The 44,834-nt window shown below is 72.0% G+C and carries 40 protein-coding genes (1 of these 40 running past the window's edge); 19 read left to right on the plus strand and 21 right to left on the minus strand.

Going from position 1 to position 44,834, the window contains the following annotated elements; translation table 11 throughout:
- Window positions 1-10: the final stretch of an STAS domain-containing protein gene (locus tag IF02_RS0103865; protein ID WP_030153791.1), read on the plus strand. 314 nt of this gene lie to the left of the window's left edge; only the last 10 of its 324 coding nucleotides appear in the window; its start codon lies beyond the left edge, outside the window; it ends in the stop codon at window positions 8-10.
- A gap of 191 nt (window positions 11-201) precedes the next feature.
- The gene (locus IF02_RS0103870; RefSeq protein ID WP_051695622.1) at window positions 202-2,667 is read left to right on the plus strand and encodes a hypothetical protein; all 2,466 of its coding nucleotides are present in this window, start codon (window positions 202-204) and stop codon (window positions 2,665-2,667) included.
- Between the two features lie 235 nt (window positions 2,668-2,902).
- On the opposite strand, the gene nucS is transcribed toward IF02_RS0103870, so the two are convergent.
- Window positions 2,903-3,574: an endonuclease NucS gene (gene nucS / locus IF02_RS0103875; RefSeq protein WP_030153793.1), complete on the minus strand. Its 672-nt coding sequence runs from the start codon at window positions 3,572-3,574 to the stop codon at window positions 2,903-2,905.
- Between the two features lie 220 nt (window positions 3,575-3,794).
- Between nucS and IF02_RS0103880 the strand changes: the two genes are divergently transcribed.
- The gene (locus tag IF02_RS0103880) at window positions 3,795-4,187 is read left to right on the plus strand and encodes an SCO5389 family protein (protein WP_030153794.1); all 393 of its coding nucleotides are present in this window, start codon (window positions 3,795-3,797) and stop codon (window positions 4,185-4,187) included.
- Window positions 4,188-4,310: 123 nt separating this feature from the next.
- On the opposite strand, the gene IF02_RS0103885 is transcribed toward IF02_RS0103880, so the two are convergent.
- Window positions 4,311-5,330, minus strand: coding sequence for an LLM class flavin-dependent oxidoreductase (locus IF02_RS0103885; protein WP_030153795.1), 1,020 nt, complete (start codon window positions 5,328-5,330; stop codon window positions 4,311-4,313).
- 241 nt (window positions 5,331-5,571) lie between these two features.
- Between IF02_RS0103885 and IF02_RS0103890 the strand changes: the two genes are divergently transcribed.
- Window positions 5,572-5,898 carry a hypothetical protein gene (locus IF02_RS0103890; protein WP_030153796.1) on the plus strand — a complete coding sequence of 109 codons (327 nt, stop codon included), beginning with the start codon at window positions 5,572-5,574 and terminating at the stop codon, window positions 5,896-5,898.
- 35 nt (window positions 5,899-5,933) lie between these two features.
- Here the strand turns inward: IF02_RS0103890 and IF02_RS0103895 are convergent, their stop codons facing one another.
- The 7 genes from IF02_RS0103895 to mce form a co-directional block, all read right to left on the minus strand.
- Window positions 5,934-6,785: an ABC transporter permease gene (locus IF02_RS0103895; RefSeq protein WP_030153797.1), complete on the minus strand. Its 852-nt coding sequence runs from the start codon at window positions 6,783-6,785 to the stop codon at window positions 5,934-5,936.
- On the minus strand, window positions 6,782-7,918 hold the full coding sequence (locus IF02_RS0103900; RefSeq protein ID WP_030153798.1) for an ABC transporter ATP-binding protein: 1,137 nt from the start codon (window positions 7,916-7,918) through the stop codon (window positions 6,782-6,784). The genes IF02_RS0103895 and IF02_RS0103900 overlap by 4 nt, the downstream gene beginning before the upstream one ends.
- A gap of 188 nt (window positions 7,919-8,106) precedes the next feature.
- Window positions 8,107-8,886 (minus strand): ABC transporter permease subunit, encoded by a 780-nt coding sequence (locus IF02_RS0103905; protein WP_030153799.1) that lies wholly within the window; start codon window positions 8,884-8,886, stop codon window positions 8,107-8,109.
- Window positions 8,887-8,888: 2 nt separating this feature from the next.
- Complete coding sequence (locus IF02_RS0103910; protein ID WP_030153800.1) at window positions 8,889-9,890, minus strand: ABC transporter ATP-binding protein; 1,002 nt, start codon at window positions 9,888-9,890, stop codon at window positions 8,889-8,891.
- Window positions 9,891-10,051: 161 nt separating this feature from the next.
- Window positions 10,052-10,990 carry a cellulose-binding protein gene (locus IF02_RS0103915; protein ID WP_030153801.1) on the minus strand — a complete coding sequence of 313 codons (939 nt, stop codon included), beginning with the start codon at window positions 10,988-10,990 and terminating at the stop codon, window positions 10,052-10,054.
- A 193-nt stretch (window positions 10,991-11,183) separates the two neighbouring features.
- Window positions 11,184-15,719: a polarized growth protein Scy gene (gene scy / locus IF02_RS0103920; protein ID WP_037835418.1), complete on the minus strand. Its 4,536-nt coding sequence runs from the start codon at window positions 15,717-15,719 to the stop codon at window positions 11,184-11,186.
- Between the two features lie 191 nt (window positions 15,720-15,910).
- Window positions 15,911-16,339, minus strand: coding sequence for a methylmalonyl-CoA epimerase (gene mce / locus IF02_RS0103925; RefSeq protein WP_030153803.1), 429 nt, complete (start codon window positions 16,337-16,339; stop codon window positions 15,911-15,913).
- A gap of 136 nt (window positions 16,340-16,475) precedes the next feature.
- Here mce and IF02_RS0103930 point away from each other — a divergent pair, with 136 nt between their 5' ends.
- Window positions 16,476-17,678: an acetyl-CoA C-acetyltransferase gene (locus IF02_RS0103930; protein ID WP_030153804.1), complete on the plus strand. Its 1,203-nt coding sequence runs from the start codon at window positions 16,476-16,478 to the stop codon at window positions 17,676-17,678.
- A 70-nt stretch (window positions 17,679-17,748) separates the two neighbouring features.
- Entirely contained in the window at window positions 17,749-18,708 is a 960-nt protein-coding gene (gene meaB / locus IF02_RS0103935) for a methylmalonyl Co-A mutase-associated GTPase MeaB (RefSeq protein WP_030153805.1), read from the plus strand.
- Between the two features lie 80 nt (window positions 18,709-18,788).
- On the opposite strand, the gene IF02_RS36185 is transcribed toward meaB, so the two are convergent.
- The 6 genes from IF02_RS36185 to IF02_RS0103960 form a co-directional block, all read right to left on the minus strand.
- Complete coding sequence (locus IF02_RS36185) at window positions 18,789-18,863, minus strand: 50S ribosomal protein bL37 (protein WP_099895366.1); 75 nt, start codon at window positions 18,861-18,863, stop codon at window positions 18,789-18,791.
- 94 nt (window positions 18,864-18,957) lie between these two features.
- Entirely contained in the window at window positions 18,958-19,533 is a 576-nt protein-coding gene (locus IF02_RS0103940) for a PepSY domain-containing protein (protein ID WP_030153806.1), read from the minus strand.
- 161 nt (window positions 19,534-19,694) lie between these two features.
- Entirely contained in the window at window positions 19,695-20,171 is a 477-nt protein-coding gene (locus IF02_RS0103945) for a MarR family winged helix-turn-helix transcriptional regulator (protein WP_030153807.1), read from the minus strand.
- Window positions 20,172-20,246: 75 nt separating this feature from the next.
- Window positions 20,247-21,077 (minus strand): AIM24 family protein, encoded by an 831-nt coding sequence (locus IF02_RS0103950; protein ID WP_037835419.1) that lies wholly within the window; start codon window positions 21,075-21,077, stop codon window positions 20,247-20,249.
- Window positions 21,074-21,724 (minus strand): AIM24 family protein, encoded by a 651-nt coding sequence (locus tag IF02_RS0103955; RefSeq protein WP_030153809.1) that lies wholly within the window; start codon window positions 21,722-21,724, stop codon window positions 21,074-21,076. Before IF02_RS0103955 ends, IF02_RS0103950 begins: the two co-directional genes overlap by 4 nt.
- Complete coding sequence (locus IF02_RS0103960) at window positions 21,724-22,362, minus strand: AIM24 family protein (protein WP_078621847.1); 639 nt, start codon at window positions 22,360-22,362, stop codon at window positions 21,724-21,726. Before IF02_RS0103960 ends, IF02_RS0103955 begins: the two co-directional genes overlap by 1 nt.
- Window positions 22,363-22,524: 162 nt before the next feature.
- Between IF02_RS0103960 and IF02_RS0103965 the strand changes: the two genes are divergently transcribed.
- The 4 genes from IF02_RS0103965 (at window position 22,525) to IF02_RS0103980 (ending at window position 27,144) form a co-directional block, all read left to right on the plus strand.
- The gene (locus tag IF02_RS0103965; protein ID WP_030153811.1) at window positions 22,525-22,875 is read left to right on the plus strand and encodes a DUF3817 domain-containing protein; all 351 of its coding nucleotides are present in this window, start codon (window positions 22,525-22,527) and stop codon (window positions 22,873-22,875) included.
- The gene (locus IF02_RS0103970) at window positions 22,872-23,162 is read left to right on the plus strand and encodes an MTH1187 family thiamine-binding protein (protein WP_030153812.1); all 291 of its coding nucleotides are present in this window, start codon (window positions 22,872-22,874) and stop codon (window positions 23,160-23,162) included. The genes IF02_RS0103965 and IF02_RS0103970 overlap by 4 nt, the downstream gene beginning before the upstream one ends.
- A 148-nt stretch (window positions 23,163-23,310) precedes the next feature.
- Complete coding sequence (locus IF02_RS0103975; protein WP_078621848.1) at window positions 23,311-25,143, plus strand: glycosyltransferase family 2 protein; 1,833 nt, start codon at window positions 23,311-23,313, stop codon at window positions 25,141-25,143.
- Between the two features lie 3 nt (window positions 25,144-25,146).
- Window positions 25,147-27,144, plus strand: coding sequence for a kelch motif-containing protein (locus IF02_RS0103980; RefSeq protein WP_051695626.1), 1,998 nt, complete (start codon window positions 25,147-25,149; stop codon window positions 27,142-27,144).
- A gap of 27 nt (window positions 27,145-27,171) precedes the next feature.
- Here the strand turns inward: IF02_RS0103980 and IF02_RS0103985 are convergent, their stop codons facing one another.
- Together IF02_RS0103985 and IF02_RS0103990 are read right to left on the minus strand one after the other, a co-directional pair.
- Window positions 27,172-28,239, minus strand: a complete 1,068-nt coding sequence (locus IF02_RS0103985) for a glycoside hydrolase family 6 protein (RefSeq protein WP_030153815.1) — start codon at window positions 28,237-28,239, stop codon at window positions 27,172-27,174.
- A 107-nt stretch (window positions 28,240-28,346) separates the two neighbouring features.
- Window positions 28,347-29,345 (minus strand): ArsR/SmtB family transcription factor, encoded by a 999-nt coding sequence (locus IF02_RS0103990; RefSeq protein WP_030153816.1) that lies wholly within the window; start codon window positions 29,343-29,345, stop codon window positions 28,347-28,349.
- Between the two features lie 91 nt (window positions 29,346-29,436).
- Here IF02_RS0103990 and IF02_RS0103995 point away from each other — a divergent pair, with 91 nt between their 5' ends.
- From IF02_RS0103995 to IF02_RS0104010, 4 genes are all read left to right on the plus strand, one after another.
- The gene (locus IF02_RS0103995; protein WP_234318078.1) at window positions 29,437-30,681 is read left to right on the plus strand and encodes an MFS transporter; all 1,245 of its coding nucleotides are present in this window, start codon (window positions 29,437-29,439) and stop codon (window positions 30,679-30,681) included.
- 21 nt (window positions 30,682-30,702) lie between these two features.
- A complete protein-coding gene (locus IF02_RS0104000; RefSeq protein WP_030153818.1) occupies window positions 30,703-31,209 on the plus strand; it encodes a MarR family winged helix-turn-helix transcriptional regulator in 507 nt (168 codons plus the stop codon).
- 69 nt (window positions 31,210-31,278) lie between these two features.
- Complete coding sequence (locus IF02_RS0104005) at window positions 31,279-31,608, plus strand: DUF3817 domain-containing protein (protein WP_030153819.1); 330 nt, start codon at window positions 31,279-31,281, stop codon at window positions 31,606-31,608.
- An 86-nt stretch (window positions 31,609-31,694) separates the two neighbouring features.
- On the plus strand, window positions 31,695-33,395 hold the full coding sequence (locus IF02_RS0104010) for an acyl-CoA mutase large subunit family protein (protein WP_030153820.1): 1,701 nt from the start codon (window positions 31,695-31,697) through the stop codon (window positions 33,393-33,395).
- An 88-nt stretch (window positions 33,396-33,483) separates the two neighbouring features.
- Here IF02_RS0104010 and IF02_RS0104015 read toward each other — a convergent pair whose 3' ends face one another.
- A complete protein-coding gene (locus IF02_RS0104015) occupies window positions 33,484-34,110 on the minus strand; it encodes a TetR/AcrR family transcriptional regulator (protein WP_030153821.1) in 627 nt (208 codons plus the stop codon).
- A gap of 242 nt (window positions 34,111-34,352) precedes the next feature.
- Between IF02_RS0104015 and IF02_RS0104020 the strand changes: the two genes are divergently transcribed.
- The 4 genes from IF02_RS0104020 (at window position 34,353) to IF02_RS0104035 (ending at window position 38,500) form a co-directional block, all read left to right on the plus strand.
- A complete protein-coding gene (locus IF02_RS0104020; protein ID WP_030153822.1) occupies window positions 34,353-35,360 on the plus strand; it encodes a tetratricopeptide repeat protein in 1,008 nt (335 codons plus the stop codon).
- Between the two features lie 563 nt (window positions 35,361-35,923).
- On the plus strand, window positions 35,924-36,574 hold the full coding sequence (locus IF02_RS0104025; protein WP_030153823.1) for a DUF6230 family protein: 651 nt from the start codon (window positions 35,924-35,926) through the stop codon (window positions 36,572-36,574).
- 107 nt (window positions 36,575-36,681) lie between these two features.
- Window positions 36,682-37,233, plus strand: coding sequence for a DUF6114 domain-containing protein (locus tag IF02_RS0104030; RefSeq protein ID WP_030153824.1), 552 nt, complete (start codon window positions 36,682-36,684; stop codon window positions 37,231-37,233).
- On the plus strand, window positions 37,223-38,500 hold the full coding sequence (locus tag IF02_RS0104035) for a hypothetical protein (protein ID WP_030153825.1): 1,278 nt from the start codon (window positions 37,223-37,225) through the stop codon (window positions 38,498-38,500). Before IF02_RS0104030 ends, IF02_RS0104035 begins: the two co-directional genes overlap by 11 nt.
- Window positions 38,501-38,631: 131 nt before the next feature.
- Here IF02_RS0104035 and pyk read toward each other — a convergent pair whose 3' ends face one another.
- The 3 genes from pyk to pta all read right to left on the minus strand — a co-directional run bounded on the left by pyk (window position 38,632) and on the right by pta (window position 43,481).
- Window positions 38,632-40,062 carry a pyruvate kinase gene (gene pyk, locus IF02_RS0104040; RefSeq protein WP_030153826.1) on the minus strand — a complete coding sequence of 477 codons (1,431 nt, stop codon included), beginning with the start codon at window positions 40,060-40,062 and terminating at the stop codon, window positions 38,632-38,634.
- A gap of 62 nt (window positions 40,063-40,124) precedes the next feature.
- On the minus strand, window positions 40,125-41,342 hold the full coding sequence (locus IF02_RS0104045) for an acetate kinase (protein WP_030153827.1): 1,218 nt from the start codon (window positions 41,340-41,342) through the stop codon (window positions 40,125-40,127).
- Between the two features lie 45 nt (window positions 41,343-41,387).
- Complete coding sequence (gene pta / locus IF02_RS0104050) at window positions 41,388-43,481, minus strand: phosphate acetyltransferase (RefSeq protein WP_030153828.1); 2,094 nt, start codon at window positions 43,479-43,481, stop codon at window positions 41,388-41,390.
- Between the two features lie 302 nt (window positions 43,482-43,783).
- Between pta and IF02_RS0104055 the strand changes: the two genes are divergently transcribed.
- A complete protein-coding gene (locus tag IF02_RS0104055) occupies window positions 43,784-44,809 on the plus strand; it encodes an ATP-dependent 6-phosphofructokinase (protein WP_030153829.1) in 1,026 nt (341 codons plus the stop codon).
- Window positions 44,810-44,834 lie beyond the last annotated feature (25 nt).

Genomic DNA, 44,834 nt, shown 5'->3' on the forward strand with positions numbered 1-44,834 from the left:
GAGGGTCTGACGCGGCCGCCGTCCACCCTTCCTGCGGAAACGTAACGGTCCGGTGGTGATGGCACCCCTGCGGTTCCGTGCACGACCTGGCACCGTCTAGGGTTCGGGCGGAAACCGGACCCGTAGCGACAGCGGAATGTGCGAAGGCCGGACGGTACGACACGACGGCTACGGCGCAGAGCGCGATCGGGGGACTAGGTCATGGACCGCACGCAGGGGCAGCCCGAACCGGTGGAGCAGCCCGCGACGGCACCCGTGCCTCCGGCGAAGACGAAGGCGACGGCGCCCGCGCCCGCGGCGACGGCTTCCGCGCCGCCCGCACCGGCCGCCGCAGGCCCCGCCGTCGCGCGCGTCGTCACCCTCACCGCCGGGGACTTCACGCTCACCGTGAACCCCGTCGACGGCAGCGAGATCGAACCGCGCCGACCCGGCACCGGCGGCAGCGCCCCCGCCAAGCGCGCCGCCGCCGACCGCGCCGCCCGGGACGCCGCCGCGCGGCCGCCCCTCCTGCCCGGCCCCGCCGCCCCGGCCCCGCCGCTCCTCGCCCGCGAGGAGGAGCGCGAGCGCCTCGTACGGCTGCTGGGCCGCGGCCGCTCCGTACGGCTGACCGGACCCGCCGGCTCCGGCCGCAGCGCCCTGCTCGACGCGGTCGCCGCCGACTGCGCGCGGCTGGCGCCCGACGGCGTCGTACGGCTCAGCGGGTACGGGCACCAGCAGCCCGGCGAGCTGCTGCACGCGCTGTACGCCGCCGTGTACGACGCCTCGCAGGAGCGGCCCGAGCGGACCCAACTCCTCGCCCGCGTACGGGACATCGGCGCCATCGTGCTCCTCGACGACCTGGAGATGGGCGGCGCCCCCCTCGACGAGCTGCTGCGCGCCACCCCCGAGTGCGCCTACCTGCTGGCCGCCACCCCCGACACCCGCGCCCCCTCCGACGACTCGCACCTGGAGGAGGTCTTCCTCGCCGGGCTCGGCCGGGCCGACTGCGTGCAGCTGCTGGAAGCGGGCATGGGCCGGGCGCTGACGGAGGAGGAGACCGCCTGGGCGGGCGACCTGCGGTTCGCGTCCGAGGGGCTGCCGCTGCGCTTCGTCCAGGCGGCGGCGCTGCTGCGCCAGCGCGACGAGCGAAACCTTTCCTCCGCCGGGGACGACGACGAGGAGCCCGGAGTCTTCGAGGAGCGGCCGCGCGACGCCGCGTTCGTGGCGCTGCCGACGCTCGCCGAGGGCGCGGCCCCCGCCGAGCTGCTGGCCTCCCGGGTCAGCGAGTCGGCGCGGGCGGCGCTGCGGATCGCGTGCGCGCTGGGCGGGGAGCTCCCGCACCACGCCCACCTGCCGGCGCTCGTGGGGGACACCCACGCCGACGCGGCGGTCGCGGAACTGCTGGGCTGCGGACTGCTCACCCCGGTCGGCACCCGCTACCGGCTGGCCGCCGGGGTCGCACGGCAGCTGGAGGAGGCCGGGTACGGGGACACCGCGGCGGAGGAGGCCCGTACGGCCGCCCGCCACTACGCCTGGTGGACCGGACACGCCTCGGTGACCCCGGAGCGGGTCGCGGCGGAGGCCGACGCGGTGCTGGCTGCGCTGGCCGGCGCGGACGTGGTGGCCGCCGTACTGCTGGCCCGGACCGCGGCCCCCGCGTTCGCGGCCTCCCGTCACTGGGAGGCGTGGGAGCGGGTGCTGCGCTCGGGGGCCGAGGCCGCGCGGAAGGCGGGAGAGGTCGCGGAGCAGGCGTACTTCCACCACGAGCTCGGCGTACTCGCGCTGTGCGAGGGGCGCCTGGACCGGGCGCGGGCCGAACTGGAGGCCTCCATAGGCCTGAAGGGCGCGCTCGCCGACAAGCGGGGCACGGTGGCCGGGCGGCGGGCGCTCGCGCTGGTCACCGACCGGGAGAAGGCGGGGGTGGAGGTGTCGCCGCCGCTGCGGCTGGAGGCGCCGGCCCCTGCGCCTGCGGGGGCTACAGGGGCCACAGGGGCTGCGGAGGCGGTGACGACGGTGCTGCCCGTGGCGGCGCCCACAGCGCCACGGGCGGCAGCGGCGGCACCGGTCGCAGCGGTGGCCGCAGTGGCGCCGGTCGTGCCGGTGATCGGCCGCTCGGAGGCCCCGACGACCCTCACGGAGGTCTTCGAGGAGGCCTTCCCCCTCACCCCGAAGCCGGCGCCGCCGGTGGCGCCCGCACCCGCGCCCGCGCCGCGCAAGCAGCAGCCGCGCCGCAAGCCGGTGCTGCTGGCTGCGGCGGGAGCGCTGACGGTGGTGGCACTGGGCACGGTGATGGCCCTGGCGATGACGGGCTCGGACGACGAACCGCAGAGCCCGGCGGGCGGGGACGGCCCGGCCGTGTCGTCGACGCCGAAGCCCGGGGCGACGGTGCCGGGTGTGCCGGGCACGAGCGGGAACGATCCTGCACCGGATCCGGGAACTCCGGCCCCCGAAGCCTCGGATCCGGGATCCCCGGAATCGGCCGTCACCCCGGACCCGAACCAGCCGCCGCGTCCCCCGTCGCGCAAGCCGGCCTCGCCGCTCCCGTCGCAGAAGCCGTCTCCGACCGGACCGAAGCCCCCGTCGCCGGACCCGACGCCGACGACGCCGACGGCAGATCCCACGCCGCCGGCGCCGACTCCGACACCCACCGCGACGGCCACACCGGCCAGCCCGTCGGCGACGGCGTAAGCCGCGCCGGGCGGGTCAGGGCGGGCCCGGCCGGGTCCGCCCGCGTCCGTGTCCGTCCGCGTCCGTACGGGTCCGCCCGCGTCCGTGTCCGTCCGCGTCCGTACGGGTCCGCCCGCGTCCGTGTCCGTCCGCGTCCGTACGGGTCCGCCCGCGTCCGTACGGGTCCGCCCGCGTCCGTACGGGTCCGCCCGCGTCCGTACGGGTCCGTCCGGGTCCGCGTCCGCCCGGCCCGCCGTCAGAACAGGCGGAGCTTGTCGTCCTCGATGCCGCGCAGGGCGTTGTAGTCCAGAACCACGCAGTCCATGCCGCGGTCCGTGGCCAGAACGCGGGCCTGGGGCTTGATCTCCTGGGCCGCGAAGACGCCGCGCACCGGCGCCAGATGCGGGTCCCGGTTCAGGAGTTCCAGATAGCGGGTCAGCTGCTCGACGCCGTCGATCTCGCCGCGCCGCTTGATCTCCACCGCCACCGTGCCGCCGGAGGCGTCCCGGCACAGGATGTCCACCGGTCCGATCGCCGTCATGTACTCGCGCCGGATCAGCGTGTAGCCGTCGCCCAGCGTTTCGATGCGGTCCGCCAGGAGCTCCTGGAGGTGTGCTTCCACGCCGTCCTTGATCAGACCCGGGTCGATGCCCAGCTCATGGGAGGAGTCGTGGAGGACTTCCTCCATGGTGATGATGAGCTTCTCGCCCGCCTTGTTGACGACCGTCCAGACACCGGCCTCGTCCCCGCTCCCCTCCTTGAGGGTGCAGGGGGGCGACATCCAGTTGAGCGGTTTGTACGCCCGGTCGTCCGCGTGGATCGAGACACTGCCGTCGGCCTTCACGAGGATCAGACGGGGTGCCGAGGGCAGATGGGCGGTGAGCCGGCCCGCGTAGTCGACGGAGCAGCGGGCAATGACGAGACGCATGGTCGGCAACGCTACTCGACGAGAAGGCCTCCACGCGATTCGCCCCCGAAAGCCCCGTTCGCGGATGGCGCGTTGTATGCGCATTCTCCTGGTGCGGCACCCACGGGGCGCCTACCGTGGTGAGCGGGAGGTGGCGGAGCGTGCACTCTGCGTCGCGGCCTCCTTCCCTGCCCGTAAGACTCCGGCAACCCAAACGGCCGGGGTCGCGAGAGGAGAACCCATGTCGCTCGACGTCTCACCGGCCCTACTCGAACAGGCCGAGCGAGGCGAGGTCGACGAAGCCGCTTTCGTCGACTGCGTCCGGACCTCCCTGCCCTTCGCATGGGAGATGATCAGCTCGCTGGTGGCACAGCTGAAGGTGGACGGTGGAGAGTTCGCCGACAACCAGACGCCGCCGCCCGACGAGCAGGCGCGTGGACAGCTGCTGCGCGCTCTCGCGAGTGACGCGATACGTGGTGCGCTGCAGCGGCACTTCGGGGTGCGCCTGGCGTTCCAGAACTGCCACCGGGTGGCCGTGTTCCCGCTGGATCCCTCGTCGGACGACCGGCTCGCCAAGTTCACTTCGATCCGCGGCCAGCTGCTCAACCAGTCGCCCGAGCTCCGGGACTGCTGACCGTACGACCCGTATGACCCGCATGACATGCCTGACGTGCAATGACATGCACAAGATCAGCACGACCGTACTTCGCTGCCGCTCCGTATCGGGGGAGGTGCCATTGATACCGGGGCGGCAGCTTCAGCCGAGACGGGGCAGGACCTCGGCGCCGAGGCGCCGTACGTTCTCCTCCGTCGCGGCGAGATCCCCGGAGCCCTCCGCCAGCAGCGCGAACCGCGTGATGCCCGTCCGCTCCGAGGTGGCCGCCAGCCGGTTCGCCGCCAGCCGCGGGGTGCCCACCGGGTGCAGGTCGCACAGCAGCTCGGTGTAGGCGACGGGGTCCCGCATCGCGCGCTCCCGGCCGTCCACCGTCACGTGCGCGTCCAGCCCCTGCTTCAGCCAGCCCGGCATCGCCTTCAGCAGCGCCTCGCGGGCGTCCGCCGTACGGTCCGCCAGCTGGCACACGCCCGCCGACACGTGCGGGGCGTGCGGGTCGTGGCCCGCCGCCGCGGCCGTACGCCGGTACAGCGCGACCATCTCCGCCTTGTCCTCGTCCCCGCAGTGCATGCCCAGCAGCATCGGCAGCCCCCGCTCCGCGGCCAGCCGCACCGACGCGGGGGAGGTGCACGCGACGATCACTTCCGGCCCTGATCCGTCCCCGTCCAGCGCCTCCGACGGACGCGGTACGACGGCCACTTCGCGGAACCCGTACCGTTCGCCGGCGGCCGCCACCCGCGGCTCGGCCAGCCAGCGCCGCAGCAGGTCCAGGCCCTCCGGGAACTCCTTCTCATAGGCGTCCAGGCCGCCGCCGAACACCTCCAGGTCCACCCAGGGCCCGCCCCGGCCCACCCCCAGCGTGAACCGGCCGCCCGAGGTCAGGTGCAGCAGCGCCGCCTGCTCCCCGAGGGCCACCGGGTGCGTGTTCGGCAGCACGCTCACCGCCGTGCCCACCCGCAGCCGCCGGGTCCGCCCCAGCAGCAGCGCCGCCAGGGTCACCGCCGACGGGCAGACCCCGTACGGGACGAAGTGGTGCTCGGCGAGCCACACCGAGTCGAGCCCCGCCTCCTCGGCCACCTCGGCGGTCCGCACCGCCCGGTGCAGCGCCTCCCCCTGCCCCTGGCCCGGGAACTGGGCCGCCAGTACAAACGCTCCTACGCGCATCGCCTTTACCCTCCTCGTGGCTGACGCGGCCTCCCCCAGGTGGACCGGTTCATCTGTTGGCAACAACGTCTGACACGTGCCAAAGGCACGGCCTGACACGAAAGTTATTGGGATAGTCGGGTCGGCCGACCGCGAGCGTGTCGCCGTCGGCCGACCTCTGTCAGCCACCCTGCGGGTACCCGGCCTCGCTGCGCGTAGTCTGGGAGAAAGTCACTTCCGTTCGCCCATACGTGAGGTATACGTGTCACCGCGCCACAACCGCCCCAGGGGCGGCGAGACTCCGGAAGAACGCCCCCACACCGGCCTCGACCGCTTCGGGCTGGAGCGCACGGAGGAGTACCAGGGCGAGGAGTGGAAGGTCCGCCACGTCGCGGGCGCGAGCGCGGCGGGCAAGCGCTACCGCTGCCCGGGCTGCGACCAGGAGATCCCCTCGGGCACCCCGCACCTGGTGGCCTGGCCGGAGTACGGCGGCGTGGACGACCGCCGGCACTGGCACAAGGCGTGCTGGAACGCGAAGGACCGCCGCACCTCGCGGGTGCAGCGGTCCAGGAACGCTCCCAAGTACTAGACGCCCGCGTAAGTACCGGACGCCCGCGTACGGGATCAGACGTCGCGGCGGCCGACCACCGCGTACGAGCCCGCCACCGCGGCGCCCGTCACCAGCAGGAGCAGCAGCAGCTGGGTCGCGCTGCCGGGCGAGTTCCCGGTGCCGGCGTCCGGCAGGCCGAACAGCCTCATGAGCGCGACCGGGGCGTTGTAGCGGAGCACGGCGCTGCCGATCGGTGCCAGGGTCTCCCACATGCTGAGCATCGCCCCTATCACCGGCGGCAGCGTGACCAGCCCCAGCATCACGGCGATCGCCCCGGCGGAGTGCCGCAGCATCGCCCCGACCGCCAGGCCGAGGATCCCGAGCAGGGTGACGTAGAAGCAGCCGGCCAGCGCGTGGGCCCATTCGCCGGCGCCGTGCGGCCCGGAGGCGGTGCCGCCGCGCAGGATCGCGGAGGCCAGCCCGACCACCGCCACCGAACCGGCGACGGCCAGGAAGGCGCCCCCGGCGAAGACGAGGTACTTCGCGGTCAGCACCCGGGCCCGGTCGGGGGCGGCGGTCAGGGTCGTACGGATCATCCCGGTGCCGTATTCGGAGGTGATCGTCAGGACGCCGAGCACCATCACGGGGATCTGGCCCACCAGCAGCCCGAACAGCGCGGGCGCCGTGAGCGGCACCTCCCGGTAGTCGCTCGAGCGCGTCTCGGAGACGGCCAGCAGCCCGATGCCGACGACGAGCAGCACCAGCGAGCCGAGCGTCCACACGGTCGAGCGCACCGAGATCAGCTTCGTCCACTCGGAGGCCACGGCGTGCCCGAGGTGCGGCCGGGGCGTCTCCAGCGGCGAGCGGTAGCCCTTCGGCCGGTCCGCGGTGCTCGTGGGGCTCGCGGGCGTCGTGGGGCCGGTCATCGGGTGTCCTCGCGGGTGTCCTTGGGGGCGTTCTGGGTGTTCTGGGCGGTCCCGGCGAGCTCGCCGGGGTCGGCGGGCATCAGGAAGGGCTGCCCGCCCGCCCCGGGCGGCGGGGGAGCGAAGAAGGAGCCCCGGGGCACCTCCGGCGCCTGGAGCTCGTCCTCCCACGCGGGGACGGTCAGCGGCTCCGGCTCCCACAGCTCGGCGCGCGGGTCCTCGGTGGAGGTGTACTCCACGTCGGCCTGGGTCATCCGCATGTAGGCCTCCTCCAGCGAGGCCCGGTGCGGGGACAGCTCCCACAGCCGTACGCCCGCCTCGTGGGCGAGGTCGGAGACCCGCGGCAGCTCCAGGCCCGTCACGCGCAGTGCCCCGTCGGGCTCCTGGAGCACCCGGCCGCCGGCTTTGGTCAGGGCTTCACCCAGTGCATCCCGGCCACCGTGATCATTGTCGGCCGCGCGCACCCGCGCGAATCCGGCCGAGTTGTGCGCGATGAATTCCTGGGTGCCCATGTCGGCCAGCAGCCGCCCGCGGCCGATCACGATGAGGTGGTCGGCGGTCAGCGCCATTTCGCTCATCAGGTGTGAGGAGACGAACACCGTGCGCCCCTCTGCGGCGAGCCGGCGCATGAGGGTGCGGACCCAGAGGATGCCCTCGGGGTCGAGCCCGTTGACCGGCTCGTCGAAGAGCAGCACCTGGGGGTCGCCGAGGAGCGCGGCGGCGATGCCGAGGCGCTGGCCCATGCCGAGCGAGAAGCCCTTCGTACGCTGCCGGGAGACGTCCTGGAGGCCGACGACGGCCAGCACCTCGTCCACGCGCTTCTCGGGGATGCCGGAGAGCTGGGCGAGGGAGAGCAGGTGCCTGCGGGCCCGGCGGCCGCCGTGCACGGCCTTGGCGTCGAGCAGGGCCCCGACGTGCCGCTGGGCGTTCGGCAGCTGCCGGAACGGCAGGCCGTTGATCGTCACGCTGCCCGCCGTGGGCCGGTCCAGGCCGAGGATCATGCGCATGGTGGTGGACTTCCCGGAGCCGTTCGGCCCCAGGAATCCCGTCACATGACCCGGCCTGACCTGGAAGGACAGCTGGTCGACGGCGGTCTTGGCGCCGTAGCGCTTGGTCAGGCCGACAGCCTCGATCATTGCTCTGCCTCTGCTCTGCCCCTTGCCAGGACCGGACGGCTTTCGTCCGCGTAAGGGTTAAGAGGATATCCAGTCGCCTACGGTTCCACCCCGGGCCGGATCCCTGAGCTGTCCCTGACTCCGACCCGGGGATGACCCGTAGTACCTGCGGCGTCCTTCGTGGGACGGACGCCGCAGGCCCGTACGGATCAGGCGTCGCGCTTCTTCAGCACCAGGTAGCCCCCGAGTACGGCGGCCAGCACCCACAGGGCCATGATCCCGAAGCCGCCCCACGGTCCGTAGGGGGCCTCGCCGCTGTCCATCGCGCCCGGGACCACCTGCATGATCTTGGAGCCGGCCTGGTCCGGGAAGTACTGCGCGACCTTCCGGGTGGCGCTGACCGCCCCGAGGATCGTCGAGACCAGGAAGAAGAACGGCATCAGGATGCCGAGCGACAGCATCGAGCTGCGCAGGATCGTCGCCACGCCCATCGAGAAGAGGGCGATCATGGCCATGTAGAGGCCGGCGCCGATCACGGCGCGCAGCACGTTCGGCTCGTCGATGCCGATGCTGCGGTCGCCCAGGATGGCCTGTCCCAGGAAGAAGGACAGGAAGCTGGTGACGAGGCCCACGACCAGCGCGAGGCCGGTGGCCACGATGAGCTTGCCGGCCAGGAAGTTCGCCCGGCGCGGCACCGCGGCCAGCGAGGTGCGGATCATGCCCGAGCTGTATTCGGTGCCGACCACCAGCACACCGAAGACGATCATGGCGAGCTGGCCGAGGGTCATGCCCGCGAAGCTGGCCAGCGTCGGGTCGAAGGTGACCTGCTGCTCCTGCGGCATGTCGTCGAAGGTGGCGTTGAAGACGGCGCACAGGCCGGCGCTCACGCCGACCGTGACCACCAGCGCCGCGACCAGGGTCCAGGTGGTCGAGGCGACGGTGCGGATCTTGGTCCACTCGGACCGGAGGACGGCGGGGAAGGAGGACATGGTCACTGCCCGCCCTTGCGCGTCGCCTCGTACCCGGCGCCCCACGCGGGGGCGTCGGCGGCGGGGCCGGGCCCCGGGGGCAGCCCCGGTTCTCCCGGTGCGTGGGCGTGGTACTCGACGGAGTCCGCCGTCATGCGCATGAACGCTTCCTCCAGTGAAGCCCGTTGCGGGCTGAGTTCGTGCAGCACGATCTGGTGCTGGGCGGCCAGCTCGCCGAGTTGCTCCGGGGCCACCCCGTCGATCTCCAGCACCCCGGTGGCCGGGACGCTGATGGCGTCGATCCCGGCTTCGTGCAGGACGTCCTTGAGCCGCTCCTGCTGCGGCGAGCGCAGCCGGACGTAGCTGCGCGAGTTCTTGTGAATGAAATCAGCCATAGACATGTCGGCCAGAAGCTTTCCCTGGCCGATGACGATCAAATGGTCCGCGGTCAGCGCCATTTCGCTCATCAGGTGGGACGAGACGAAGATCGTCCGCCCCTCGGACGCCAACCCCTTCATAAGATTTCTGATCCAGAGAATTCCCTCCGGGTCCAGACCATTGACGGGCTCGTCGAACATGAGGATCTCCGGGTCGCCCAGCAGGGCAGAGGCGATTCCCAGCCGCTGGCCCATGCCCAGCGAAAATCCTTTCGACTTCTTCTTCGCCACCGGCGTCAGCCCGACAAGATCCAGTACCTCCGCGACCCGGCGTTCCGGGATGCGGTTCGACTGGGCAAGGCAGAGAAGGTTGTTGTAAGCGCTGCGGCCGCCGTTCATGGCTTTCGCGTTCAGCAGCGCCCCGATGTGCTTCAGCGGCTCCGGCAGGTCCCGGTAGTGCTTCCCGTCGATCCGGACCGTACCGCTGGTCGGGTTGTCGAGGTCGAGCATCATGCGCATGGTCGTGGACTTCCCGGCCCCGTTGGGGCCGAGGAAGCCGGTCACCACCCCCGGTCTGACCTGGAAGCTGAGGTGGTCCACGGCGGTCTTCGCGCCGAATCGTTTGGTAAGGCCCTCAAGCTCGATCATGCCGCTCACGCTAGAACGCCCGAGGGCCCCACGCCACCTCAAACAGGTGACATAGGGCCCTCGGGCAGGACGTTTGTCCACGAGCCGGTAGACGGCGGCCGTCCGACCGGTCGACCGCCGGTGAACTGCCGTACGTACCAGCGCGCGTACGAGCGCGCGTACTAGCGGCTCTGCTGCGCCGGAACGCCGCGGGTGACCGGCTCGTCGTCGACGATCGGGTTGGCCGCCGCGACGGCCGCACCGGTCAGCGTCGCCAGCATCTCGCGGACGTTGGTGAGCTGGGCGTTGATGGAGTCGCGGCGGTTGGTGAGCGCCGCCAGCTCGCGCTCGGACTCGCTGCGGATGCGGTCCGCCTTCGCGTTGGCGTCGGCGACGATGTCCTCGGCCTGGCGCTGCGCGGTCTCGACGGTCTGGCGGGCGCGGCGCTCGGCGTCCGTACGGAGCTTCTCGGCCTCCAGGCGCAGCTGCTCGGCGCGGTGCTCGATCTCCGCGAGGCGCTTCTCGGCCTTGGCCTGACGCGAAGCCAGGTCGCGCTCGGACTGCTCGCGGCGCTTGGCCAGGTTGGTCTCGAAGTCCGCGGCGGCCTGGGCGGCCTTGGCGCGGGTCTCCTCGAACAGGGCGTCGGCCTCCTCGCGCTTGGAGGCGGCGTCCTTCTGGGCCTCGGCGCGCAGGGTGGAGGCGTCGCCCTTGGCCTTCTCGACGATGCGGACGCCCTCGTCCTCCGCCTTCGACTTGCGGTCGGCGGCGAACGACTCGGCGTCGTTGCGCACCTGCTGGGCAGCCGACTCGGCGAGCTCGCGGTGCTGCTCGGCCGCGCGACGGGCCTCCTCGCGCAGGTCCTTCGCCTCCTCCTCGGCCAGGCGCAGGATCTTCTCGACCCGGGCGCCGAGGCCGGCGTACGACGGCTCGGCGTCGCTCACCTGGGCCTGGGCGTTCTGCGTCTCGAGGTGCAGCTCCTCGATCCGCTTTTCCAGAGAGTTGATACGTCCAAGGGCGCTGTCGCGGTCGGAGACCAGCTTGGTAATGCGGTCGTCCACCTGACCGCGGTCGTAACCACGCCGCACGAGCTCGAAGCCGAAGGGGGAGGAAGTGTCGCTCATGGGGTTCCTGTCGAATGAGACCGATGAGGTGCTACGTGAGGTGTTAGGGGAATCCTAGGCGCCCGAGCGGCGTGTCATCGAGTCAATCCACGTTTGATCTGGACAATGACACCCCATTTGAGTGGCAAGGCGGCAGAATGATTGTCACTCGTTCGACTGAACCTTCATCAGGAACACACATCCTGATCGATTGCTAGCCCTCCGACGCCTTGCCACCCGAACGAGTGGAACCGGCTGCGGCTCCGGCCTTCACGCCCCCCGCGCCCTGACCGCCGACCGCCGGCTTTCCGCCGCCGGAAGGCGCCTCGAATGATTCCAACGCCTCAAGAACGTCCTGGACACGGGAGATCTCCGCCTGAATGTCCTCGCGCCTGCGCACCAGGACCTCCAGCTCACGGCGCCCCTCGTCGACCAGCCGCTCCGCCTCCGCCTGCGCCTCCGCGAGGGCCTTCTCGGCCACCCGCGCCAGCTCGGCCTTCTTCTGTTCGGCCTCCTTGAGCAGCGCCTCCGCCTTGCGCACCGCCGCGATCCGGACCTTGCTCGCCTCGCTGCTCGCGTCCGACACCAGCGCCTTGGCCTTCGCCTCGGCCTCGACGCTCTGCTCGGTCGCCGCCCGCACCAGCTTGTCCACGCGCTCGCCGGCCGACTTCATCTGCTCGGCGGACTCCCGGCGGGCCCGCTCGTGCAGCTCCTCGACCTCGCCCTCGACGCGGGAACGCAGCTCCTCCGCCCGCTCCCTTATGGCGGCCGCGTCGCTGCGGGCGCCGACCAGCAGCTCGTCCGCGTCCGTACGGGCCTTCTCCACCAGGGAGTTGCCCTCGACCGTCGCCTCGGAGGAGATCCGCGCGGCCTCCTTGCGGGCCGCGTCGACCATCGCGTCGGCCTGCTCCTCGGCCGCCGTCGTCGCGGCCAGGGCCTGCGCCTGCGCGTCGTTGGTGAGGATGTCCGCCTCGGACGCCGCCTCGGTGATGAGCCGGTCCACCTGCTCCGCGGCCTCGCTGCGCCGCTTGTTGGCGGCTTCGCGGGCCTCGTCCAGCAGCCGCTCGGACTCCGCGCGGGCCTCCGTACGCGTGCGCTCCGCCTCCGTCGCCGCCTCGGCCTTGACGCGCTCGGCCTCCGAGCGGGTACGGGTCGCGTGCTCCTGCGCCGAGGCCAGGGCCTCCGAGGCCTCCGCACGCAGCCGCTCGGCCTCGGCCTGCGCCTCGCCGACCGTGCGCTCGTTGTCCCTGCGGGTCTGCTCGGTGAGCTTCTCCGCCTCGGACGCCGCCTCCGTGATGAGCCGGTCCGCCTGCTCGGCGGCCTCGCCGCGCAGCCGGCCCGCCTCCGCGCGCGCGTCGTCGAGCGTCTGCTCCGACTCCCGCTCGGCGCTCGCCAGGGTCTCGTTCGCCGCGACCGTGACCCGGTCGGCCTCCGCGGTGGCCTCGCCGATGATCCGGCCGCCCTCCGCGCGGGCGTCGTCCAGGGTCCGCGCCGCCTCGGCGCGCAGCCGCTCGGCCTCGGCCGCGGCCTCGCCGACCGTGGCCTCGTTGGCCGCACGCGTCTCGTCGACCAGCCGGTCGCCCTCGTTGCGGGCGTCGACCAGGACCCGCGCCGCGTCCCGCTCGGCCGCGGCCAGCATGTCGGACGCCTGCCGGGTGAGCCGCTCGGCCTTCGCCGTCGCCTCCCCGACCGTGGCCTCGTTCGCGGCGCGCGTCTCCGAGGTGAGCTTGTCCGCCTCGGACGCGGCCTCGGTGATGAGCCGGTCCGCCTGCTCGGCGGCCTCCGTACGCAGCCGGTTGGCCTCGGAGCGGGCCTCGTCCAGGGTGTCCGCCGCCTCGGCGCGGGTGGCGTCTGCCGCCTCGGTCGCCTCGGTGGTGAGCCGTTCGGCCTCCGCCGCCGCCTCGCCGACCGTCACCGCGTTCGCGGCCTCGGCCTCGTCGGTCAGCCGCTTGGCCTCCGCCGTCGCCTCCGTGACGATCCGGCCGCCCTCGGCGCGCGAGGACTCCAGGGCCTCCGCCGCCTCGCCGCGGATCCGGTTCGCGTCGTTCCGGGCGTCGGCCCGGGTACGGGACGCGTCGCGCTCGGCCGCGGCCAGCGCGTCCGTCGCCTCCGTACGAAGGCGCTGCGCGTACTCGGCGGTGTCGCCGCGCAGCTGCTCCGCCTCGGCGATCGCTTCGCCGACCGTACGCTCGGCCAGCGCCTTCGCCGCGTCCGTCTCCGCCCGCGCCTCGCTGCGGATCCGGTTGGCGTCCTCGGTGGCCCGCTCGCGCTCGTCGTAGGCGTCCGCACGGACCCGCGCGGCCTCCTCCTCGGCCTCCGTCTTCGTACGCTCCGCCGCGTGCTCGGCGGCGCTGCGCAGACCGGTGATCTCCTCCTCGGCCTCCTCGCGCAGACCGGCCACGGAGTCCCGTACCTGCTGGGCGGTGGCCTCGGCCGCCGAGACCAGCTCCGCGGCGCGCCGCTCCGCCTCCTCGGTCAGGCGGGCCGCCTCGGCCTGCGCCTCCTCGGAGCGCTTGCGGGCCGAGGCCAGCAGCTCCTCGCTCTGCTCGCGGGCCTGGGCACGCTCGCTGTCCGCGTCCGTACGGGCCGACGCGAGGGTCTCCTCGGCCTCCCGGCGGCGCCGGGCGGCCTCCTCCTGCGCGGCGGCCAGCGCCTCGGCGGCCTCCGCGGCGACCCGCTCGGCGGCGGCCTTCGCCTCCGCGCGCAGCCGGTTCGCGGTCTCCTTCGCCTCCGAGCGCACCCGCTCCGCCTCGGACTCCGCCTCGCTGCGCAGCCGTACGGCGACCTGCTCGGCCTCCGCGCGGGTGCGCCCGGCGTCGTCCGCGGCGTCCGTGCGCAGCTGGTCGGCCTCCGCCTCCGACTGCGCCTGGAGGGTGCGGATCCGCTCCGCCGACTCGGCGCGCAGCCGGTCGGCCTCCTCGGCGGTCTCCCGGCGGATGTTCTCCGCGGCCCCGCGGGCGTCGCGCAGCGTCTGCTCGGCCGTGCCCAGCCGGCTCTCGGCCTCCGAGTGCAGGCGTACGAGCTCCTCGTCGGCCTCCGCCCGCTTCGCGGCGAGGGCCTGCTCGGTCTCCTCGCGCCGCGCCCGGGCCGCCGCGTCGGCCTCGGCCCGTACGGACTCCGCCTGCTCCTCGGCCTCGCCGCGCAGCCGCTCCGCCTCGGCGCGGGTCCGCTCCAGCGTCTCCTCGGCCTGCTTGCGCAGGGTGGTGGCCCGCTCGACGGCCTCGGCGCGGACCCGCTCGCTCTCGGCGCTCGCCCCGCCGCGCAGCTCGTCCGCGTCCGACTTGGCCTTGCCCAGCAGTTCCTCGGCGGTCCGGGCCGCCTCCTCGATCTGCTGGACGGCCTCGCGGCGCGCCTCGCCGCGGATCCGCTCGCCCTCGGCGACGGCCTCCGCGCGCAGCTGCTCGGCCTCGCCGCGCAGCCGCCGGGCCTCCTCCTGGAGTTCGACGGTCCGGGCCCGGTACTCCTCGGTGTCGTCCTTCGCGGCGCCCTTGAGCTCATCGGCGGTGGTGGCCGCCTGGACGCGCAGCCGCTCCGCCTCGGACTCGGCCTCGCGGCGGATCCGCTCGGCCTCCTCGGACGCGGCGCGGGTGGTGGCCCGCGCGTCCTCCGAGGCCTTGTTCAGTACGTCCTCGGCGGTGCGGGCCGCCTTCGCCAGCTGGGCGGCCGTGTCCTCGGCCGCCGCAGCGCGGGCCTGCTCCGCGGCCTCCGCGCGCAGCCGCTCGACGCCGGCGCGGGCGTCGGCGAGGGTCTGCTCGGCCTCGGCCTTGAGGACCTCGGCCTCCTTGGTGGCCTCGCCGACCAGCCGGGCCACCTGCTCCTTGGCCGTGCGGGTGCGCTGCTCGTTCACCGACTCCGCGGAGGCGAGCTGGCGGGCGGAGCTCTCCTTGGCCTCCGCGAGGAGCTTCTCGGCCTCGGCACGCGCGGTGCGCAGGGCGCCGTCGGCCTCCTGGACCCGCTGCTCGGCCACCCGGCCGAGGTCGAGGGTCTGCTGCCGGGTCTGCTCGGCCTCGGCGGTGGTGCTGCTGCGCAGCCGCTCGGCGTGCTCGGTGGCCTCCTGGGCCTGCGCGGAGGCGGCGGTCAGCAGCCGCTCGGCCTCCTTGCGCGCACGCAGCAGGGTCGCCTCGGTCTCCGCGCGGGCGGCCTCGGCGTCGGCGGTCAGCCGGCGGCGGGTCTCCTCCGCGACGCGGGCGGCCTCGGCGCGGGCCGCGTTCAGGGACTGCTCGGCCTCGGCGCGGGACTCGTCCATGAGCCGGCGGGCCTGGGACTCCGTACGGGCGCGCAGCTGCTCGGCCCAGGCCACGTTCTCGTTGACGTGCGCCTCGACGGTCTGGCGGCGCTCGTTGAGCTCCTGGTCCAGGCGCTGGCGGCGGTTGACGGCCTCGGCGTGCAGCTCGGCCTGCAGGCGCGCCTGGTGCTCGGCGTGCTCCTGGAGGATGCGCTGGGTCTGCGCCCGGGCGTCGCGCAGCTCGCGCTCGGCGTCCGAGCGCATCTGGTCGGCCTGGATCTGGGCATTGCGCAGCAGCTGCTCCGCCTGGTAGCCCATGTCCGCGCTGTCGTAGGCGGGGCGGGACGCCAGATTGCGGCGTACCTCGTGGAGCTTGGCGCGCAGCACCTCGACTTGATAGCCGAGGTCTTCGGCGTGCTGGACGGCCTTCCCGCGCTCCTTCTTCAGCCGCTCCATCTCGGCTTCGAAGCGCGAGAGATGGTCGGCTTCAGCCTGATGGCTCTCCTGGCTTTCGTAGCCCCGCACAGCGCGGTCCCATCCGTCCCCTGGTCGCAAGCTCACTCCCAATTGAGCATCGCTCGCCCGCTGAACGACGCCCCCGGGGAATGGTGTCAGATACCGGGGCAGGGGTTCGGGCCCCGACCCCGTCTCCGCACCGAACCCCGGCCGAGCCATGGCCACTCTACCGGCCGGGGAATCGGGCCATCAGTGGTCCGTCAGTGGTCGGGGTTCGAAGTGACCAGTTCGGTGAGGACTCCGTGGCAGTCCTTGGGGTGCAGGAAGGTGATGGAGGAGCCCATCGAGCCCGTGCGGGGCTGGTCGTAGAGGACCCGGACGCCCTTGCCGCGGATGGCCTCCGAGTCGCCGAGGACGTCCTCGGTGCCGAAGGCGATGTGGTGCACGCCCTCGCCGTTCTTGGCCAGCCACTTGCCCACCGCGGAGTCCTCGCGGGTGGGTTCGAGGAGCTGGAGGTAGGAGGCGCCGCCGTCGGAGGTCCCGTTGATCTTGAGCATGGCCTCGCGGACGCCCTGCTCCTCGTTGACCTCGGAGTGGAACACCTCGAATCCGTACGTGGCACGGTAGAACTCGACAGTCTTGTCCAGGTCGAAGCAGGCGATCCCGATGTGGTCGATTCTTGTCAGCATGGGACCAGTGCACCGCTGCGGAGGGCGGTCACGCAACGTGCCAGCGATCACACCGACTGCCCGGTGACGGCGCGGGTACCGCTCAGTACATTCATGTAAACCCTCGTTCACCCTCATCTTCAAGGGGCTGTGCTCCATGTCCGGAACGAACAACACCACGTCAGTGATCGTCGCCGGGGCCCGCACCCCCATGGGGCGGCTGCTCGGCTCGCTGAAGTCCTTCTCGGGTGCCGACCTCGGCGGGTTCGCCATCAAGTCCGCGCTGGAGCGGGCCGGCATCACCGGTGACCAGGTGCAATACGTGATCATGGGCCAGGTGCTGCAGGCCGGCGCGGGCCAGATCCCCGCGCGCCAGGCGGCGGTCAAGGGCGGCATCCCCATGAACGTCCCGGCGCTCACGATCAACAAGGTGTGCCTCTCCGGCCTCGACGCGATCGCTCTGGCCGACCAGCTCATCCGCGCGGGCGAGTTCGACATCGTGGTCGCGGGCGGCCAGGAGTCCATGACCAACGCCCCGCACCTGCTGCCGAAGTCCCGAGAGGGCTTCAAGTACGGCGCGATCGAGATGCTGGACGCGATGGCCTACGACGGCCTCACCGACGCCTTCGAGCACATCGCGATGGGCGAGTCCACCGAGAAGCACAACACCCGCCTGGGCATCGAGCGCGCCCCGCAGGACGAGTTCGCCGCCGCCTCGCACCAGCGGGCCGCCGCCGCGCAGAAGAACGGCGTCTTCGAGGCCGAGATCACCCCGGTCGAGATCCCGCAGCGCAAGGGCGAGCCGGTCCTCTTCTCCCAGGACGAGGGCATCCGCCCGGAGACCACGGTCGAGTCCCTCGGCAAGCTGCGCCCCGCCTTCGCCAAGGACGGCACGATCACGGCCGGCACCTCCTCGCAGATCTCCGACGGCGCCGCCGCCGTGGTCGTGATGAGCAAGGCGAAGGCCGAGGAGCTGGGTCTGGAGTGGATCGCCGAGATCGGCGCCCACGGAAACGTGGCCGGTCCCGACAACTCGCTCCAGTCGCAGCCGTCGAACGCGATCCTGCACGCCCTGAAGAAGGACGGCCTCCAGGTCTCCGACCTGGACCTCATCGAGATCAACGAGGCCTTCGCGGCGGTCGCCGTGCAGTCAATGAAGGACCTGGGCGTGACCCCGGAAAGGGTGAACGTCAACGGTGGCGCCATTGCCCTGGGCCACCCGATCGGCATGTCCGGCGCCCGCGTGGTGCTGCACCTGGCGCTGGAGCTGGCGCGCCGCGGCGGCGGGGTCGGCGCGGCCGCGCTGTGCGGCGGCGGCGGCCAGGGCGACGCCCTGATCGTCCGGGTCCCGAAGAAGTAGGACCGCCGCCCCGTACCCGAAGCCGTACCCGAATCCGTACCCGCAGCGAGAACCGAGGAGCGCAGCACGTATGACGGTGGACGTCCCCCAGCTGGTGGCCCAGGCGCGTGAGGGCAGGCCGAGAGCGGTGGCCCGGCTGATCTCGCTGGTCGAGGGGGCGTCCCCGCAGCTGCGCGAGGTGATGGCGGCCCTGGCCCCGCTGACGGGCGGGGCATACGTGGTGGGCCTGACCGGCTCCCCGGGCGTGGGCAAGTCCACGTCCACCTCGGCGCTGGTCTCCGCGTACCGCAAGGCCGGCAAGCGGGTCGGCGTCCTCGCCGTCGACCCGTCCTCGCCGTTCTCCGGCGGTGCGCTGCTCGGCGACCGGGTCCGGATGTCGGACCACGCCTCCGACCCGGGGGTCTACATCCGCTCCATGGCCACCCGCGGCCACCTGGGCGGCCTGGCCTGGGCCGCCCCGCAGGCGATCCGGGTGCTGGACGCGGCCGGCTGCGAGGTGATCCTGGTCGAGACGGTCGGGGTCGGGCAGTCGGAGGTGGAGATCGCCTCGCAGGCCGACACCTCGGTGGTGCTGCTGGCCCCCGGGATGGGCGACGGGATCCAGGCCGCGAAGGCGGGAATCCTGGAGATCGGCGACGTGTACGTGGTGAACAAGGCGGACCGGGACGGTGCCGACGCCACCGCCCGGGAGCTCAACCACATGCTGGGCCTCGGGGAGTCCCGGGGCGCGGGCGACTGGCGGCCACCGATCGTCAAGACGGTCGCGGCGCGCGGCCAGGGCATCGACGAGCTGGTCGAGGCCCTGGAGAAGCACCGGGCGTGGATGGACGAGCGCGGGGTGCTGGCCGAGCGGCGTACGGCCCGGGCCGCGCGCGAGGTGGAGACCATCGCGGTGACGGCCCTGCGGGCCCGGATGGCGGACGTGCGCGGGGACGCGCACCTCGACGCCCTCGCGGCCCGGGTCGCGGCCGGCGAGCTGGATCCGTACGCGGCGGCGGACACCCTGCTGGCGACGCTGACGGAGGCCTGAGCGGCCGTACGGCGTACGTACGCGAGAGCCGCGCCCCGTTCCTGCGGGGCGCGGCTCTCGTACGTCTGCGGACGGACCGGTCAGGCGTTGGGACGCTTGCCGTGGTTCGCCTTCTTCTTCTTGCGTGCTCGCTTCTTGTTGCCGCGCTTGGCCATGACGCCACTCCCTCGAAGATCGGGGTAATCCGGGCGCTCGCCAGTCTAGGGGCGCCCGATCCGGTCCGCACGGGAACCCGCGGACCGGCGCGTGTCAGTTGTCGTCGTCGTTGCCATCGCCGTCCGAGTCCGATGTGGACACCGTCGCCTTGCCCGAGGTGGCGTCGACGTGGACGTTGGTGGTCTTGTCACCGGACTTGACCTCGACGTTCCAGTAGCGGGAGCCGTTGTCGTCATCGTCGTCCCATTCCACGGACGAGACCTGCCCGGAATGGGCGGCGACGGCCGCCTTCATCGCCTGGAGGGCGGTGACCTTCGCGGCGACCACCGCCTTGTTCCCGCCGTCGTCGTCGCTGTTGTCGTCCGCATTCTCGGTGAACACCTTGCCGCTGCGGGTGTCGACCGTCAGCTCCGCGTGCTTGCCGTTCTTGGCGATGACGTCGACGTGCCAGACGGCGCCGTCCTTGTCGAGGGACTCCACGACACCGGGGTACTTCTTCAGCGCCGCGGCGACCGCGCCCGCGGCGTCCACGTCGGCGCGGGCCGGGGCGGCCGCGGGGGCGGTTCTCGCCGCGTCGGCCGTGTGCGCGGCGGCGGCCACCGCCGGGCCCCCGGCCAGCAGGACCACGGCCGCGGCCGTGGAAACGTACGCCTTGTGCTTGCCGTGCATGGCTGACCTCCTCTGGCCGGCCATGCGCTTACGGTTGCTCGGCGGGCGGCCGGCGAGCGAGCGTTACCACTCATTCTCGGGGCCGCCGCCCGGGTCGGCACCCCGGACCGGGCGCCGTCCGGGCGGTCCCGGGCCGGCCGTGGGCCGGTCCAGGTCCGGTGTCAGGCCTTGCCGCGCTGGTCCCGCAGGTGCGTCGCGACCGGCTCCAGCGAGGCGCGCAGCGCCGCCAGGGCCTCCGGCGGCAGCAGGTCGATGAAGTGCCGTCGGACGGACGCCACGTGGTGCGGGGCGACCTTCCGCATGAGCTCCATGCCCTCGTCGGTCAGGACGGCGTACAGCCCCCGGCGGTCGGACTCGCAGTTCACCCGGACGACCAGGCCCGCGGTCTCCATGCGGGTGATCTGGTGGGACAGCCGGCTCTTGGACTGGAGCGTCGACGTCGCGAGATCGCTCATCCGCATCCGGTGGTCCTCCGACTCGGAGAGGTTCACCAGGATCTCGTAGTCGTTGTTGGTGAGTCCGAAGGGCTGGAGATCCTTTTCCAGCTGGTGCATCAGCAGCCGGCTGACGTCCAGATGGGTGCGCCAGGTGCACTGCTCGGCCTCGGTCAGCCAGCGTGTGGCCGTCTCGGTCTCCATGGTCTCCATGAATGAACTCTACCTAAGAAGTTGAATTACGTACAAAAAAGGGAAGTCAAAGATCAAGTCGACGGTCTACAGTCCGAGGCGCCGCTGGATGTCACCCAGCTGTCCCGGCATGCGCGGCACGCCCAGCTGCCCCAGCGGTCCCTGCTGCCCGTGGCCGCCGCCGTACCCGGCCCCGGGTACGCCCGCCGACTCCGCGCCGGCGCCGACGGCCCCGATCGCCTGCTCCGCCATCAGCATCTCTGAGGACTGCAACAGCACCGTCCCGGCCCCGACGAACTCGAACTGGTGTTCCTCGCCGGAGCTGCCGCCGATGCCCGTCAGCGAGCGCAGCCCGCCGATGACGCCCGACATGTAGCCGTGATCGTAGTGGTGGCAGGGGGACGGGCAGTCCGCCCAGCCCACCAGTGCCTGCGGGTCCACACGCAGCGGCGGCTCCATGAACACCACCGGCCCGTTGGACGCCGCCACGAACTTCCCCGTTCCGATCAGGGTCAGGAACCCCGGCACGATCGACTGCTTGAGGGCGAGCGAGGGCTGGAAGGCCAGCAGGTTGCCCGACCGGATCGTCAGGTTCCCATTGTCCAGGTCGTACGAGTTCACGTCGAATGCCCGGTCGGCCAGCAGCATCTTGCCCTGGCCCTCGGCCACCACCCAGTCGGCGGCGTGCATCGGCGAGTGGAAGCTGGTGCGCAGCAGCCGGTCGAAGCGGCCGTTGCCGACGCCGTTGAACTCCATGCGCCCGTAGTAGGCGATCATCTTGCCCTTCTGCAGGAACCACTGGCTCCCCTTGAGCTCCACGCAGAAGGTGTACGCGTTCACGTTGTCGTCGGAAGGCAGGGTGTGCGGGTCGAAGACCGTCGGGCCTCCCGGCCCGCCGATGACCGGACCAAAATTCACAGCTTCTCCTCCGAGGCCTGCACGTACACGGCTCCCTGGCCCGACAGCTCCAGCTGGAACGCCTCGCCCGAGCCGCGCCCCACCATGTCCCGCCAGCCGAGCGCGGTGGAGAGCTTGTTCCTGACGTCCCCGTGGTGGGCCACGTACGCCTGCGGGTCGACGTGGATCGGACGGTTCGGGGTGATGGGGAGCTCGATGACCCCGCCGTGGGCCATCACGGCGACCGAGCCGTGCCCCTTGAGGGTGGTGGTGAACAGGCCCTGGCCGGTCACCTGACCGCGGACCATGCCCATGACACCCCCCTGCGAGCCCATGAACATCGTGCCCTGCTGGAGCGTGCCGTCGAAGGCGAGCAGCCGGTCGGCCTCGACGTACAGGGTCTCGCCGGTCAGGTTGATCACCTGGATGTGGTGGCCGCCGTGGCCGAACATCACGGTGCCGCTGCCCTCGACCGTCATCAGCGGGGTCTGCTCGTTCGCCACGCGGCGCCCGATCATGCCCATCACCCCGCCCTGACCGCCGGTCAGGCTCGGGGTGAAGGAGACGTCGCCGCGGTACGCGAGCATCGCGCCGCGCTGGCTGAACATCCTCTGCCCCGGGATCACCTGGGCCTCGACCATCTTCGAGTTGATCTCGCGGAACGGCATCAGATGTCGCCCCCGATGGTGTTGCGCTCGCTGGGCTGCACGTAGACCAGGCCCTCGCCCTCGAAGCGGATCTGGAACGCCTCGCCCGAGCCCTCGCCGATCAGGGTGCGGAAGTTGATCCCCGACTGGAAGGACTGCTGGAGGTTCCCGGTGTGCGCGATGTACGCCCCCGGGTCGACGGAGAGCGGGTACTGGCCACTGACGCGCAGCACCACCGCCGGGCCGTCGGACATGATCGCCGCCTGCCCGGAGCCCTCGACGGTGGTGGTGAACAGGCCGTTGCCCGTCGCCCCGCCGCGCAGGCCGGTGAAGGTGGTGCCGGTGCGCAGGCCGGCGTCGGTGCACAGGAGGTTGCTGGACTCCACGTACAGCTTCTCGCCGCGCAGGTTGACCAGATTGATTTCGCTCGCGCGGTCGGCGAAGAAGCAGGTGCCGTGCCCCTGCACTTCCATCACGGTCATCTGTTCACCCGTCAGCCGACGGGTCACCATGCCGCGCAAACCTTCGCCGCCGCCGGTCATCTTCTTGAAGGCCATCTGACCGTCGTACGCGACCATGGAGCCGTTTTTAGCTTTGACGGCATCCCCGGTCAGGTCGACGGCCAGCACCTTGCTGCCTTGGAGTCGGAACTGAGCCACGGGATGACGTTATCGGCAGCGGGCGAAGGCGAACAGGGCCCGGTGGCCGATATCCGGCGACTGCGGCATCTCGCACACCTCGGACGGCGGCCCCGCCTCAAGATCGGGCAGGGCGGCTGAGAGACTGGAACGGACCCCCGGCCACCACCCCGAAGGTTCATCGTGGACATCAAGACCGCTTCCGCCCTGCACCGGCTGCGCCTCATCTCCGTACCGGAGGCGCTGTCGTTCCCGGCCCTGCTGATCTTCGGATCGGTGCTGAGCCGGATCTCCGACATCGACTACCTGATGATGCCGCTCGGCATCCTGCACGGGATCCTGTTCGTCATCTACGCGGTCTTCCTGCTCGACGTGTGGAACAAGGCGAAGTGGCCGGTCAAGAAGGTCGCCCTGTTCTTCCTGCTGGCGCTGCTGCCCTTCGGCGGCCTCTACGGCGACAAGCTCCTCAAGCGCGAGGAGGCCGACAGCGTCATGGCGGCCCGCGCCCGGCGCGAGGCGGCGAACGCAGCGTGATCGTCGCGTTCTCGGTGACCCCGCTGGGGGTCGGTGAAGAGGTCGGCGAGTACGTGGCCGACGCGGTGCGCGTCGTACGGGAGTCGGGCCTGCCGAACCGCACGGACGCCATGTTCACCTCGGTCGAGGGGGAGTGGGACGAGGTGATGGACGTGGTCAAGCGCGCGGTGGCGGCCGTGGAGGAGCGGGCGCCGCGGGTGTCACTGGTCCTGAAGGCCGACATCCGCCCCGGGGTGGTCGACGGGCTGACGTCCAAGGTGGAGACGGTGGAGCGCCACCTGGCCTAGTCGCCGCCCCTGTTCCCGCCACCCGGACGGCCCTGTCCGGGGGCGGGTGTGCGGAACCCCCCGTTCGGCCGCGCCCCGTTCGACACGCTCAGGGTTTGTCACCTTTTGTGGTGATATCAAACCCTGGGGTTCGAGCACTGGAGGGGCCGTGCGGCCGGAAGGCTTCGACTACGAGACCCACAGCCGCCTCGCCGGACCGTTCACGGAGCCGGACCCCGCCGCCACCGGCACCGCCGCCGGTACCCCCGCCGCCTACCGGGTGGGCTACCGCTCCCTGTTGTCGCGCGAGCAGCTCCGCGCCCGAATACGCGCCGTCCTCCTCATGGCCCTGGCCCCCGTCGCCGCGGCCGGGCTGCTGCTCTACCTCGTCTGGCCCACGCACTGGACCGTCCGCGAGGGCGGCGAGCGCTGGCTCATCCGGCTCGACGCCGTGATGCTCGGCTCCATCGCGCTGATCATGCTGTTCATGCTGGTCAACGTCCTGTCCGTGGCCCACGCCACGATGGTCGCCCGCGACCCGGTACCGGTGGCGCCCCAACCCGGCACCAAGGTCGCCTTCCTGACCACGTACGTCCCCGGCAAAGAGCCGCTCGCCATGGTGCGGGGCACCCTCCTGGGGGCGGTCGCCCTGCGCCACGACGGCCCGCTCGACGTATGGCTGCTGGACGAGGGGGACGACCCCGAGGTCCGGGCCCTGTGCGCGGAGCTCGGCGTACGGCACTTCACCCGCAAGGGCATCGCCGGATGGAACACCCGCAAGGGCCCCCACCGGGCGCGGACCAAGCACGGCAACTACAACGCCTGGCTGGTCGCGCACGGAGACGACTACGAGTTCTTCGCCTCCGTCGACACCGACCACGTCCCGCTGCCGAACTTCCTGGAGCGGATGCTCGGCTACTTCCGCGATCCGGACATCGCCTTCGTCGTCGGCCCGCAGGTGTACGGCAACTACACCGGCGCCGTCACCAAGGCCGCCGAATCCCAGCAGTACCTCTTCCACGCGCTGATCCAGCGCGCCGGCAACCGCTACGGCGCCCCCATGTTCGTCGGCACCAACAACGCCGTACGCATCAGCGCCCTCCGGCAGGCGGGCGGGCTCTACGACTCCCTCACCGAGGACATGGCCACCGGCTTCGAGCTGCACCGCCGGCGCAATCCGGCCACCGGGCGGTTCTGGCGCTCCGTCTACACCCCCGACGTGCTCGCCGTCGGCGAGGGCCCGGCCTCGTGGACCGACTTCTTCACCCAGCAGCTGCGCTGGTCCCGGGGGACGTACGAGACCCTCCTCCGGCAGTACTGGAAAGGCTTCTTCCGGATGCCCCCGGGGCGGGCGCTCAACTACACCCTGATGCTCGTCTACTACCCCATGACGGCCGTCAACTGGCTCCTCGGCATCCTCAGCTGCGTCCTGTTCCTGTGGTTCGGCGCCTCCGGCACCCAGGTCTCCTCCGAGGTGTGGCTCATGCTCTACACCGACGCCGCAGCCCTCCAGGTCGGCCTGTACCTGTGGAACCGCCGGCACAACATCTCCCCCCACGAGCCCGAGGGCTCCGGCGGCCTGGCCGGCATGGCGATGTCCGCGATCTGCGCGCCCGTCTACCTCGCGTCCCTCGCCTCCGCCCTGCTGCGCACCCGGGGCGGGTTCGTCGTCACCCCCAAGGGCGGCGACGCCAGCCCCGACCGGCCGGCGACCTTCCGGATCCACCTCGGCTGGGCCGCCGTCCTGGCCCTCTCCCTCGCGGCCTCGGTCCGCCTGGGCCACACCCACGCCGCGATGCGCACCTGGGCGGTGCTCGCCCTGCTCATCGCCCTCGCGCCGGTGGCCGTGTGGGCCTGGACCCTGCTGCGTGAGCGCCGGGCCGCAGCCGCCGCCCGGGCCCGGGCCCGGGCCGTCGGATCGCTGGACCTCGGGCTCGGCCACGGCCACGGGCCGGGCGAGGAGCCGGAGCCGGCGTTCGCCGCGCCGACGGGAGGGAACTGACCCATGGAGTACCGGCCGTCGAAGCAGTTCAAGAACACCGTGCTGGGCACCGGGGCCGTGGTGGTGCTGGCCGCGCTCAACGCGCCCGCCGCGCTCTCCTTCGCGCAGGAGCGCTACCACTCGTACAAGATCGGGCAGTCCAGCTACAAGATCCAGTACGGCTCGTGGGGGCAGGTCCGCCTCCCCGAGGAGTACCGGATCAACGCGATGCACGCGGCCCTGCTGCACACGGGCAAGGTGCTGCTGATCGCCGGCTCCGGCAACAACCAGAAGAAGTTCGACAAGGGCACCTTCGACACCGTCCTGTGGGACCCGAAGGACGACAGCTTCAAGAAGATCCCGACCCCGGAGGACTTCTTCTGCTCCGGCCACAGCCAACTGCCCAGCGGCCGGCTGCTGGTGGCGGGAGGCACCGCCCGGTACGAGGTCCTCGACGGCAAGGTCACCCGCGCGGGCGGCGGCATGCGGGTCAAGAACGAGAGCCCCGACAAGGTGGCCCGGCTGAGGAAGGGCACCCGGTTCCGGTCCCCGTCCGGGGTCGAGTACGTGTCGAAGTTCGACGTCACCGTGCCGAAGGCCACGCGCGAGTTCGAGATCACGTACGGGCGCAAGGGGCACCTGAAGCCCTGGCAGAGCAAGGTGGTGGCCTCGGAGGCGCGGGTCTTCGTCGAGGCCGTCAAGGCCGGCGCCGAGGGGCTGACGACCGAGGCCGCCCAGTACCGGATCCTCGGCCTCGAGGGGAAGGACGCCGACAACGTCTACGGGCTCGCGGAGCGGCTGAGCGTCGAGAAGCAGGACTTCCAGGGGATCAAGTCGGCGTACGAGTTCGACCCGAAGGCCGAGAAATACGTCCCCGTCGACCCGATGAAGGACGCCCGCTGGTACCCGACCCTGGTCGCCCTCCAGGACGGGCGGGTCCTCGCGGTCTCCGGGCTCAACGACGTGGGGGACGTGGTCCCCGGCGACAACGAGTTCTACGACCCGAAGACGAAGAAGTGGACCCGGGGCCCCTTCCGCTACTTCCCGACCTACCCCGCGATCTTCCTCATACAGGGCGGCAAACTGCTCTACACCGGCTCCAACGCCGGCTACGGCCCGGCGGACAAGGGGCGCGAGCCCGGCGTGTGGGACCCCAAGACCAACAAGTTCGCACAGGTGCCGGGGCTGGCGGACCCCGACCAGCTGGAGACCTCGTCCTCGGTGCTGCTGCCGCCGGCCCAGGACCAGCGGGTCATGGTGCTGGGCGGCGGCGGGGTCGGCGAGTCGAAGCTCTCGTCGAGCCGGACGGCGATCGTGGACCTCAAGGAGGACAACCCGGTCTTCCGCTCCTCGGCGCGGCTGCCGCAGGGCACCCGGTACCTGAGCAGCGTGCTGCTGCCGGACGACTCCGTGTTCACCACCGGCGGCTCCCGCGACTACCGCGGCCGGGGCGCCAGCGACGTCCACAAGGCGCAGTTCTACTACCCGCGCACCGACTCCTTCGTGGCCGCCGCCGACCCGGCGGTGGGCCGCAACTACCACTCCGGGGCGCTGCTGCTGCCCGACGGGCGGATCGCGACGTTCGGCTCCGACCCGCTCTTCGCGGACAAGGACAACACCCGGCTCGGTAAGTTCGAGCACCGGCTGGAGGTGTACTCGCCGCCCTACCTGTACCGGGACCCGGCGCTGCGGCCCGTCCTGGGGGCCGGGCCGGCCGAGGTGGGCCGGGACGGGCGGGCCACCTTCGCGTCGCCGCACCCGGAGCGGATCCGGCGGGCCCGGCTGATGCGGCCGAGCGCGGTCACGCACACCACGGACGTGGAGCAGCGCTCGATCGAGCTCGGGCTGACGCGGGCGGCCGGGGCGGTGACGCTCGACGTGCCGAAGGACCCGACGCTGGTGCCGCCGGGCTGGTACATGCTGTTCGTGACGGATGCGGAGGGGACGCCCTCGGAGGCGAGGTGGCTGCGGGTGCGGGAGCCGCAGCCGCGGCCGCAGCCGGTGGGGGCGCCGGACGAGTAGCCCCTCGTGCAGCCCCTCGCGCGCAGGCTACTCCCTGGCGCGGGCGGCCAGACCGAGCGCGTAGTCCGGCCACCACCGGCCGGCCGCCGGACCGCCGCGGCAGGGCCCGTCGGACTCGCCGGGTCGCTTGATCCAGAGGTACGCGTCGACGAGCGGGTCACCCGTCCTGTCGGTCGGCGCGATCCCGAGGGCGCGGCCGGGCGGGTTGCACCAGGTCTCGTGGCCGCCGCCCGGGAGCGGGCCCTCGCCGTTGCGGCTGGTGTCGACGACGAAGTGCTTGCCGTGGGCGGCAGCGGAGATGCGGGCGCCGTACTCCCGGCCCGCCGCGTCGGGCTGGAAGTTGGAGACGTTGAGGGAGAAGCCGTCGGCCTGGCCGAGCCCGGCTTTGTAGAGGGGTTCGACGAGGTTCATCGGGTCCGGGATCCAGGCCGGATTGCCGGCGTCCAGGTAGACCTTCGTGTTCCGGTTCTTCTTCAGCCGGGTGACGGCCTCGGAGAGGAGCCGGAAGCGCTCCTCGTGGTGGGCGGGCCGGGTGCAGCCGTCCACGATGTGCGGGACGGCGTCCGGCTCCAGCACCACCACCGCCCTGGCGTCGCCGATGGCGTCGGCGAAGGCCCCGATCCAGTTGCGGTACGCGGTGGCGCTCGTGGCCCCGCCGGCCGAGTGCCGGCCGCAGTCGCGGTACGGGATGTTGTACGCGGTGAGCACCAGGACCCGGCCCGCCGCCTTGGCGCCCTTCGCGGCCCGGCGGATCGCGGGTCCGGGGTCGTCGCCCGGTCCCCACAGGGCCATGGGCCGTTCCGAGATCCGGCGCAGCAGCTGGGCGTCGCTGTTGCGGCCCTGCGCCTCCCAGGCGGCGACCTGCCGGGCCGCGTCGCTGTCCGGGTCCACCCAGTACGGGGATCCGGCGGGCGCGGCCCGCGCCGAGGCCTCGGGCGGCGCCTCCGCGGGCGCGCGCGACGGGGCGGACTCCTCGCTCCCGCAGCCGGGTGCCGCGGCGAGCAGCAGGGCCAGGCCGAGCGCGGCGGCGAGGGCTCTGGGGCGGGGGAGGGGGCGCGGACGGCGCCGGGATCGGGATCGGGATCGGCCTGGCATCCGGGTTCCTCGGGACGAAGGGGTCGGTGCGCGGAATTGCGGAATCGCAGACCGGCATATCGTGACATGACGGTCAGTCACCCCCGCCCCGCGACACCGCACGCCGCCTACGTCCGGGGCGCACCGCCCGTCGTCAGGGCGATGGCGAGCGGGGTGCGCTCGTAGAGGATCCGGTGGCCGTGCCGGGCCGAGATCAGCAGGCCCGCGCCGTGCAGGGCCTTCAGGTGCGCCGAGACCGTGGCCGGGGCGAGGCCGAGCCGGTGGGCCAGCTCCGTCGTGGAGGCCGGCTCGTCGAGCGCGCACAGCACGTCGGCCCGGCCGCGGCCCAGCAGCCGCGCCAGCGCCCGCGGGGGCGGACCCGCCGACGCCGTCCACAGGGCGCCGATGCCCCGCGCCGGGTACACCAGCGTCGGCTGCCAGGGCGGGTCGTACCCGCCGACCACCTCCGGCCACACGAACGCGCTCGGCATGAGGAGCAGGCCCTGCCCGTCCAGGGAGCGGTCGTGGTGGTTCGCGCGGTCGATGGTGAGCGTCCCGTCCGACCACCGCAGGTCCGGGTGGAGGCCGTCGAACAGCGCCTCCAGCCCGCCCGCCCCCAGCCGCCGCGAGTGGAACAGGACGTCGGCCTCCAGCAGGGCCCGCAGCCGCGGCCAGTGCGGGGCGACCAGCGCGGCCCAGGCCTGCTCGTAGAGGTCGGCCAGCTCCCGTACGGCGCGGGCCGGGTCGGCGAGCATCCGCCGCCCGAGGTCGCTCTCGGCGGCGCCCGGGGTGCAGACGAGGGAGCGCCGCAGGTCCTCCCGTACGGCCTGCGGATCGGCGGCCGCGGACCGGACCCGCGCCAGCTCCTCCTCGAAGGTGACGGAGGGTCCGACCGGCGGCGGGCTCAGGAAGTCCGGGTTGTGGCCGGCCCACGGCATCAGCAGCCACAGCGGCCGCAGGTCCAGCCCGTCGGCGGCCGCCCTGACCTGCCGGAGCCAGGGCAGGTGGTACGCCTGCCGCCCCGGCCGCAGCAGGGTCCGCACCGCCTCCTGCGTCTCCCAGCGGGGCGATATGGAGAACCGGCAGCGCAGCAGGTCGCCGGCCCCGAACCGGAAGTGGAACGCCATGCCTCTCCCTGCCTCGCCCTGTGCGGTGGCAGTGATTCGGCATGTGGCGAATCACTGCCGCACCCCCACCGTAGTCCCGCAGGGTCGCCGTATGTCCACCACCGTCAACGAGGCCGCCGGCGGATACCGCTCCGTCTTCCGGGTCCGGGAGTTCCGGCCCGTGTTCGCCGCCCACCTGCTGTCCGTCCTCGGCATCGTCATCGCCGAGATCGCCCTCACGGTCCTCGTGTTCCGCGCCACCGGCTCGCCCCTGATGAGCGCGCTCACGTTCGCCCTCGGCTTCCTCCCGTACGTCCTCGGCGGGACCCTCCTCGCCGGGATCGCCGACCGCAGGCCCGCCCGCCGGGTCCTCGTCGGCTGCGACCTCGTCTGCGCCGCCTGCGCGGCGGCCATGGTCCTGCCCGGCACCCCCGTCGCCGGGCTGCTCGTCCTGCGCTGCGCCATGGCGTTCGTCGCCCCCCTCTTCCAGGGCACGCGCAACGCCTCCCTCGCCGACGTCCTCGGCCCCGGCGACGCCTACGTCCTCGGCCGCTCCCTGATCCGCATGGTCGCCCAGAGCGCCCAGCTCATCGGCTTCGGCCTCGGCGGGCTGCTGCTCACCGTCCTCGCCCCGCGCGCGGCCATCGCGCTGACCGCCGCCGGATTCCTGAGCTCGGCCCTGCTGCTGCGCTTCGGCACGGTGGCGCGGCCGGCCCGGGCCGCCGCCGGGCGCACCTCCCCGCTCGCCGGGCTGCGCGCCGTCCTGGGCGAGCGCCGCCTGCGCGCCCTGACGCTGCTGTTCTGGCTGCCGCCCGTCTTCGTCATCGCCCCCGAGGCGCTGCTCGTCCCGTACGCCGACGGCATCGGCGCCGGCACCGCCGCCCTGGGAGTGATGATGTGCGCGCTGCCCGTCGGCACCATCGCGGGTGAACTGTGGGCCGGCTCGGTGCTCGGCCCGCGGGCCCGCTCCCGGCTCGTGGCCCCGCTCGCGGCCGCCTGCCTGCTGCCGCTGCTCGTCTACGCCTTCCGGCCCGGGGTGACGGCCGTACTGGCCGCCCTGCTGCTGGCGGGCCTGGCGCACGCGTACACCCTCGGCCTCGACCAGTGGTACGTCGACGCCGTCCCGGACGCGCTGCGCGGCCGGGCGATGACCCTGCTGAGCACCGGGCTGATGACCCTCCAGGGCGTCGGCATGGCCCTGGCCGGGCTGGCCGCCGAGTTCCTGCCGGCGCACGTGGTCGTCGCGGGCGCGGCCGTACTCGGCACGGCGGTGGTGCTGCTCCTCCTCGCCGAACTGCGCGCCGCGGGCCGTCGGGACGGCCGACCGAAGAATGAGACGGGGCCCGCCGCCAAATGACCGCCCGGTAGGGTCGGGTGCGTGTCCAAGCCGCTCAGCCTGCCCTTCGACCCCATCGCCCGCGCCGACGAGCTCTGGCAGCGCCGCTGGGGGCCGGTGCCCTCGATGGCCGCCATCACCTCGATCATGCGCGCGCACCAGATCCTGCTCGGCGAGGTCGACGCGGTGGTCAAGCCGTACGGGCTGACCTTCGCGCGGTACGAGGCGCTGGTGCTGCTCACCTTCTCCAAGGCCGGCGAACTGCCGATGTCGAAGATCGGCGAGCGGCTGATGGTCCACCCGACGTCGGTGACGAACACGGTGGACCGGCTGGTGCGGTCCGGGCTGGTGGCCAAGCGGCCCAACCCGAACGACGGCCGCGGCACGCTCGCGTCCATCACGGACAAGGGCCGCGAGGTCGTCGAGGCGGCGACGAAGGACCTGATGGCGGTCGACTTCGGGCTCCGCGCGTACGACGCCGAGGAGTGCCAGGAGATCTTCGCGCTCCTGCGTCCCCTGCGGGTCGCCGCGGCGGACTTCGAGGAGTAGAGGAGCCGCGGACCGCGCTCGCCGGGCCCCCGTCAAGATCGAGCAAAACGGACGGTTAGGCTCATCGGCATGAAGAAGAGCGTGCTGACCCGCTACCGGGTCATGGCCTATCTGACCGCGGTCATGCTGTTGATCCTCTGCACCTGCATGGTTTTCAAGTACGGCTTCGACACCGGCGCCGACCTGACCCTCGCGGTCTCGCAGGTGCACGGCGTGCTGTTCATGATCTACCTGGTGTTCGCCTTCGACCTGGGCTCCAAGGCCAGGTGGCCGTTCCCGAAGCTGCTCTGGGTGCTGGTCTCCGGCACGATCCCGCTGGCCGCCTTCTTCGTCGAGCGCAAGGTCCGCGCCGAGGTCGAGCCGCTCGTCGAGGGCGCTCCGGTCACCGCCGGGGCCTAGAGCGCCGCCGGCATACCGGCACCCCGGGGATACTCCCCGGGGTTTCCCATCGACATTTACTAGGACGTCCTAGTAAATTCATGGGTATGGACGCTGACGCCATCGAGGAGGGCCGCCGCCGCTGGCAGGCCCGCTATGACAAGGCCCGCAAGCGCGAGGCCGATTTCACCACGCTCTCCGGGGATGACGTCGATCCCGTCTACGGGCCCCGCCCCGGCGACGCCTACGAGGGATTCGAGCGCATCGGCTGGCCGGGGGAGTACCCGTACACCCGCGGCCTGCACGCCACCGGATACCGGGGCCGGACCTGGACCATCCGCCAGTTCGCCGGGTTCGGCAACGCCGAGCAGACCAACGAGCGCTACAAGATGATCCTGGCCGCCGGCGGCGGCGGGCTCTCCGTGGCCTTCGACATGCCGACCCTCATGGGGCGCGACTCCGACGACCCCCGCTCGCTCGGCGAGGTCGGCCACTGCGGGGTCGCCATAGACTCCGCCGCCGACATGGAGGTCCTCTTCCAGGACATCCCGCTGGGCGACGTGACCACCTCCATGACGATCTCGGGCCCGGCCGTGCCCGCCTTCTGCATGTACCTGGTCGCCGCCGAACGGCAGGGCGTGGACCCGGCCGTGCTCAACGGCACGCTCCAGACCGACATCTTCAAGGAGTACATCGCCCAGAAGGAGTGGCTCTTCGAACCCGAGCCGCACCTGCGCCTCATCGGCGACCTCATGGAGTACTGCGCGAAGGGCATCCCGGCGTACAAGCCGCTGTCCGTCTCCGGCTACCACATCCGCGAGGCCGGGGCGACGGCCGCGCAGGAGCTGGCGTACACCCTCGCCGACGGCTTCGGGTACGTGGAGCTGGGCCTGTCCCGCGGTCTGGACGTGGACCACTTCGCCTCCGGCCTCTCCTTCTTCTTCGACGCGCACCTCGACTTCTTCGAGGAGATCGCCAAGTTCCGCGCCGCCCGCCGGATCTGGGCGCGCTGGATGAAGGAGGTGTACGGGGCGCAGAGCGAGAAGTCGATGTGGCTGCGCTTCCACACCCAGACGGCCGGCGTCTCGCTGACCGCGCAGCAGCCGTACAACAACGTCGTGCGCACCGCCGTCGAGGCCCTCGCGGCCGTCCTCGGCGGCACCAACTCGCTGCACACCAACGCCCTCGACGAGACCCTCGCGCTGCCCAGCGAGCAGGCGGCCGAGATCGCCCTGCGCACGCAGCAGGTGCTGATGGAGGAGACCGGGGTGGCCAACGTGGCCGACCCGCTGGGCGGTTCCTGGTACGTGGAGCAGCTCACCGACCGCATCGAGGCCGACGCCGAGAAGATCTTCGACCAGATCAAGGAGCGCGGCCTGCGCGCCCACCCGGACGGGCAGCACCCGATCGGGCCGATCACCTCGGGCATCCTGCGCGGCATCGAGGACGGCTGGTTCACCGGGGAGATCGCCGAGTCGGCGTTCCAGTACCAGCGCTCGCTGGAGAAGGGCGACAAGCGGGTCGTCGGCGTCAACGTGCACCACGGGTCGGTGACCGGGGACCTGGAGATCCTGCGCGTCAGCCACGAGGTGGAGCGCGTACAGGTGGAGCACCTGGCGGCGCGCAAGGCGCGGCGCGACGACGCGAAGGTGAAGTCCTCGCTGGACGCGATGCTGGCCGCCGCCCGCGACGGGTCGAACATGATCCCGGCGATGCTGGACGCGGTGCGCGCCGAGGCCACGCTCGGGGAGATCTGCAACGTGCTGCGGGACGAGTGGGGCACGTACACGGAGCCGCCGGGCTTCTGAGCCCCGCCCGTGCGGTGGAAGGCCGGTCGTGGGCGCCCCTTTCAGGGGCCGCCGCGGCCGGCCTTCGCCGTGCCGGGCGCGAGGGGTGTCAGGCGTGGGCCGGGCCCCGGAGGCCGTGCATCAGCAGGGCCGTGAAGGTGGACACCCAGAGCTCGTCCACCGGCTCCGAGCTGACCAGCGCCCGGTGCACCACCGTGCCGGCGATCACGTCGAAGATCAGGTCCGTGGTGCGGCCGGCGAGGGTCTCGTCCTCCTCGTACGGGAGTTCGCCGCGGGCCTGGGCCCGTTCGCGCCCCAGTACGACGAGACGTTTCTGCCGGTCCACGATCGCCGACCGGATCCGGTCGCGCAGCGCCTCGTCCCGGGTGGACTCGGCGACGACCGCCATCAGGGCCGTACGGGCCTCCGGCCGCCGCAGCAGCGCCGCGAACTGGAGGACCACGTCCTCTATATCGGCTTCGAGGGAGCCGCGGTCGGGGAGTTCGAGGGAGTCGAAGAGCTCCGCGACGGCATCCACGACCAGCTCGTTCTTGCTGGCCCAGCGGCGGTAGAGGGTGGTCTTGGCGACCCCGGCCCGGGACGAGACGTCGCCCATCGTCAGCTTCGACCAGCCCAGATCGACCAGCGCGTCCCGCGTCGCGGCGAGGATCGCGGCGTCCGCGGCGGCGCTGCGGGGGCGGCCGGTGCGTCCGGTCGGGGAGCTGGGGTTGCGCATGGCCGAGACCATACCCGCCGGTAGCCAAGGCGGCGGGTCCCGAAATGCTGTGCTTCAGATCACGGGGCGCGAAGGGGCGCGGGGAGTTACGCTACGGCTCGTAGCGTAAGAGCGACGACCACGCGAAGAGCTACCGGCGCCAGGTGGGGACCCGGCGCCAACAACGCACCACCGAGGGTACTCAAGAAGGCATTTCGGCCGATCTTTTTCGTCGGCGCGCGCACACGGGGGAGGATGTACGCATGCAGCCCAGAAACATGTCCATGAGCGGCGTCGTCGACCTCGCCGCTGTGAAGGCGGCCGGCGAGGCCAAGGCGAAGGCCGAGCAGGCCCGTGCCGAAGCGGCCCGGCAGGCCGCCCAGGGCGGCGCGCCCGCCTCCGCGGGTACCGTGCCGCCGTCCGCGCTCGTGATCGACGTCGACGAGGCCGGCTTCGAACGCGACGTCCTCCAGCTCTCCGCCGAGGTCCCGGTCATCCTGGACTTCTGGGCCGAGTGGTGCGAGCCGTGCAAGCAGCTCAGCCCGCTGCTGGAGCGCCTGACCGTCGAGGCGAACGGCCGCCTCCTGCTGGCCAAGGTCGACGTCGACTCCAACCAGATGCTGATGCAGCAGTTCGGCATCCAGGGCATCCCGGCCGTGTTCGCCGTGGTCGCGGGCCAGGTGCTGCCGCTGTTCCAGGGCGTGGCGCCCGAGCAGGAGATCCGCGCGACCCTCGCGCAGCTGGTCCAGGTCGCCGAGGAGCGGTTCGGGATCATCGGCATCGAGGTGGACCCGAACGCCGGGGGCGGCCCCGCGGGCGCCCCGGCCGCAGGTGAGGAGCAGGACCCGGCGGGCCCGTACGACGCGCTGCTGGAAGCGGCCGTCGTCGCGCTGGACGCCGGTGACCTGGGCGGCGCGGTGCAGGCGTACAAGAACGTACTGGCGGACGACCCGGCGAACACCGAGGCCAGGCTGGGCCTGGCCCAGGCCGAGCTGCTCGCCCGGGTCAGGGACATGAACCCGCAGGCGGTGCGCGCGGCGGCGGCCGAGGACCCGAAGGACCCGGCGGCCCAGATCGCCGCGGCGGACCTGGACCTGGTCGGCGGTCACGTGGAGGACGCCTTCGGGCGCCTGGTGGACACGGTCCGGGTGACGGCCGGCGCGGACCGGGACGCGGTGCGGGTCCGGCTGCTGGAGCTGTTCGAGGTCATCGGGGCGGACGACCCCCGGGTGGCGGCGGCCCGTACGGCGCTCGCGCGGGTGCTGTTCTAGCCGCCGACGATTTATTGACAGATGGAGAAACAGCGGCTGCGCTTTACCAAAACTTGGTAATCGCAGCTGCTGTTACTCGCAGTAAGTGGAACCCCGTGAACTGTCCGGTGTGTCCATGAATCCTCCACTCTGTCGTGGCCTTCGGTGACACCCAGCGTCGTCACCCGATGGCACCGGGTCGATCCCCGGTTATCTTGCCGTTACCCGCCAGTAACGAACCCCCTTGTGCCCCGGCCTGGAATGGACCACGATCGGCGACGCTCGGTCCTTCCCGCAGCCCCGCTCATCCGGAGCCGCGGCGGAGGGTCCCCACCGGGCCGGCCGGTGCCAGGGGTGCCGGCTGCTGGACAGGGGGGTCTTCGCCGCACCGGCGGAGCCTGTCCTCCTGGTTGCGCGAACGCGTGACCCAGTGGTTGTCGCTCGGGGGTGAACGCCGGTGTGTCGGACGCGGCTGTGCCGCGGCTCGGTCGCCTGCGCTCCTTCCCGAGGACGTAGCACTTCTCCCATCCCAGGACGGGTACGGCCCGGACCGGAGATGTACGTCCGAGAAGGAGGAACGAATAATGAGTTCTCAGGTTCGTGGCGGGACCAGATGGAAGCGCTTCGCGCTCGTCATGGTGCCGAGCATCGCGGCCACCGCCGCGGTCGGTGTGGGTCTGGCGCAGGGTGCCCTCGCGGCGTCCTTCAGCGTCTCCGGCCAGGACTTCAAGGTCTCGGCCGACAAGCTCGACGGTGACGACCTGCTCCAGTACGGCAGCGTCGCCAAGGGCAAGGGCCTGGACGGCAAGGACGCGGCGCACCCGGTCACCATCTCCGGGTTCCGCCACGCCGAGATCACCAACATGTGCCAGTCGCTGGTGACCCCGATTCCCGGCCTCGGCAACATCACGATGCAGCTGCGCACGGGCAACAAGGGCAAGCCGGCCGTCGCGGACAACATCTACCTGGATGTCGCCGAGCTCGACACCGACGCCACGTTCACCGACCTGGACATCGGTGTCGCGGTCGGCGCCGCGGCCGACGACAAGCACCCCACCGCGCCGCAGGCCGGCACGGTGGCCAACGGCGCCCTGTTCTCGCAGCGCGCCAAGAAGGCCGTGCTGACGAACGTGCGTCAGAAGGCCTGGGCGACGACGGCGGGCACCTTCACGCTGCCCGACCTCAAGCTGCGCCTGCTCAGCGGCGACCAGCCGTGCTACCAGGACGAGAAGTAGTCCGTCCCGGGGCGTGACCGGTAGAGGCGGGTGGCGGCCGTGGCCGCCGCCCGTCCCACCGGGCTCCCCCAGTTCTCCGTACCACCGTTTCCAGGGAGCTGTTGTCCATGAACCCCCAGGCCCCGGTTCGCGCCGCAGACGACGCATGGCTCACCGCGGTGTACTACCGCTTCCGCGCCTGGAGTGGCGGCCGGCCCTTCTGGGCGGGCCTCTTCACTCTCATCGGCGGCATTCCCATCGCGTACTTCCCGTACGCGGACCTCCGGCTGGGCAACGTCACCATCGCCATGGCGACGACCGCGGGCGCGGGCTCGCTGATCATCGGCGTCCTGCTCATCACCCTCGGCCTGGCCCTCTGGTTCCAGCAGGGCATCCGGGTCTTCGCCGGAGTGGCGTCGATCCTGCTCGCCCTGGTCTCCCTGCCGGTGTCGAACCTGGGCGGCTTCTTCCTCGGCTTCCTGTTCGCCCTGGTCGGCGGAGCCCTCGCGCTCTCGTGGGCGCCGGGCAAGCCGGAGGACGCGCAGGAGGACGCGGCGGCGGCCAAGGCGGAGGCGTACGTGGACGGCCCCCTGGGAGTGCCCGGCCCCCGCGACACGGAAACGGCTTACGCGACCGAGACGACTGCCCATGCCGATGGCGGGAGGAACAGTGCGGGGTGACGAGACGCAGCGGGACGTGACCCCGAGCGCAGAGTCCCGTGAACGAAGGGGTCCGCGGCACGCCGCGCCCCGGAAGTCGCTGCTGAACAAGATCCAGATACCCGTCGGCAAGACGATGGCGCTGGCGGCCATGCCGACCGCCGTCTTCGTCGGGATGGGCATGGCGCCGAAGCTGGCGCTCGCCGACGAGGAGATCCCCTTCGCGCCCGGCCCGTGTGTGACGCGGTCCGACGAACCCGCGGAGTCGGCCTCTCCGAGCCCGTCCGCGTCGCCCTCGCCGAGTTCGTCGCCCTCCACGACCCCCTCGCCGGGCGCGTCCAAGGCAGCGAAGACACCGAAGGCTCCGCAGCCGTCCGCCAGCAAGTCGGCGGAGGCCACCACCCAGTCGAAGCAGACCGCCCCGTCGGCCCCGGCCGCCGCGCCGTCCGCGTCCAAGACGCCGAACCCGCTGGACCCCCTGGGCATCGGCGACAAGGTCAAGGGCATCGTGGACGGCATCACCACCCCGATCCTGGGCGCGCACCCGTCGGCCACCCCGACCCCGACGCCCACGCCGACCAAGCCCGCCACGACGACGCCGCCCGCGACGAAGCCCGCCCCGCAGCCGGACCCGGCCGCGGACGCGATCCGCGACGCCGCGAAGAAGGCCGGTGTCGACGTCAAGGAGCTGTCCGAGGACGTCAAGGACACCGCGAAGACGCCGAAGGACGAGACGGGCAAGGCGGCCGACGAGGACAAGTCCAAGACCGACGAGACGAAGGACGCGGACGGGAAGCAGCCCTTCCCCTGCCCGACGTACGACGCCAAGGCGCTGGCCGACGCCGAACTGGAGCCGGGCATCCCGCTCCTGCCGGACGAGCCCTGGTACCTCGACAGCTCGCTGCTGACTCTCTACGGCCTGGATTACCACGGCATAGTCGAGGTGAAAACGGCGAGCGGCAAGACGAAGAAGGTCCTGAAGTTCACGGCGGACTCGCTGGACATCAAGGACCTCTACCAGACGGTCGGCAAGACCGGGAACGTCGCCCACCTGAAGTCCCGCCCGGGCTCCACCTCCAAGATCCGCGGCGGCACGGTGACGATGTACACCGAGAGCCTCAAGGGGAACCTCTTCGGCCTGATCCCGATCGAGTTCACCCCGAACAGCCCGCCGCCCCTGAACGTCCCGTTCGCGTTCTTCTCGAACGTGAAGGTCGTCCAGGCCGGCCAGTTCGGCGGCACGCTCACGGTCCCGGGCCTGCACAACTACGTCGGCCCGCCGGAGTAGTCCCGTCCCGTAGTCCCGTACGGCACTGCGAACCCCGCACCGCGTGCGACGCACCGAGGGCGGCACCCCGGATCCCTGACAGGGACCGGGGTGCCGCCCTCGGTGTCTGTGCGGCAGAGGTGCGGCGGGCGTCAGGCCTGGGCCTGGCCGCCCAGGTGGTGGACGCGGACCATGTTGGTCGTGCCCGGGACGCCGGGGGGCGAGCCGGCGGTGATGACCATCGTGTCGCCGGCGTTGTGGCGGCCCAGCTTCAGCAGTTCGCCGTCGACCAGGTCGACCATCGCGTCGGTGGTGTCCACGTGCGGGACGATGTAGGACTCGACGCCCCAGCTCAGCGTGAGCTGGTTGCGGGTGTTGACGTCGGTGGTGAAGGCCAGGATCGGCTGGGTCACGCGGTAGCGCGACAGGCGGCGGGCCGTGTCACCGGACTGCGTGAAGGCGATGAGCGCCTTGCCGTCGAGGAAGTCCGCGATCTCGCAGGCCGCGCGGGCGACGGAGCCGCCCTGCGTACGGGGCTTCTTGCCCGGGACCAGCGGCTGCAGGCCCTTGGACAGCAGCTCCTCCTCGGCCGCCGAGACGATCTTCGACATCGTCTTGACGGTCTCGATCGGGTAAGCGCCGACCGAGGACTCGGCCGACAGCATGACCGCGTCCGCGCCGTCGAGGATCGCGTTGGCGACGTCGGACGCCTCCGCGCGGGTCGGGCGGGAGTTGGTGATCATCGACTCCATCATCTGGGTCGCGACGATCACCGGCTTGGCGTTGCGGCGGCACATCTCGATGAGCCGCTTCTGGACCATCGGGACCTTTTCGAGCGGGTACTCGACGGCCAGGTCGCCACGGGCCACCATGACCGCGTCGAAGGCGTCCACCACGGCCGCCATGTTCTCGACGGCCTGCGGCTTCTCCACCTTGGCGATGACGGGGACCCGGCGGCCCTCCTCGTCCATGACCTTGTGGACGTCCTTGACGTCGTTGGCGTCGCGGACGAAGGACAGGGCGACCATGTCGCAGCCCATCCGCAGGGCGAAGCGGAGGTCGTCGACGTCCTTCTCCGACAGTGCGGGGACGTTCACGGCGGCACCCGGCAGGTTGATGCCCTTGTGGTCCGAGATCACACCGCCCTCGATGACGATGGTCTTGACCCGCGGGCCCTCGACCTCGGTCACCCGCAGCTCGACGTTGCCGTCGTTGATCAGGATCTGGTCGCCCTGCGAGACGTCGCCCGGCAGGCCCTTGTAGGTCGTGCCGCAGATGGACTTGTCGCCCGGGACGTCCTCGGTGGTGATGGTGAACTCGTCACCGCGCACCAGCTCGACGGGGCCCTCGGCGAAGGTCTCCAGACGGATCTTGGGGCCCTGGAGGTCGGCGAGGACGCCGACCGCGCGCCCGGTGTCCTCGGAGACCTTCCGGACGCGGTCGTACCGCTCCTGGTGTTCTGCCTGGGATCCGTGGCTGAAGTTGAATCGGGCCACGTTCATACCTGCCTCGATGAGCGCTTTCAGCTGCTCATACGAGTCGACGGCGGGGCCCAGCGTGCAGACGATTTTGGAACGGCGCATGGAGCGGATCCTATCCGTTTGTTTCGTAGCGGAATATTCCGTCTGGTGGAAAGTCCAAGTGACTACTGAGTAACCAGCGCGTACGCCTGGGTGGCGATCTCCAGTTCCTCATCCGTCGGGACCACGGCCACCGCCACCCGCGCGTAGTCCGGCGACACCAGCCGCGGCTCGGAAGAGCGCACGGCATTGGCCTCCGGGTCCAGCGCGAGCCCCAGCTCCGCGAGGCCGTCGACGGCAGCTTCCCGGACCTGGTGCGCGTTCTCGCCGACCCCCGCCGTGAACGCCACCGCGTCCACCCGGCCGAGCACCGCCGAGTAGGCGCCGATGTACTTCTTCAGGCGGTGGACGTACGCCGCGAAGGCGAGCCGCGCCGACTCGTCGCCCTCGCCCGCCCGCCGCAGCACCTCGCGCATGTCGTTGTCGCCGCACAGGCCCAGCAGACCGCTCTTCTTGTTCAGGAGCGAATCGATCTCATCCACCGAGAAGCCGCCCACCCGCGCCAGGTGGAAGACGACCGCCGGATCCAGGTCGCCCGAACGGGTGCCCATGACCAGACCCTCCAGCGGGGTCAGGCCCATCGACGTCTCCACGCACACCCCGCCCCGGACCGCCGAGGCCGAGGCCCCGTTGCCCAGGTGCAGCACGATCACGTTCACGTCCTGCGCCGGCCGGCCGAGCAGGGCGGCCGTCGCCCGCGAGACGTACGCGTGGGAGGTGCCGTGGAACCCGTACCGCCGGATGGCGTACTTCTCCGCCGTCGCCGCGTCGATCGCGTACCGGGCCACGTACTCCGGCATCGTCGAGTGGAAGGCCGTGTCGAAGACCGCCACCTGCGGGATGTCCGCGCGCAGCGAGCGCGCCACCTCGATGCCGGTCACGTTCGCCGGGTTGTGCAGCGGGGCGAGGGGGATCAGGCTCCGGATCTCCGCCAGCACCTCGTCGTCGATCACCGTCGGCTGCGTGAACCGGGTCCCGCCGTGCACCACCCGGTGCCCGACGGCCGCCAGTTCGGGGGAGTCCAGGCCCAGCCCGTCGGCGGCGAGCTCCGCCGCGACGGCCCGGAGCGCGGCCTCGTGGTCCGCGATCACGCCGAGCCGCTCGCGCTTGCCGCCGACCGCGCCGGGGCCGGTGAGCGGCTCGTGCACGAGGCGCGAGGTCTCTTCGCCGATCCGTTCCACCAGGCCGACGGCGAGGCGGGCGGAGTCCGCCATGTCGAGCAGCTGGTACTTCACCGACGAGGAGCCGGAGTTGAGGACGAGTACGCGCGATGCGGTGGTCACGATGTGCGTCTTTCCTTCGGAGTGGGGGCCGGGGCCGTACGGGGGTCAGGCGGTGGGCGCCTGCGCGGGCTGAGCGCCCTGCGCCTGGATCGCGGTGATCGCCACGGTGGTGACGATGTCCTGCACCAGCGCGCCGCGCGAGAGGTCGTTGACCGGCTTGCGCAGACCCTGGAGCACCGGGCCGACCGCGACGGCGCCCGCGGAGCGCTGCACGGCCTTGTACGTGTTGTTGCCCGTGTTGAGGTCCGGGAAGATCAGCACGCTCGCGCGGCCGGCCACCTCCGACCCGGGCAGCTTGGTCGCAGCGACCGAGGGCTCGACGGCGGCGTCGTACTGGATCGGGCCCTCGATCAGCAGATCGGGGCGCTGCGCGCGGACGATCTCGGTGGCCTTGCGGACCTTGTCCACGTCGGCGCCGGTGCCCGAGGTGCCGGTCGAGTACGAGAGCATCGCGATCCGCGGCTCGACCCCGAAGGCGGCCGCGGTCGCCGCCGACTGGACGGCGATGTCGGCGAGCTGCTCGGCGCCCGGGTCCGGATTGACCGCGCAGTCCCCGTAGACGAGGACCCGGTCGGCCAGGCACATGAAGAAGACCGAGGAGACGATCGAGGCCTCGGGCTTCGTCTTGATGATCTCGAAGGCGGGCCGGATGGTCGCGGCGGTGGAGTGCACCGAGCCGGAGACCATGCCGTCGGCGAGGCCCTCCTGGACCATCAGGGTGCCGAAGTAGTTCACGTCGGTGACCACGTCGAGGGCCAGCTCGACGGTCATGCCCTTGTGGGCGCGGACCTGTGCGTAGTACTCGGCGAAACGTTCCCGCAGCGGGGAGGTCGCCGGATCGATGAGCTGCGCCGCGGAGATGTCGATGCCCAGGTCGGCGGCCTTCTTCAGGATCGCCTGCTCCTCGCCCAGCAGGGTCAGGTCGCAGACCCCGCGGCGCAGCACCACGTCCGCGGCGCGCAGCACGCGCTCCTCGGTGCCCTCGGGGAGCACCACGCGGCGGCGCTCGGCGCGGGCCCGCTCCAGCAGCTCGTGCTCGAACATCATCGGCGTGACGCGCTCGGAGCGGGCCACCGACAGCAGCCCGCGCAGTTCGGCGGTGTCCACGTGCCGCTCGAACAGGCCGAGCGCGGTCTCCAGCTTGCGCGGGGTCGCGGAGTTCAACCGGCTCTGCAACGAGAACAGTTCGGCGGCCGTCGGGAAGCTGTTGCCGGCCACCGAGACCACCGGGGTGCCCGGCGCCAGCTTCGAGGCCAGGGTCAGGATGTCCGGGCCCGGCCGCTCGTTCAGGGTCAGCAGCACGCCGGCGATCGGCGGGGTTCCCGAGGCGTGCGCGGCCAGCGCCCCGATGACCAGGTCGGCGCGGTCCCCGGGCGTGACGACCAGGCAGCCGGGCGTCAGGGCGTTCAGGAAGTTCGGCAGCATGGCTCCGCCGAAGACGAAGTCCACGGCGTCGCGGGCCAGCCCGGCGTCGTCGCCGAGGAGCACCTCGGCGCCGAGCGCCCGGGTGATCTGGGCGACGGTCGGGGCGGAGAGCGACTTGTCGTCCGGCAGCACGTAGCAGGGCACGGGCAGGCGGGCGGCCAGCCGCTCGGCTATGCCGTCCCGGTCCTCGGCGGCCACCCGGTTGACCATCATCGCGACGACGTGGCAGCCGAGGGCCTCGTACGCGCGGAAGGCGCTCTGGGCCTCGGCGCGCACCGCCTCGGCGGGGTGCTTGGTGCCGCCGACGACGGGCACCACGACGGCCCCCAGCTCGTTGGCGAGGCGGGCGTTGAGCGCCAGCTCGTCGGGGAGGTTCGTATCGGCGTAGTCGGTGCCGAGGACGAGCATGACCTCGTAGTCGCGGGCGACCCGGTGGTAGCCGTCCACCAGCCGGGACACGAGCTCGTCGGTGCCCTTCTCGGCCAGGACGGCGGAGGCCTCGCGGTACTCCATGCCGTAGGCCGTCGCGGCGTCCTGGTCGATCCGGTATCGGGCCTTCAGGAGATCGAAGAGCCGGTCCGGTCCGTCGTGGAGCAACGGCCGGTACACGCCGACCCGCGCCGTCTGGCGGGTCAGCAGCTCCATGATCCCCAGCTCGACGACCTGGCGGCCGTCCCCCCGCTCGATACCGGTCACGTACACGCTGCGCGTCACGCGTGGTCTCCGTCCCATCGTGTGGATGTCGTGGATGTAGTGGATGTGGTGGTTTTTTCCCCGTTAGGGTGGGCCTGACCTCTTGACAATACCTCGGCGGCCAGATAGGGCGCCCGCCGGGAAAGGCCTGTTCGCGGGGGTCGAAAGGCCTGGTGGGCGGAGCAGCGCAGAACGCGCCGCACCGTCGGCCCGTGGAACAATCGGACACGCTTCACCATGACGAACACGACGCCCTTCAGATGTACGGCTGTCCGCCCGCACGCGTACGGCCCGGTACGACCAGGAGCAGGAGACACAGCACGATGCGTATCGGAGTTCTCACCGCAGGCGGCGACTGCCCGGGGCTGAACGCTGTCATCCGTTCGGTCGTACACCGCGCCGTGGTCGGCCACGGCGACGAAGTCATCGGTTTCGAGGACGGCTTCAAGGGCCTCCTGGACGGCCACCACCGCCCCCTCGACATCAATGCCGTCAGCGGCATCCTGGCCCGCGGCGGCACGATTCTCGGTTCGGCCCGCATGGAGCGCGCGCGGCTGCACGAAGCCGCCGAGAACGCCCATGAATTGGCGACGCGCTACGGCATCGACGCCCTCATCCCGATCGGCGGCGAGGGCACCCTGACCGCCGCCCGGATGCTCTCGGACGCGGGGATGCCGGTCGTCGGCGTGCCGAAGACCATCGACAACGACATCTCCTCCACCGACCGGACCTTCGGCTTCGACACCGCCGTCATGGTCGCCACCGAGGCCATCGACCGCCTCAAGACCACCGCCGAATCGCACCAGCGCGTGATGGTCGTCGAGGTCATGGGCCGGCACGCGGGCTGGATCGCCCTGGAGTCCGGCATGGCCGGCGGCGCCCACGGGATCTGCCTGCCGGAGCGCCCCTTCGAGGTGGACGCCCTGGTGAAGATGGTGGAGGAACGATTCTCCCGCGGGAAGAAGTTCGCCGTCATCTGCGTCGCCGAAGGCGCGCACCCGGCCGAGGGCTCCATGCCGTACGAGAAGGGCGCCATCGACCAGTACGGCCACGAGCGCTTCGCCGGCATCGGCAACCGCCTGGCCGTCGAGCTGGAACACCGCCTCGGCAAGGAGGCCCGCCCGGTCATCCTCGGCCACGTCCAGCGCGGCGGCGTCCCCACCGCCTACGACCGCGTCCTCGCCACCCGCTTCGGCTGGCACGCGGTGGAGGCCGTCCACCGCGGCGACTTCGGCAACATGACCGCCCTGCGCGGCACCGACATCGTGATGGCCCCCCTGGCCCACGCGGTCACCGAACTGAAGACGGTCCCGGACGACCGCATGTACGAGGCCGAATCGGTCTTCTGACCCACCCGCCCCCAGGCCCTCCGCC

Origin of the sequence: Streptomyces sp. NRRL S-244 (assembly GCF_000717915.1) — a bacterium.
Lineage (GTDB): Bacteria > Actinomycetota > Actinomycetes > Streptomycetales > Streptomycetaceae > Streptomyces.

Coding starts and splice junctions, on each gene's coding strand:
- IF02_RS0103870 (WP_051695622.1), top strand. CDS start 202: ATGGACCGCACGCAGGGGCAGCCCGAACCGGTGGAGCAGCCCGCGACG.
- nucS (WP_030153793.1), bottom strand. CDS start 3,574: ATGCGTCTCGTCATTGCCCGCTGCTCCGTCGACTACGCGGGCCGGCTC.
- IF02_RS0103880 (WP_030153794.1), top strand. CDS start 3,795: ATGTCGCTCGACGTCTCACCGGCCCTACTCGAACAGGCCGAGCGAGGC.
- IF02_RS0103885 (WP_030153795.1), bottom strand. CDS start 5,330: ATGCGCGTAGGAGCGTTTGTACTGGCGGCCCAGTTCCCGGGCCAGGGG.
- IF02_RS0103895 (WP_030153797.1), bottom strand. CDS start 6,785: ATGACCGGCCCCACGACGCCCGCGAGCCCCACGAGCACCGCGGACCGG.
- IF02_RS0103900 (WP_030153798.1), bottom strand. CDS start 7,918: ATGATCGAGGCTGTCGGCCTGACCAAGCGCTACGGCGCCAAGACCGCC.
- IF02_RS0103905 (WP_030153799.1), bottom strand. CDS start 8,886: ATGTCCTCCTTCCCCGCCGTCCTCCGGTCCGAGTGGACCAAGATCCGC.
- IF02_RS0103910 (WP_030153800.1), bottom strand. CDS start 9,890: ATGATCGAGCTTGAGGGCCTTACCAAACGATTCGGCGCGAAGACCGCC.
- IF02_RS0103915 (WP_030153801.1), bottom strand. CDS start 10,990: ATGAGCGACACTTCCTCCCCCTTCGGCTTCGAGCTCGTGCGGCGTGGT.
- mce (WP_030153803.1), bottom strand. CDS start 16,339: ATGCTGACAAGAATCGACCACATCGGGATCGCCTGCTTCGACCTGGAC.
- IF02_RS0103930 (WP_030153804.1), top strand. CDS start 16,476: ATGTCCGGAACGAACAACACCACGTCAGTGATCGTCGCCGGGGCCCGC.
- meaB (WP_030153805.1), top strand. CDS start 17,749: ATGACGGTGGACGTCCCCCAGCTGGTGGCCCAGGCGCGTGAGGGCAGG.
- IF02_RS0103940 (WP_030153806.1), bottom strand. CDS start 19,533: ATGCACGGCAAGCACAAGGCGTACGTTTCCACGGCCGCGGCCGTGGTC.
- IF02_RS0103945 (WP_030153807.1), bottom strand. CDS start 20,171: ATGGAGACCGAGACGGCCACACGCTGGCTGACCGAGGCCGAGCAGTGC.
- IF02_RS0103955 (WP_030153809.1), bottom strand. CDS start 21,724: ATGCCGTTCCGCGAGATCAACTCGAAGATGGTCGAGGCCCAGGTGATC.
- IF02_RS0103980 (WP_051695626.1), top strand. CDS start 25,147: ATGGAGTACCGGCCGTCGAAGCAGTTCAAGAACACCGTGCTGGGCACC.
- IF02_RS0103985 (WP_030153815.1), bottom strand. CDS start 28,239: ATGCCAGGCCGATCCCGATCCCGATCCCGGCGCCGTCCGCGCCCCCTC.
- IF02_RS0103990 (WP_030153816.1), bottom strand. CDS start 29,345: ATGGCGTTCCACTTCCGGTTCGGGGCCGGCGACCTGCTGCGCTGCCGG.
- IF02_RS0103995 (WP_234318078.1), top strand. CDS start 29,437: ATGTCCACCACCGTCAACGAGGCCGCCGGCGGATACCGCTCCGTCTTC.
- IF02_RS0104005 (WP_030153819.1), top strand. CDS start 31,279: ATGAAGAAGAGCGTGCTGACCCGCTACCGGGTCATGGCCTATCTGACC.
- IF02_RS0104010 (WP_030153820.1), top strand. CDS start 31,695: ATGGACGCTGACGCCATCGAGGAGGGCCGCCGCCGCTGGCAGGCCCGC.
- IF02_RS0104015 (WP_030153821.1), bottom strand. CDS start 34,110: ATGCGCAACCCCAGCTCCCCGACCGGACGCACCGGCCGCCCCCGCAGC.
- IF02_RS0104020 (WP_030153822.1), top strand. CDS start 34,353: ATGCAGCCCAGAAACATGTCCATGAGCGGCGTCGTCGACCTCGCCGCT.
- IF02_RS0104025 (WP_030153823.1), top strand. CDS start 35,924: ATGAGTTCTCAGGTTCGTGGCGGGACCAGATGGAAGCGCTTCGCGCTC.
- IF02_RS0104030 (WP_030153824.1), top strand. CDS start 36,682: ATGAACCCCCAGGCCCCGGTTCGCGCCGCAGACGACGCATGGCTCACC.
- pyk (WP_030153826.1), bottom strand. CDS start 40,062: ATGCGCCGTTCCAAAATCGTCTGCACGCTGGGCCCCGCCGTCGACTCG.
- IF02_RS0104055 (WP_030153829.1), top strand. CDS start 43,784: ATGCGTATCGGAGTTCTCACCGCAGGCGGCGACTGCCCGGGGCTGAAC.